Annotated in this window: 52 protein-coding genes and 1 pseudogene (1 of these 53 only partly in view); 32 read left to right on the plus strand and 21 right to left on the minus strand. The window is 72.7% G+C overall.

Annotated features, from left to right (window positions below; all coding sequences use genetic code 11):
- The 3 genes and pseudogenes from ABD191_RS24400 to ABD191_RS24410 form a co-directional block, all read right to left on the minus strand.
- Positions 1-190: pseudogene (locus tag ABD191_RS24400) on the minus strand (hypothetical protein); the annotation flags it as partial.
- 324 nt (positions 191-514) lie between these two features.
- A complete protein-coding gene (locus tag ABD191_RS24405; protein WP_344086636.1) occupies positions 515-2,194 on the minus strand; it encodes an MDR family MFS transporter in 1,680 nt (559 codons plus the stop codon).
- A gap of 41 nt (positions 2,195-2,235) precedes the next feature.
- Positions 2,236-3,048: an endonuclease/exonuclease/phosphatase family protein gene (locus ABD191_RS24410; RefSeq protein WP_344086639.1), complete on the minus strand. Its 813-nt coding sequence runs from the start codon at positions 3,046-3,048 to the stop codon at positions 2,236-2,238.
- Positions 3,049-3,202: 154 nt separating this feature from the next.
- Between ABD191_RS24410 and ABD191_RS24415 the strand changes: the two genes are divergently transcribed.
- The 4 genes from ABD191_RS24415 to ABD191_RS24430 all read left to right on the plus strand — a co-directional run bounded on the left by ABD191_RS24415 (position 3,203) and on the right by ABD191_RS24430 (position 8,306).
- The gene (locus ABD191_RS24415; protein WP_344086642.1) at positions 3,203-3,511 is read left to right on the plus strand and encodes an STAS domain-containing protein; all 309 of its coding nucleotides are present in this window, start codon (positions 3,203-3,205) and stop codon (positions 3,509-3,511) included.
- A gap of 448 nt (positions 3,512-3,959) precedes the next feature.
- Positions 3,960-5,867 carry a glycoside hydrolase family 6 protein gene (locus ABD191_RS24420; RefSeq protein WP_425560847.1) on the plus strand — a complete coding sequence of 636 codons (1,908 nt, stop codon included), beginning with the start codon at positions 3,960-3,962 and terminating at the stop codon, positions 5,865-5,867.
- Between the two features lie 136 nt (positions 5,868-6,003).
- On the plus strand, positions 6,004-7,095 hold the full coding sequence (locus ABD191_RS24425) for a hypothetical protein (RefSeq protein ID WP_344086648.1): 1,092 nt from the start codon (positions 6,004-6,006) through the stop codon (positions 7,093-7,095).
- 83 nt (positions 7,096-7,178) lie between these two features.
- Positions 7,179-8,306 (plus strand): hypothetical protein, encoded by a 1,128-nt coding sequence (locus ABD191_RS24430; RefSeq protein ID WP_344086651.1) that lies wholly within the window; start codon positions 7,179-7,181, stop codon positions 8,304-8,306.
- Between the two features lie 19 nt (positions 8,307-8,325).
- Here ABD191_RS24430 and ABD191_RS24435 read toward each other — a convergent pair whose 3' ends face one another.
- Positions 8,326-9,699, minus strand: a complete 1,374-nt coding sequence (locus tag ABD191_RS24435; protein WP_344086654.1) for a TrpB-like pyridoxal phosphate-dependent enzyme — start codon at positions 9,697-9,699, stop codon at positions 8,326-8,328.
- Between the two features lie 73 nt (positions 9,700-9,772).
- On the opposite strand from ABD191_RS24435, the gene ABD191_RS24440 reads away from it, so the two are divergent.
- Positions 9,773-10,894, plus strand: a complete 1,122-nt coding sequence (locus tag ABD191_RS24440; RefSeq protein ID WP_344086657.1) for a geranylgeranyl reductase family protein — start codon at positions 9,773-9,775, stop codon at positions 10,892-10,894.
- Positions 10,895-10,904: 10 nt separating this feature from the next.
- Here the strand turns inward: ABD191_RS24440 and ABD191_RS24445 are convergent, their stop codons facing one another.
- Positions 10,905-11,411 carry a GNAT family N-acetyltransferase gene (locus tag ABD191_RS24445; protein WP_344086660.1) on the minus strand — a complete coding sequence of 169 codons (507 nt, stop codon included), beginning with the start codon at positions 11,409-11,411 and terminating at the stop codon, positions 10,905-10,907.
- A gap of 18 nt (positions 11,412-11,429) precedes the next feature.
- Here ABD191_RS24445 and ABD191_RS24450 point away from each other — a divergent pair, with 18 nt between their 5' ends.
- From ABD191_RS24450 to ABD191_RS24480, 7 genes are all read left to right on the plus strand, one after another.
- Positions 11,430-12,632, plus strand: a complete 1,203-nt coding sequence (locus tag ABD191_RS24450; RefSeq protein ID WP_344086663.1) for an amidase family protein — start codon at positions 11,430-11,432, stop codon at positions 12,630-12,632.
- Between the two features lie 92 nt (positions 12,633-12,724).
- On the plus strand, positions 12,725-13,825 hold the full coding sequence (locus ABD191_RS24455) for an LLM class flavin-dependent oxidoreductase (protein ID WP_344086666.1): 1,101 nt from the start codon (positions 12,725-12,727) through the stop codon (positions 13,823-13,825).
- Positions 13,822-14,418 (plus strand): FMN reductase, encoded by a 597-nt coding sequence (locus tag ABD191_RS24460; protein ID WP_344086669.1) that lies wholly within the window; start codon positions 13,822-13,824, stop codon positions 14,416-14,418. The genes ABD191_RS24455 and ABD191_RS24460 overlap by 4 nt, the downstream gene beginning before the upstream one ends.
- Before the next feature lie 84 nt (positions 14,419-14,502).
- A complete protein-coding gene (locus ABD191_RS24465; protein ID WP_344086672.1) occupies positions 14,503-15,771 on the plus strand; it encodes an MFS transporter in 1,269 nt (422 codons plus the stop codon).
- A gap of 127 nt (positions 15,772-15,898) precedes the next feature.
- Positions 15,899-17,782, plus strand: a complete 1,884-nt coding sequence (locus tag ABD191_RS24470; RefSeq protein ID WP_344086675.1) for a CASTOR/POLLUX-related putative ion channel — start codon at positions 15,899-15,901, stop codon at positions 17,780-17,782.
- 93 nt (positions 17,783-17,875) lie between these two features.
- A complete protein-coding gene (locus tag ABD191_RS24475; RefSeq protein WP_344086678.1) occupies positions 17,876-18,469 on the plus strand; it encodes a TetR/AcrR family transcriptional regulator in 594 nt (197 codons plus the stop codon).
- Between the two features lie 181 nt (positions 18,470-18,650).
- Positions 18,651-20,174: an MFS transporter gene (locus ABD191_RS24480; RefSeq protein WP_344086680.1), complete on the plus strand. Its 1,524-nt coding sequence runs from the start codon at positions 18,651-18,653 to the stop codon at positions 20,172-20,174.
- Positions 20,175-20,241: 67 nt separating this feature from the next.
- Here the strand turns inward: ABD191_RS24480 and ABD191_RS24485 are convergent, their stop codons facing one another.
- Together ABD191_RS24485 and ABD191_RS24490 are read right to left on the minus strand one after the other, a co-directional pair.
- Entirely contained in the window at positions 20,242-21,180 is a 939-nt protein-coding gene (locus tag ABD191_RS24485; protein ID WP_344086683.1) for a ribose-phosphate diphosphokinase, read from the minus strand.
- A gap of 41 nt (positions 21,181-21,221) precedes the next feature.
- A complete protein-coding gene (locus ABD191_RS24490; protein WP_344086686.1) occupies positions 21,222-22,592 on the minus strand; it encodes a dihydrolipoyl dehydrogenase family protein in 1,371 nt (456 codons plus the stop codon).
- A 174-nt stretch (positions 22,593-22,766) separates the two neighbouring features.
- Between ABD191_RS24490 and ABD191_RS24495 the strand changes: the two genes are divergently transcribed.
- From ABD191_RS24495 to ABD191_RS24510, 4 genes are all read left to right on the plus strand, one after another.
- Positions 22,767-23,714: an ABC transporter substrate-binding protein gene (locus ABD191_RS24495; protein WP_344086689.1), complete on the plus strand. Its 948-nt coding sequence runs from the start codon at positions 22,767-22,769 to the stop codon at positions 23,712-23,714.
- Positions 23,715-23,760: 46 nt separating this feature from the next.
- Positions 23,761-24,669 carry an ABC transporter ATP-binding protein gene (locus ABD191_RS24500; RefSeq protein WP_344086692.1) on the plus strand — a complete coding sequence of 303 codons (909 nt, stop codon included), beginning with the start codon at positions 23,761-23,763 and terminating at the stop codon, positions 24,667-24,669.
- Positions 24,666-25,562: an ABC transporter permease subunit gene (locus ABD191_RS24505; protein WP_344086695.1), complete on the plus strand. Its 897-nt coding sequence runs from the start codon at positions 24,666-24,668 to the stop codon at positions 25,560-25,562. Before ABD191_RS24500 ends, ABD191_RS24505 begins: the two co-directional genes overlap by 4 nt.
- A 208-nt stretch (positions 25,563-25,770) precedes the next feature.
- Positions 25,771-26,685 (plus strand): SUMF1/EgtB/PvdO family nonheme iron enzyme, encoded by a 915-nt coding sequence (locus ABD191_RS24510; protein WP_344086698.1) that lies wholly within the window; start codon positions 25,771-25,773, stop codon positions 26,683-26,685.
- Here the strand turns inward: ABD191_RS24510 and ABD191_RS24515 are convergent.
- Positions 26,666-28,012: a hypothetical protein gene (locus ABD191_RS24515; RefSeq protein ID WP_344086701.1), complete on the minus strand. Its 1,347-nt coding sequence runs from the start codon at positions 28,010-28,012 to the stop codon at positions 26,666-26,668. The two genes, ABD191_RS24510 and ABD191_RS24515, sit on opposite strands and share 20 nt — an antisense overlap.
- Positions 28,009-29,292 carry an AbfB domain-containing protein gene (locus tag ABD191_RS24520; protein ID WP_344086704.1) on the minus strand — a complete coding sequence of 428 codons (1,284 nt, stop codon included), beginning with the start codon at positions 29,290-29,292 and terminating at the stop codon, positions 28,009-28,011. The genes ABD191_RS24515 and ABD191_RS24520 overlap by 4 nt, the downstream gene beginning before the upstream one ends.
- Positions 29,293-29,445: 153 nt before the next feature.
- On the opposite strand from ABD191_RS24520, the gene ABD191_RS24525 reads away from it, so the two are divergent.
- On the plus strand, positions 29,446-30,294 hold the full coding sequence (locus ABD191_RS24525; protein ID WP_344086707.1) for an SAM-dependent methyltransferase: 849 nt from the start codon (positions 29,446-29,448) through the stop codon (positions 30,292-30,294).
- Here ABD191_RS24525 and ABD191_RS24530 read toward each other — a convergent pair.
- The 3 genes from ABD191_RS24530 to ABD191_RS24540 form a co-directional block, all read right to left on the minus strand.
- Positions 30,267-31,361: a hypothetical protein gene (locus ABD191_RS24530; protein WP_344086710.1), complete on the minus strand. Its 1,095-nt coding sequence runs from the start codon at positions 31,359-31,361 to the stop codon at positions 30,267-30,269. The genes ABD191_RS24525 and ABD191_RS24530 overlap by 28 nt on opposite strands.
- Positions 31,362-31,434: 73 nt before the next feature.
- Complete coding sequence (locus ABD191_RS24535; protein WP_344086713.1) at positions 31,435-31,806, minus strand: VOC family protein; 372 nt, start codon at positions 31,804-31,806, stop codon at positions 31,435-31,437.
- 49 nt (positions 31,807-31,855) lie between these two features.
- A complete protein-coding gene (locus ABD191_RS24540; RefSeq protein ID WP_344086716.1) occupies positions 31,856-32,116 on the minus strand; it encodes a hypothetical protein in 261 nt (86 codons plus the stop codon).
- A gap of 116 nt (positions 32,117-32,232) precedes the next feature.
- On the opposite strand from ABD191_RS24540, the gene ABD191_RS24545 reads away from it, so the two are divergent.
- Positions 32,233-32,826 (plus strand): pentapeptide repeat-containing protein, encoded by a 594-nt coding sequence (locus ABD191_RS24545; RefSeq protein ID WP_344086719.1) that lies wholly within the window; start codon positions 32,233-32,235, stop codon positions 32,824-32,826.
- Positions 32,827-32,862: 36 nt separating this feature from the next.
- Here the strand turns inward: ABD191_RS24545 and ABD191_RS24550 are convergent, their stop codons facing one another.
- From ABD191_RS24550 to ABD191_RS24560, 3 genes are all read right to left on the minus strand, one after another.
- Positions 32,863-33,930, minus strand: a complete 1,068-nt coding sequence (locus ABD191_RS24550; protein WP_344086722.1) for a hypothetical protein — start codon at positions 33,928-33,930, stop codon at positions 32,863-32,865.
- Between the two features lie 89 nt (positions 33,931-34,019).
- On the minus strand, positions 34,020-35,987 hold the full coding sequence (locus ABD191_RS24555; RefSeq protein WP_344086725.1) for a M48 family metallopeptidase: 1,968 nt from the start codon (positions 35,985-35,987) through the stop codon (positions 34,020-34,022).
- 7 nt (positions 35,988-35,994) lie between these two features.
- Positions 35,995-36,588: a LemA family protein gene (locus ABD191_RS24560; RefSeq protein ID WP_344086728.1), complete on the minus strand. Its 594-nt coding sequence runs from the start codon at positions 36,586-36,588 to the stop codon at positions 35,995-35,997.
- Between the two features lie 85 nt (positions 36,589-36,673).
- Between ABD191_RS24560 and ABD191_RS24565 the strand changes: the two genes are divergently transcribed.
- Together ABD191_RS24565 and ABD191_RS24570 are read left to right on the plus strand one after the other, a co-directional pair.
- A complete protein-coding gene (locus ABD191_RS24565) occupies positions 36,674-37,417 on the plus strand; it encodes a lysophospholipid acyltransferase family protein (protein ID WP_344086731.1) in 744 nt (247 codons plus the stop codon).
- A gap of 222 nt (positions 37,418-37,639) precedes the next feature.
- Positions 37,640-38,077: a globin domain-containing protein gene (locus tag ABD191_RS24570; RefSeq protein ID WP_344086734.1), complete on the plus strand. Its 438-nt coding sequence runs from the start codon at positions 37,640-37,642 to the stop codon at positions 38,075-38,077.
- Between the two features lie 7 nt (positions 38,078-38,084).
- Here the strand turns inward: ABD191_RS24570 and ABD191_RS24575 are convergent, their stop codons facing one another.
- Complete coding sequence (locus ABD191_RS24575; protein ID WP_344086737.1) at positions 38,085-38,909, minus strand: inositol monophosphatase family protein; 825 nt, start codon at positions 38,907-38,909, stop codon at positions 38,085-38,087.
- 47 nt (positions 38,910-38,956) lie between these two features.
- Between ABD191_RS24575 and ABD191_RS24580 the strand changes: the two genes are divergently transcribed.
- The gene (locus tag ABD191_RS24580) at positions 38,957-39,901 is read left to right on the plus strand and encodes a class I SAM-dependent methyltransferase (protein WP_344086740.1); all 945 of its coding nucleotides are present in this window, start codon (positions 38,957-38,959) and stop codon (positions 39,899-39,901) included.
- Position 39,902: 1 nt separating this feature from the next.
- On the opposite strand, the gene ABD191_RS24585 is transcribed toward ABD191_RS24580, so the two are convergent.
- On the minus strand, positions 39,903-40,691 hold the full coding sequence (locus ABD191_RS24585) for a methyltransferase domain-containing protein (RefSeq protein ID WP_344086743.1): 789 nt from the start codon (positions 40,689-40,691) through the stop codon (positions 39,903-39,905).
- A gap of 48 nt (positions 40,692-40,739) precedes the next feature.
- A complete protein-coding gene (locus ABD191_RS24590) occupies positions 40,740-41,582 on the minus strand; it encodes a spermidine synthase (protein WP_344086746.1) in 843 nt (280 codons plus the stop codon).
- Between the two features lie 137 nt (positions 41,583-41,719).
- Here ABD191_RS24590 and ABD191_RS24595 point away from each other — a divergent pair, with 137 nt between their 5' ends.
- A complete protein-coding gene (locus tag ABD191_RS24595) occupies positions 41,720-42,838 on the plus strand; it encodes an MBL fold metallo-hydrolase (protein WP_344086749.1) in 1,119 nt (372 codons plus the stop codon).
- A gap of 7 nt (positions 42,839-42,845) precedes the next feature.
- On the opposite strand, the gene ABD191_RS24600 is transcribed toward ABD191_RS24595, so the two are convergent.
- Positions 42,846-43,331: a phosphoribosyltransferase gene (locus ABD191_RS24600; protein WP_344086752.1), complete on the minus strand. Its 486-nt coding sequence runs from the start codon at positions 43,329-43,331 to the stop codon at positions 42,846-42,848.
- Positions 43,332-43,415: 84 nt separating this feature from the next.
- Entirely contained in the window at positions 43,416-44,660 is a 1,245-nt protein-coding gene (locus ABD191_RS24605; RefSeq protein WP_344086755.1) for a DUF1444 domain-containing protein, read from the minus strand.
- A gap of 123 nt (positions 44,661-44,783) precedes the next feature.
- Between ABD191_RS24605 and ABD191_RS24610 the strand changes: the two genes are divergently transcribed.
- The 10 genes from ABD191_RS24610 (at position 44,784) to ABD191_RS24655 (ending at position 56,528) form a co-directional block, all read left to right on the plus strand.
- Positions 44,784-46,313 carry a S53 family peptidase gene (locus ABD191_RS24610; protein ID WP_344086758.1) on the plus strand — a complete coding sequence of 510 codons (1,530 nt, stop codon included), beginning with the start codon at positions 44,784-44,786 and terminating at the stop codon, positions 46,311-46,313.
- A gap of 39 nt (positions 46,314-46,352) precedes the next feature.
- Complete coding sequence (locus ABD191_RS24615) at positions 46,353-47,669, plus strand: SMP-30/gluconolactonase/LRE family protein (protein ID WP_344086761.1); 1,317 nt, start codon at positions 46,353-46,355, stop codon at positions 47,667-47,669.
- On the plus strand, positions 47,662-48,942 hold the full coding sequence (locus ABD191_RS24620; protein ID WP_344086765.1) for a hypothetical protein: 1,281 nt from the start codon (positions 47,662-47,664) through the stop codon (positions 48,940-48,942). The genes ABD191_RS24615 and ABD191_RS24620 overlap by 8 nt, the downstream gene beginning before the upstream one ends.
- On the plus strand, positions 48,935-49,195 hold the full coding sequence (locus tag ABD191_RS24625; RefSeq protein ID WP_344086768.1) for a hypothetical protein: 261 nt from the start codon (positions 48,935-48,937) through the stop codon (positions 49,193-49,195). The genes ABD191_RS24620 and ABD191_RS24625 overlap by 8 nt, the downstream gene beginning before the upstream one ends.
- Before the next feature lie 174 nt (positions 49,196-49,369).
- Positions 49,370-49,519, plus strand: a complete 150-nt coding sequence (locus ABD191_RS24630) for a hypothetical protein (RefSeq protein ID WP_344086771.1) — start codon at positions 49,370-49,372, stop codon at positions 49,517-49,519.
- A 200-nt stretch (positions 49,520-49,719) separates the two neighbouring features.
- The gene (locus ABD191_RS24635; protein WP_344086774.1) at positions 49,720-51,687 is read left to right on the plus strand and encodes a hypothetical protein; all 1,968 of its coding nucleotides are present in this window, start codon (positions 49,720-49,722) and stop codon (positions 51,685-51,687) included.
- A gap of 174 nt (positions 51,688-51,861) precedes the next feature.
- Positions 51,862-53,025, plus strand: a complete 1,164-nt coding sequence (locus ABD191_RS24640; RefSeq protein WP_344086777.1) for a hypothetical protein — start codon at positions 51,862-51,864, stop codon at positions 53,023-53,025.
- Complete coding sequence (locus ABD191_RS24645) at positions 53,015-55,534, plus strand: sensor histidine kinase (protein ID WP_344086780.1); 2,520 nt, start codon at positions 53,015-53,017, stop codon at positions 55,532-55,534. The genes ABD191_RS24640 and ABD191_RS24645 overlap by 11 nt, the downstream gene beginning before the upstream one ends.
- A complete protein-coding gene (locus tag ABD191_RS24650; protein WP_344086783.1) occupies positions 55,531-55,965 on the plus strand; it encodes a roadblock/LC7 domain-containing protein in 435 nt (144 codons plus the stop codon). The genes ABD191_RS24645 and ABD191_RS24650 overlap by 4 nt, the downstream gene beginning before the upstream one ends.
- Entirely contained in the window at positions 55,965-56,528 is a 564-nt protein-coding gene (locus tag ABD191_RS24655) for a GTP-binding protein (protein ID WP_344086786.1), read from the plus strand. The genes ABD191_RS24650 and ABD191_RS24655 overlap by 1 nt, the downstream gene beginning before the upstream one ends.
- A gap of 3 nt (positions 56,529-56,531) precedes the next feature.
- Here ABD191_RS24655 and ABD191_RS24660 read toward each other — a convergent pair whose 3' ends face one another.
- Positions 56,532-56,844: the 3' portion of a CGNR zinc finger domain-containing protein gene (locus ABD191_RS24660; RefSeq protein WP_344086789.1), read on the minus strand. It continues 293 nt past the right edge of the window; only the last 313 of its 606 coding nucleotides appear in the window; its start codon lies beyond the right edge, outside the window; the stop codon is at positions 56,532-56,534.

A 56,844-nucleotide genomic window follows, 5' to 3' on the forward strand; every position in this document is an offset into this window, starting at 1 on the left:
CTGGCCGCCCGGCCCGGGCCGCGACGGCGCCGCTCGGGGCGGTGGCCGGGACGGGGTGGCCGGTGCCGGAGCGGGCCGCGACGGCGCCGCTCGGGGCGGTGGCGGTCGGGATGGTGCCGCTCGGGGCGGTGGCGGTCGGGATGGTGCCGCTCGGGGCGGCGACGGTCGGGGAGGCGATGGTCGGGGTCAAGGGCGGGGCGGATCGCGGGGTCGCGGCCCGGACCCGATGGGCGGCGCGCTCGCCGACGCCCTGCGCCGCGCGGGCCTCGACAAGGGTCTCCCGGGCTCCCGCTGAGCCGCCCGGGCTCCCGCTGAGCCGGCTGGGCCCCCGCTGAGCCTCCCGGGCTCCCGCTGAGCCGGCCGGACCATGCCGGGTCGCAGGCTCGCCGCCGGGCCGGCCCACCGACCCGACTACCCCGGGCCAGCTGAGTAGATCTTGGTACGAAAACGTCCTTATAGCGGCGTTTTCGTACCAAGATCTCCTGGACGACGGCTTCCGGCGGCGGCGCAGACGTCACCGCGGGGACGGTGGCACACCGCCCGTCGTGACCTCCGCCCGGTCCCGGGCCGCGTCCTCCTGGGCCCGCGCCTGGGCGGCGGAGTGCTGGCGCAGTGGCAGTTCCGGCAGGAAGGCGACCGCGATCAGGCCGACCGCCATGATCGCGGCGCTGACCAGGAAGACCAGGCTCATCGAGTCGGCGAAGCCGACCTTGAACGGGTGCGCCAGCGCCTCGGGCAGCCGGTTGATGAACGAGGTGTCGTTGAGCGCGTCGGTGCCGCCGGCAGCCGCACCCTGCAGGGCCTGGGCCTGGTCGGGGTGGCTGGCCAGCGCCGCACGGAACGGGGCGGTGTCGCTCGCCGCCGCGAAGGCGTCGCGGATCTTGCCGGGCAGGTACGCGAACAGCAGCGACAGGAACACCGCGGCGCCGAGCGTGCCGCCCATGGACCGGAAGAACGACACCGCTGAGGTGGAGACGCCGATCTCGCGCGGCGACGCGGCGTTCTGCACGGCGGTGATCATCGGTTGCATGTTGCCGCCGAGGCCCAGGCCCATGAGCGCCATGACCAGCATGGTCAGCCACAGCGGCGTGTCGGCCGTGATGCGGGAGAACAGGACCAGCGCGATGACCATGAGGGCGCTGCCCACGATCGGGAACAGGCGGTAACGGCCGGTGCGGTAGATGACCTGCCCCGAGATGATCGAGCTGGTCATGATGCCGAGGACGAACGGGATGAGCTGCAGGCCGCCCTCGGTGGGCGTGGAACCCTTCACGATCTGCAGGTACAGCGGCACGATGAGCAGCCCGCCCAGCATGGCCATGCCGACGACGAAGCTGCTCACCGACCCGACCGCGAACGTACGGCCCCGGAACAGGCGCAGCGGCAGCAGCGCCTCGTCGCCGTACGCGCGCTCGGCGAGCAGGAACGCGACCAGGCCGACCGCGCCGATGGCGTAGCAGAGCAGTGAGCGGCCGGAGCCCCAGCCCCACTCGCGCCCCTGCTCGGCCACGGTCAGCAGCGGCACGAGCCCGACGATGAGCGCGAGCGCGCCGGGCCAGTCGATGCGGTGCTCCTGGCGGCGGTGCGGGATGTGCAGCACGCGCGTGACGACCACCATGGCCACCGCCGCGATCGGGACGTTGATGTAGAAGATCCAGCGCCAGCCGGCGATGCCGAGGATCTCGTCGGCGCCCGCGAAGAACCCGCCGAGGACCGGCCCCAGCACGCTCGACGTGCCGAACACGGCGAGGAAGTACCCCTGGTACTTGGCACGCTCGCGCGGCGGCACGATGTCGCCGATGATCGCGAAGGCGAGCGACATGAGGCCGCCCGCGCCGATGCCCTGTACCGCGCGGAAGGCGGCCAGCTCGTACAGGGAACCGGCCAGGCCGCACAGCACCGAGCCGACGATGAAGATGCCGATGGCGAACAGGAAGAACGGCTTGCGCCCGTAGATGTCGGAGAGCTTGCCGTACAGCGGGGTGGAGATCGTCGAGGTGATGAGGAAGGCGGTCGTGGCCCACGCCTGGATCGAGAACCCGGACAGGTCGTCGGCGATCGTCCGCATGGCGGTGGCCACGATCGTCTGGTCCAGGGCGGCCAGGAACATGCCGAGCACCAGCCCGATCAGGATCGTCACGATCTGGCGGTGGGTGAGCGCTCCGGCGTCCTGCTGCTCGCTTGTCTGCATCATGCAAGTCCACCGGTCCGGGCCGCGCGACGCAATCCCCGTGCTCAGGTGGGCGGTTCGCGCAGCTCCGCCACGACGGCGAAGTGGTCCGACGGCCAGACGCCGGCGACCGGCTCGGTGCCGGCGAGCCGGACGGACTCCACCCGACCGGCCTCAAGGTCGTAGCGCAGCCCGACCCGGACGTAGTCGATGCGCATGCTGGGCTCGGGCGCGGCGGCCACGTGCGGGTTGCGCCGGTTCCAGGTCAGTCCCTCGTCGCCGGGGTCGGCGAAGCGCCACGCGTCCATGAGGATCAGGCCGGGAGCCGTGCGCGGCGCGGTCTTGTCGCCGCCGAGCGCGCGCATCTCGTCGGAGTCGGGCTCGGCGTTGAAGTCGCCTGTCACCACGGGCGGGTGGCTGTCGGAGGGGCGGGCCGCCACGAGCTCGCGGATCCGGTCGACCTGCTCCAGCCGCGCGGCGCTGGCGTACGCGGTGGCCGCCAGGTGCGCCGTGAAGAACGGGATCCTGGCGTACGGCGCCTCGACCGTCGCCGCCAGCACGGTGCGTCCCGGCGCGGCGGGCAGCTCCTCGACCGCCACGGCGGCGAGCGGCCACCGGCTCAGGAGGGCGGTGCCGAACTGGGCCGAGTCGTCGCCCGTACGGGCCTGCCACTGCTGCGCGTTCGCGGTCGGGCCCCACGCCCAGTGCATGCCCAGCTCGGCGGCGAGCCACCCGGCCAGGTTCTCGTCGGGGTCAGCCCACACCTCCTGCAGTCCGCACAGGTCCGGGGCGGTCTCGGCCAGTACCGTCCGGATGGCGTGCCGCCGCCGTTGCCAGTCGCCGAAGCGCCACCACAGGTTCCAGCTCAACACGCGCATGCCGGCCACCTTTCCACAGCGCGTCGGGGGCGGGCAGGATTGACCTGATGCGGCAGGGGGTACATGGCACCGCGATGCGTGACAAGAGCAGGGGAACCGACCGTCCGGGGGCGGCCGGTCATGACACGTGCCTGGGGTGCCCGTGGAGTTGACCATGGCCACGCGCGACGGCGCGTTGCGGATCATGGTGCAGGGCGATGTCGATCTCGCCACGTCCCACCTGCTCTATGAGGCCGCGCTGCAGGCCCTCGTGCTGCCCAATGTCACCGAGGTGGTCTTCGACCTGTCCGGCGTGCCGTTCCTCGACGCGAGCGGGGTGGCGGCGCTCATGCACGCGTACCTCGAACTGGCCGAGCAGGGCAGGCACGTCTCGGTTGCCGGCGCCGCGGGAATGGTCGCGGCCGTCCTGCACATCACCCGGGCCGACCACGATCTGATCCCGGCACCCGCCAGCCGTCCCTGACATCCGTGTCCTGGGTGCCGATCATTGGCCCGAGCAGGGCCAAGGGGTCCGAACGGCTGATCCGACGAGGTGAAACTTTCCCGTCCGCGTCAACGAGTTGACCTGCGTATTCACCGGCGGATCTCCACGTATCGATCAGATGCTTGGTGGGGCTGTCAGGCCCGTGCGAGACTTCGGCTGCGCATTGATGGAGCCAGATGCGCTTTCGGGCACGCCTAGGGCACGTGGAGTCGCTTCAGCACTCCGACGGCGGGCCTCACTGTGGTCATCCGCTCCGCGGTCACGGCTCGGATGACGTTGTGATACCCGCCGCTCGGGCGTGGCGGGTCAGGTCAGATTGCGTGCCAGGGGCGCGACCCGACAGCGTCGTGATCCATGGTGCCGCACCGGGGCATCGGCCCTGGTGATGCCAGAAACAGTGGGAGTTAAAGGCATGAGATTCGTCCCAATGCGGTCCCGGCGGGCGAAGGCAGTCGCGATCGCGGCCGCCACCGTCGCCGTGGGGACCACGGCAGTGGCACTCGCCTCTCCGGCGAGCGCCGCTACCTCCTGTAGCGTTACGTACTCGGTCGTGAATTCGTGGCAGGGTGGTTTCCAGGGCAGCATCGTCATCAAGAACACCGGTGACGCCTGGACCAGTTGGTCGCTGACGTTCTCGTTCGCGAACGGCCAGTCGATCCAGCAGGGCTGGAACGGCCGGGCCACCCAGACCGGGTCCAATGTCACCTTCGCGAACGAGAGCTGGAACGGCGCCGTCGGCAACGGTGGCTCCGTGAACCCCGGCTTCCTCGCCAGCTGGAACGGCACCAACAACAACCCGACCTCGTTCGCGGTGAACGGCGTCACCTGCGGTGGCAGCACGCCGACCTCCTCGGTGGTCACGAGCCGTCCGCCGACGTCCTCGGTGGTCACGAGCCGTCCGCCGACCTCCTCGGTTGTGACGAGCCGTCCGCCGACCTCCTCGGTTGTGACGAGCCGTCCGCCGACGTCCTCGGTCGTGACGAGCCGTCCGCCGACCTCCTCGGTGGTCACGAGCCGTCCGCCGACGTCCTCGGTCGTCACCGGCGGTCCCAAGGTCGACAACCCGTACCTGGGCGCCACCGGCTACGTGAACCCGGAGTGGAAGGCCAAGGCCGAGAGCGTCAGCGGCGGCAGCCGCGTGTCCAACACGCCGACCGCCCTCTGGCTCGACCGGATCGCGGCCATCGAGGGCACGGCCAACAGCCAGTCCAACGGCCCCATGGGCCTGCGTGACCACCTGGACGAGGCGCTGGCGCAGGGTGCCGGCTACATCCAGGTCGTCATCTACGACCTGCCGGGTCGTGACTGCTCCGCGCTCGCCTCCAACGGTGAGCTCGGCGTCGACGAACTGCCGCGCTACAAGGCCGAGTACATCGACCCGATCGCTGCCATCGAGAGCGACCCGAAGTACCGTAACCTGCGCATCATCAACATCGTCGAGATCGACTCGCTGCCGAACCTGATCACCAACACCAATCTCGCCAAGTGCGCGACGATGAAGTCCAACGGTGGTTACGTCAACGGCATCGCGTACGCCCTGCAGAAGTTCGGCGCGATCCCGAACGTGTACAACTACATCGACGCCGCGCACCACGGCTGGATCGGCTGGGACACCAACTTCGGGCCCACGGCCGACCTGATGTACCAGACCGCGGTGGCGTCGGGCAGCGTCAACAACGTGACCGGTTTCATCACGAACACCGCGAACTACTCGGCGCTGACGGAGCCGTTCTTCACCATCAACACGACGGTGAACGGCCAGTCTGTCCGGCAGGCGAAGTACATCGACTGGAACTTCTACGTGGACGAGCTGACGTTCGCGCAGGCGTTCCGCAACCGGCTCGTGCAGTCGGGCTTCAACTCGAACATCGGCATGCTGATCGACACGTCCCGCAACGGTTGGGGCGACTGCACCGCGACCTCGGCCCTGCCCTGCGCGACCGGCGGCCTCGGTGCCCGTCGGCCGACCGCGGCCAGCACCTCGACGGACGTGAACACGTTCGTCAACGAGAGCCGCGTCGACCGTCGTCTCCACACCGGTAACTGGTGCAACCAGGCCGGTGCGGGCCTGGGCGAGCGTCCGAAGGCGGCCCCCGCCTCCGGCATCGACGCCTACGTCTGGATCAAGCCTCCGGGCGAGTCGGACGGTTCCAGCTCCGAGATCCCGAACAGCGACGGCAAGGGCTTCGACCGGATGTGCGACCCGACCTACGGCGGCAACGACCGTAACGGCAACAGCGCGACCGGTGCCCTGCCCAACGCCCCGATCTCGGGTGCCTGGTTCGCGGCCCAGTTCAGCCAGCTGATGGCGAACGCGTACCCGCCCCTCTCCTGAGGTGATGGCACCGCGTAAGCGGTGACACGCGGTACGTAACGACAGGGCGGCCCCTGGCCCACTTCGGTGGACCAGGGGCCGTACTGCGTGCCAACATGACGCGCGATCCCTGACGACCTTTGACAGACTGTGCGTGATGACTGCTTCGACGATCTCCGCCGCCACCCTCGCCCTGCTCACCGCGATGACTCCGGCATCCGTCGGGGCGTTCGCGCGTGCCGAGCCGGCCGGGCCGACCCCCCGGTGCACGTTCCAGGACGAGCGTCTGCAAGAGACGTCCGGCCTCGCCGAGACCAAGAACGGGTTCGTCGCGATCAACGACAGCAACTTCGACCCGTCCCTGATCCGGATCTTCTTCCTGGACAAGACGTGCAAGGTCGTCCGCTCGGTGGGCTATCCGACGCCGGCCCGCGACCCCGAGGACCTGGCGATCGACCAGAGCGGGCGGATCTGGGTCGCGGACATCGGCGACAACGCCACCGCCGAGACCCGCCGGCGCACGATCGCGCTGTGGCGCCTCGACGCCAACGGCGGCAAGCCCACCATCTTCCGGCTGCGCTACCCGGACGGCCCGCACGACGCCGAGGCGTTCGTGGTCACCGCCGACGGCCAGCCCGTGATCATCACCAAGGAGATGGGCGGCCCCGCCGGCGTATACGTCCCGTCGGCCGAGCTGGTCGCCAATGACGAGAACGGGGTGGAGCTCGTCCGGGTGGGCCAGTTCACGCCCCAGAACACCGGCACCTCCAACCCGTTCGGCGTGACCGGCGCCGGTGCGGTCACCGGTGCCGCGTTCGCCCCCGACGCCCGGCACGTGGTGATCCGCACGTACTCCGACGCGTACGAGTTCCTGGCGCCCAACGGCGACGTGGTCAAGGCGATCACGACCGGTACGCCGACCGTCACCCCGCTGCCCGACGAGCCGCAGGGCGAGGCGATCGCGTACGCGCGCGACGGCCGCCACTTCCTGACCGTGTCCGACGCGGACGGGGCCACGCCCGTGCTGGCGTACCCGATGAAGGAGCGGCCGAAGGCCACCGGTGGGGTCCCGGCGGCGGAGCCGAAGAAGGAGGGCTCCGACGGGCTGCCGTGGCTGTGGGTGACGATCGCCGTGGTCACGGGCGTGCTCGGGCTGGGCGCGGTCATCGCGGGCCTGGTGGGCGTGCGCCGCGCCCGCCGCGCCGCCGACCTCATCCCGCGCAGCCCGGTGGTGCACCCCCAGCGCTGACGGGCGTCACCCGATACGGGACGATAACGTTGCGCTACATCGCGGTAACCCAATGAACACCGGACGCCGCTAGGCTCACCGCGATGACGCGCGGACGGCACCAGCGGCGGGCTTCTGGCGGCCGGGCGGCGCGCGTGGTCACGGCGCTCATCGTCGCGGCCCTGGCGCTCGTCGCCGGCGCGGCGACCTTCGGCGGCAGCCGGTGGCCGGGCGTCTCGTCCGGGTCACCGCCCGACGTCGGGCGGGCCACGACCGCCCCCACGACCGCCGCGCCGACCACTACGGTCGGCCCGCCACCGGGCGCGGCCGGCGCGACACTGACGCCGATCCCCGCGAGCGGGACGAAGCTGCTGTTCGGCATGGGTACGGAGGCCGACAACGCGATCGGGCACAAGCTGGTCACGCAGGCGCCGGTGCGGATGCTGACCAGCTGGTACAACGGGCCCGGCGACCTGTCGTGGATGACCGGCTGGCGCACGGGGACGGTGCCCCGGTCCTACGGGCGCGGGTACGCCCTGCACCTGATCGTCTTCAACGACGGCCCGGAGGGGCCGGTCGACACGAAGTACGGTCCCGCCTGCGGGCGGGCCTACCCGCTGGCGTCGCGGTTCGCGGCCGACATGACGCGGCTGGCGAAGACGTTCGCGGGCGCCCGGGGCGGCCCGCCGCTCTACGTCACGCTGTTCACGGAGTTCCAGACGTACCCGTGCGCGGACAACGCCTGGCGCGCGGACGGCGAGACGACCAACTACTACCGCGCGCTCATCGACCAGTACCGGGCGGCGTTGCGCATCTTCCACCAGCACGCGCCGAACGCCCGCGTCTCCCTGGGCTGGGGCGGCTGGCAGGCGCTCTACGACGACCCCAGCCGGGGCGGCGGGCTGTCGCTGTTCGACTACTTCGCCCAGGTGCTGCGGGAGAGCGACTTCCAGAGCTTCCAGGCGATGGATCCGCGCAGCAATGTCCGGACGATCCGCACGATGGTGCGCGAGCTGGGCGCGTACGGGCCGGTGATGGTGGCTCACCTGCAGAACGACAGCGCCCACTACGGCGCGGACGTGCGCGAGGTGCTCGACCCCGGGTTCCTCCGCGAGATGATCTCCGAGGGCCTGTTCGCGGTCAGCTTCATGGACGACAAGCGCATGCTCGCCGACCCGGACACGTTCGCCTTCGTGCGCGACGCGGTGCGCCGCCACGGAAGAGATCCGTAGCGGCGCACCCCGGCTCGACCTACGCCGGCACGGCGGGCAGGGCCGCCACGAACTCCGCGATCTCGTCGCGGCTCAGCTCGTGGTCGACCAGGTCACCGGCGAGGTAGGCCCCGTACGCGGCCAGGTCCAGGTGGCCGTGACCGCACAGCGCGGTGAGGATGACCTTCTCCTCGCCGGTCTCCTTGCAGCGCAGCGCCTCGTCGACGCAGGCCGCGAGCGCGTGGGTCGGCTCCGGCGCGGGCACGATGCCCTCCGTGCGGGCGAACTGCACGCCGGCCGCGAAGCAGTCCTGCTGCGACTTGGCGACCGCCTCGATGAGGCCCAGCTCGTACACGTGCGAGATCAGCGGCGACATGCCGTGGTAGCGCAGGCCACCGGCGTGGATCGGGTCCGGGATGAAGTCGTGGCCCAGGGTGTGCATCTTCATCAGCGGCGTCATGCCGGCCGTGTCGCCGAAGTCGTACGCGTACACGCCCTTCGTCAGCGACGGGCACGACGCCGGCTCGACGGCCCGGATGACGGGGTCCATCCGGCCGGCCAGCTTCTCGCGCAGGAACGGGAAGGTCAGCCCGCCGAAGTTCGACCCGCCGCCCGTGCAGCCGACGATGACGTCCGGCGTCATGCCGATCTGCGCGAACTGGCGCAGCGCCTCCTCGCCGATGATCGTCTGGTGCAGCAGCACGTGGTTGAGCACGCTGCCGAGCGCGTAGTTGGTGTTCGGGTCCTGGGCGGCGACCTCCACGGCCTCGGAGATCGCGATGCCGAGGCTGCCGGGGGAGTCGGGGTTGGCCGCGAGGATGGCCCGGCCGGCATTCGTCAGCTCGGACGGCGACGGGTGCACCGTGCCGCCGAACGTCTCGATCATGATCTTCCGGTACGGCTTCTGGTCGTACGAGGCGCGCACCTGCCAGATCTCGCAGTCCAGCCCGTACTGCGCGCACGCGAACGCCAGCGACGTGCCCCACTGCCCGGCGCCGGTCTCCGTGGTCAGCCGGGTGATGCCGGCCTGCGCGTTGTAGTACGCCTGCGGCACGGCCGTGTTCGGCTTGTGCGACCCGGCCGGGGACACGCCCTCGTACTTGTAGAAGATCTTCGCGGGCGTGCCGAGCGCCTTCTCCAGCCGGTGCGCCCGGAACAGCGGGGACGGCCGCCACAGGCGGTAGACGTCGAGGACCTCCTCCGGGATGTCCACATACCGGTCGGTCGCCACCTCCTGCAGGATGAGCGCCATCGGGAACAGCGGCGACAGGTCGTCCGGCCCGACCGGCTGCAACGTGCCGGGGTGCAGCACGGGCGGCGGCGGGGTGGGCAGGTCGGCCAGCAGGTTGTACCACTGCCGGGGCATCTCCGCCTCGGTCAGCAGGATCTTGGTAGCGCGCTCCGGATCGGTCATGACGCGCACGTTAACCCCTTGATCAACATCGCGCAACGGGCCTCCCGGCGCGGGTTTGCGTAGGCTGCCACGCGTGGGCGAAGGCGCGTGGGACGTCGTGGTGGTTGGGGCCGGTCCGGCCGGATTGTCGGCGGCGCACGCGGCGGCCGGCGCGGGCGCGCGCACGCTCGTCCTCGAACGCGCCGAGCACCCGCGCTACAAGACCTGCGGCGGCGGCCTCATCGGCACGTCGCTGGCCGCGCTGCCCGCCGGCTTCGCCGTGCCGGCCCGCGACGTGGTGCGTCGCGTGACGTTCACCCACGCCGGCCGCGCCGCAGTGACCCGTACCTGCACGCAGCCGCTGGTCAGCATGGTCGCGCGCGCCGAGTTCGACGACGCGCTGCGCGCCGCCGCGGCGTCCGCCGGCGCCGAGGTCCGCCAGCGCGTCACGGTCCGCGCGCTCCACGAAACCCCCGAGGGCGTACGGGTGGAGCTCGGCGACGGCACGGCCGTGACCGGGCGGGTCGTGGTGGGCGCCGACGGGTCCGGGGGAGTGACGTCGCGCCATGTCGGCGTCGCGTACTCGCAGGTGGACCTCGGTCTGGAGGTGGAGCTGCCGGTGGCCGCCGACGTGCGGGAGGCGTGGCGGGGGCGGCTGCTCATCGACTGGGGACCGCTGCCCGGCTCGTACGGGTGGGTCTTCCCGAAGGACGACTACCTCACGGTCGGCGTGATCGCGGCGCGCGGCTCCGGCGCCGAGACGAAGGACTACCTGGCCTCGTTCGTGGGCCAGCTGGGCCTTTCCGGGATCGCGCCGCTGCACGACTCCGGGCACCTGACCCGCTGCCGCACGGACGACTCCCCGCTGCGGCGCGGGCGCGTCCTCGTCGCCGGCGACGCCGCCGGCCTGCTCGAACCGTGGACCCGCGAGGGCATCAGCTTCGCGCTGCGCTCCGGCGCCCTGGCGGGCGCGGCCGCCGCCCGCGACGACCTCGACGGCTACGAACGCGCGGTGGCCGAGACGCTGGTACCCACGATGCGCGCCGGCCGCGAGATCCTGCGCGCGTTCACGGCTCGCCCGCGCCTGTTCCACCGCGTCGTCTCGACGCGCCCCGGCTGGCGCGCCTTCGAGGGCTTCTGCCGCGGCACGCAGACCCCGGACGACTGGCTGCGCCGCCGCGCGGTCCGTGCCGGGCTCGCGCTGCTGACCCGCTAGCGCACCCGCCCTACGCCGTGGCGGGCGCCGGGAAGGGCTGGTACATGACGTGCAGCCCGACATAGCCGTGACGCTTCGATTCGAAGGCCCCCGGAACGGTGCCGATGATCTCGAAGCCGAGCTTGCGCCACAGGGCCACCGCCACGGTGTTCGTCTCCACGACGGCGTTGAACTGCATGCCCCGGAAGCCGTTGGCCCGCGCCCAGTCCAGCACGTACCGGCCCAGGGCCGCGCCGACGCCCTTGCCGCCGTGCGCCGGGTCGACCATGAAGCTCGCGGTCGCCACGTGCGCGCCCCGGCCGGGCCGGTTGGGGCCGGTCTTCGCCGAGCCGAGGACCGTGCCGGCCTCGTCGACCGCCACGACCGCGTGCCCGGGCGCCGGTTCCAGCCACAGCGCGCGCGCCTGATCGGACGTGAGATCCTCCGGGTAGGCGTACGTCTCGCCCTCGGCGACAATCGCCTGGAAGAACGGCCAGATGCGCGGCCAGTCGTCGGCCGTGGCGGTACGAATGAGCACGCGGGCAGCCTAGCGGGAGTGACAGTGACGGACGGCGTGTGGCGGGTCGGTCCGGACGCGGGCGGGCTCCTCGCGGGGCCGACGGGTGCGGGCCCGCTCGACGGGCTGCGGGTCGCGGTGAAGGACCTCATCGCCGTGGCCGGCCACCCCACCGGCGGCGGAAACCCGACCTGGCTGGCCGGCGCGTTGCCCGAGCGCTGCGACGCGACCGCGCTCGCCGCGCTGCGGGGGGCCGGCGCGTCCGTGGCCGGCATCGCGCACACCGACGAGCTGGCGTACTCGCTGTCGGGCACGAACATCCACTATGGGGCGCCGCCGAACGCCGCAGCGCCCGACCGGGTGACGGGCGGCTCGTCGAGCGGCCCGGCGGCGGCGGTCGCGGCCGGCCTCGCCGACATCGGCCTGGGTACGGACACGGCCGGCTCCATCCGCGTACCGGCGTCGTGCTGCGGGCTGTTCGGCCTGCGCCCCACGCACGGCGCCGTCCCGGACGACGGCGTGCTGGCCCTGGCCCCGACGTTCGACACGGTCGGCTGGCTCACCCGCGACCCGGCCACCCTGGCGGCGGTCGCGGCGGTGCTGCTGCCACCGGGCGACACCGCCCCGCCCAGCCGGCTGCTGGTCAGCGAGGCGCACCTGGCCGCCGTGGCGGCCGGGACGGCGACGGTGGTGCGCGACGCGGTCGCCCGGGCGGCCGGCGCGCTCGGGGTCCCGGTCGTGACCGTCGCGGTGCCCTGGGAGGACGACCTCCCCGGGCTGCTCGCCGCGTTCCGGACCGTACAGGCCGCGCAGGCGTGGCGGCTGCGCGGCGAGTGGATCGAGGCGAATCCGGGCGCGCTCGCCCCGGACGTCGAGGCCCGCTTCCGCCACGGCGCGACCGTGACCCCCGCCGACGAGATCCGGGCGGTGGACCGCCTGGACGCCTGGCGGGACCGGTTCGCCGACCTGCTGGGTGGCGGGGCGTGGCTGGCGCTGCCGGCCGCGGGCGGGCCCGGGCATCCGCGCGGTGTCGGCGACGCCGACCGCGACGCGTGGCGCGCGGCCACGCTCGCGTGCGCCGTACCGGCTGCCTTCTGCGGTTTTCCCAGCCTGAGCCTGCCGGCGCTGGCGGCCGGTGACCCGCGAGCGCCGCGCGGCCTGGCGCTTGTCGCGCCCCCCGGCGCGGACGCGGCGCTGGTCGCGGCGGCCCGGCTCGTCGGCGGCAGTGGCGTCGGTCATTGACTGCGCAATAATCGGAATGCGTGGCCGCGGGCCGGCGTTGTGCCGGCCGTCCGGAGCCCGCTGGCAGCCGGGTTCGACGTGAGGAGCTTCACATGCAGTTCGGCATCTTTACCGTGGGCGACGTGACGACCGACCCGACGAACGGGCGCACGCCGAGCGAGGCGGAACGCGTCAAGGCGATGGTCACGATCGCGCTGAAGGCCGAGGAGGTCGGGCTCGACGTGTTCGCCACGGGCGAGCACCACAACCCGCCGTTCGTGCCCTCGTCGCCGACCACGATGCTCGGCTACATCGCGGCCCGCACGACGCGCCTGCTGCTGTCGACCGCCACGACTCTGATCACCACGAACGACCCCGTGAAGATCGCCGAGGACTACGCGATGCTGCAGCACCTGGCCGACGGCCGGGTCGACCTGATGCTGGGCCGGGGCAACACCGGGCCCGTGTACCCGTGGTTCGGGCAGGACATCCGCAACGGCATCCCGCTCGCCGTGGAGAACTACGCCCTGCTGCGCCGCCTGTGGCGCGAGCCGGTCGTCGACTGGCAGGGCAAGTTCCGCACCCCGCTGCAGTCGTTCACCTCGACGCCCGCCCCGCTCGACGGCATCCCGCCCTTCGTGTGGCACGGCTCGATCCGCAGCCCTGAGATCGCCGAGCAGGCCGCCTACTACGGCGACGGATTCTTCGCCAACCACATCTTCTGGCCCAGGGAGCACACGCAGCGCATGGTCGGCCTGTACCGCGAGCGCTTCGAGCACTACGGCCACGGCGGCGCCGACCAGGCCATCGTCGGCCTCGGCGGGCAGATCTTCATGCGGCGCAACTCCCAGGACGCGGTCCGCGAGTTCCGGCCGTACTTCGACAACGCCCCCGTGTACGGCCACGGGCCGTCGCTGGAGGACTTCACCGCGCAGACCCCGCTCACCGTGGGCAGCCCGCAGCAGGTCATCGACCGTACGCTCGGCTTCCGGGAGTACGTGGGGGACTACCAGCGGCAACTGTTCCTCGTCGACCACGCGGGCCTGCCGCTCAAGACCGTCCTCGAGCAGCTCGACATCCTGGGCGAGGAGGTCGTCCCCGTGCTGCGCCGCGAGTTCGCCGTCGGGCGGCCCGCGCACGTGCCGGACGCGCCGACCCACGCCTCGCTGCTGGCGGCCGCGACCGCCGCGGAGAACGCCGAGGTGGCGGGATGAGCCGGGCCATCGCGGTCGTCACGGCGGGGCTGACCCAGCCGTCGTCGACCCGGCTGCTGGCCGACCAGCTCGCGGCGGCCGTCACGGGGCACCTCCCGGACGCCGAGGTCGTCACCATCGAGCTGCGCGACGTGGCGCACGATCTCGTGAACAACCTGCTCACCGGCTTCCCGGCGCCCGCCCTCAAGCGGGCGCTGGACGCGGTCGCGGGCGCCGACGGCGTCATCGCCGTGACGCCCACCTTCAACGCCTCGTACAGCGGGCTGTTCAAGATGTTCTTCGACGTGCTCGGGGACGCGGCGCTGGTCGGCAAGCCCGTGCTCATCGCGGCGACCGGCGGGACCGTGCGCCACTCGCTGGCGCTGGAGCACGCGCTGCGGCCGATGTTCGCCTACCTGCGCGCCATCGTCGTGCCGACGTCCGTGTTCGCCGCGCCGGAGGACTGGGCAGGCGCCGTGGCCGGCGGCTCGCTGCGCGCCCGGGTCGACCGGGCGGGCACCGAACTGGCCGAGCTGATCGCCAGCCGGCCGACGGCCGAGGTGGCCGACCCGTTCGCGCTGACGACGACGTTCGACGATCTGCTGGCCAGCTGACCCGCATCGACGTGCGCGACTGTGACCGAAAACAGTTCGCAACGTGTTGACCTGGACTGACCCCAGCCGGCTTAGATCTTTGGCATGGCGCGGTGGTTGGGTTCGGTCGGCGGTGGCCTGCCCGCCACCTTCTGGTACCTGTGGGTCGGCATCCTGGTCAACCGGATCGGCGGCTTCGCCGTCCTGTTCCTGTCGCTGTACCTGACGAACGCCCGGCACCTGAGCGTGTCGGCCGCGGGCCTCGTCGTGGGCGCGTTCGGCGCGGGCGGCGTGGCCGGCAACCTGCTCGGTGGCGTGCTCGCCGACCGGTGGGGCCGGCGACCGACCCTGCTGCTGGCGTACTTCGGCTCGGCCACGGCGTTGTTCGCCCTCGGCCAGCTGACCCAGGTGGCGCTCATCGCGGCCGTGTGCGTCGTCGCCGGCGTGTGCCACGCGATGGCCTGGCCCGCCATGATCTCCGCGATCGTCGACGTGGTGCCGGCCGCGGCGCGTACCCGCGCCCTCAACCTGCAGTTCTGGGCGCACAACGCGGGCGTGGCGGCCGCGTCGCTGCTGGCCGGCGCGCTGGCCTCGGTGAGTTTCAGCCTGATGTTCGCCCTGGACGCGGCGACCACCCTGGCGGCCGCGGTCGTGCTGATGCTCAAGGTCTCCGAGACCCGCCCGGCACCCGCGCCGCCCGACCGGGTCGCCGGGCCGCCGGCGGCCGCTTCGCGTCGGCCCGCGGGCGGGCTGTTCGCCGTGCTGCGGGACCGCGTGTTCCTCGCCTTCGTCGGGCTGACCTTCCTCTGCGCCGTGGTCAGCACGCAGGGCACGACGCTGCTGCCCCTGGCGATGCGGGCCGACGGGCTGACCCCGGCCCAGTACGGGCACGTGGGCGCGCTGAGCGCGGCGCTGATCGTGATCGGGCAGCTGTTCGTGCCGGCCGTGCTGCGCCACGCGTCCCGCAGTGCCGCCCTCGGCGGGGCGGCGCTGCTGGCCGGCGCCGCGTACGGCAGCCTCGCCTTCGTCGACGCGTACCCGGCATACCTGGCGGCCGCCATCGGGTGGACGCTGGGCGGCATGCTGTCCGCGCCGCCCAACGCGGTCCTGCAGGCCGGCCTGGCCCCGGCCCCGCTGCGCGCCCGCTACCAGGCGGTGTTCTACCTGGCCTTCCCGGCGGGCGGTCTCGTCGCGCCGGCGATCGGCGGCTTCTCCCTGGAACACCTCGGCCGCTGGCACTGGCTGGCGAGCGCCGCCATCGGCCTCGTGGCCGCCGGCCTGTACCTGCGCGGCGGCCCAGCCTGGGAGAACCGCATGGCCCGGCTCGCCGCGCCGCCGCCGCGGGCGCTCGTCCACGCGGGCGACGCCGCCTGACCGGGCGGGTACGGATCACTCCGCAGCGCCGCCCCATGGCGGGCGACGAGCTTCGCTATTGTGGTCGCTTCATGTCCGCGGGGAGACGTGTCCACAAGGGAGCGCCGGCGACAGGAGACACGCACGGATGGCGCGTGGAGCACGGTTCAACAGGCGGTTGCGGTACTGGTTCGACAACACCATGTCCCGGGGCACGGCGAGCCTCGTCGGGTGGCTGGCCATCGTGTCGGTCGTCATGGTCGTGGTCGTCACCATCGCACTGGAGATCGTCTCGCCGCCGGACGCGGACGGTCGTCCGCCCAACCCGTTCGCGATCCTGTGGCAGACCTTCGCCAGCACGTTCAGCCTGGACGTGCCGGAAACCGGCACGCTCGCCGTGCTCGCGCTGTGGTTCGTGCTGGGCGTCGGCGGCATCTTCATCGTCAGCGCCCTGATCGGTCTGCTCACCAGCGGCGTCAACCTGAAGCTGGAGCAGCTGCGCAAGGGGCGCTCGGTGGTGGTCGAGCGCGACCACACGGTCATCCTCGGCTGGTCGGACCAGGTGTTCACGGTCGTGTCGGAGCTGGTGGAGGCCAACCGCAGCCGGCGCCGCGCGGCGATCACGATCCTCGCCGAGCACGACAAGGTCGACATGGAGGACCAGCTGCGCCGCCGGATCCCCGACACCGGGACGACGCGGCTGGTGTGCCGCACCGGCAGCCCGCTCGACCTCACCGACCTGGAACTGGTCAACCCCAACGAGGCCCGGTCGATCATCGTGCTCGCCCCGGCGTCGGAGCGCGCGGAGGACGCCGATTCGTACGTCCTCAAGGTCCTGCTGGCGATCAACCGCGGCCCGGCCTTCCGCGACCGCCGCCACCACGTCGTGGCCTCGGTCCGCGACGGGCGCAACCGCGCCGTGGCGCGGCTGGCCGGCGGCGACGCGGTCGTGGTGGACGCCGACGACATCAGCGCGCGGCTGCTCGTGCAGACCGCGCGGCAGTCCGGCCTGTCGGTGATCTACCAGGACCTGCTCGACTTCGGCGGCGACGAGTTCTATGTGATCAGCGAGCCGCGCCTGGTCGGGTACCAGTTCGGTCAGGTGCTGTCGGCCTACCAGCAGTGCTGCCCGGTCGGCATCGTGCACGCCAGCGGCACGGCCGTGCTCAACCCGCCGATGAACACCGTGATCGAGCCGCAGGACCGGCTGGCGATCCTGGCGCAGGACGACTCGGCGATCCGGCTCACGGCCGCGCCGTTCCCGGTCGACGAGGCGGCCATCCTCAGTTCGGTGCGCGGGCCGCAGGCGCCCGAGCGCACCCTGGTCCTCGGCTGGAACGGGCGGGCCACCCGCATCATCGAGCAGCTCGACATCTATGTGACGGCCGGTTCCGTCGTCGACGTGGTGACCGACCGCAAGGACGCGGCCGCCGCCGTCGCGCGGGTGGGGCTCGGGCTGCGCCAGCTCACGGTCACCGTGACCGAGGGGGACACGCGCGACCGCAACGTGCTGGAGGGCATCGAGATCGTGGCGTACGACAACGTCATCGTGCTGTCGGACGACGTGATCGACCCGCTCACGGCCGACGCCCGCGTCCTGGTCACCCTGCTGCACCTGCGCGACATGCTGGAGAAACGCGGCAAGGCCGGCTCGATCGTGAGCGAGATGCGCGACGACCGTGACCGCGCGCTGGCCCAGCTCACCCGCGCGGACGACTTCGTCATCAGCGAGCAGTTGGTCAGCCTGCTGATGACCCAGATCTCGGAGAACCGCCACCTGGAGTCTGTGTTCACGGACCTGTTCGACTCGGCGGGCGCGGAGATCTACGTGCGACCGTCCATGTACTACGTGCGGTCCGTGCCCGGGCTGACGTTCGCGACCGTGGTCGAGTCGGCGCGCCGGCGCGGCGAGGTCGCCATCGGGTACCGGATGGCGGAGCCGGGCGAGGGCAACCACGGCATCGTGCTGAACCCGGACAAAACGCAGGTCCTCCCGCCGATCGACCGGCTGATTGTGCTCGCCCAGGGGTAGGTGGCCCGCGTCACAGGATTAGGTGTACGGAACCGTTTCGTTTCGCTGCGGCGCGCGGGTAGCGTCGGCCGTACGGAACGGTACCGTTTCCTTATGCGAGGACGTGATCGAGTGGAGACCGCCACCAAACCGGAGCGCCGCGAGGCGATCTGCGGTGCGGTCTTCGAGCTGCTCGGCGAGGTCGGCTACGACCGGATGTCGATGGACGCCGTGGCGGCGCGGGCCCGCGCCTCCAAGGCGACCATCTACCGGGCGTGGGAGAACAAGCCTGAGCTGGTCATGGAGGCGCTCACCCAGCGCTTCGGCGGTTCGGCCGAGGCACCGGACACCGGGTCGCTGCGCGGCGACCTGGCGTCCCAGCTGACGGCAGTGTGCACCGTCGCCAACGGAGACGACGGCGCGATCGTGATGGGCCTGCTCACCGCGGCGTCGCGCGACGCCGAACTGGCCCGCACCCTGCACCAGGTCCTCTACGACATGAAGCACTCGGTCTACGAGACCATCCTCGCCCGCGCAGTGGAGCGCGGCGAGGTTCCGGCGAGCGCGGACGCCGGCCTGCTCCACGAACTGATCCACGCGATGATGCTGACCAGGCGGCTGTGGGGGACCTGCGCGCTGCTCGACGAGGCGTACGTGAACCGCGTCATCGACAAGATCCTCCTGCCCGTACTGCGTCAGGACGCCTGACCCGTCACTGATCAGCCCGCACCGGCCCGCAGCTGAGGGACCTGGCGCAGGTCGACCACGCCCAGAACACCCACGAACGCACGCCCCGCGTGCGCTCGCGATGAATCGCGCGCACGTGGCGCGTCTACACGCCATGTGCATGTGTGACACCCATCTGCCACTCATACTGGAGGCCACGGCCATGTCGAACACCCCGGGGGAAACGCTCGCGCCAGCGAGCGGCTCGACCGCCAAGGACACCGCACCACCCGACCGAAGGCGCTGGTGGGCGCTCGGAGTCATCGCGATCGCCCAGCTCATGGTCGTCCTCGACGCGACCGTCGTGAACATCGCCCTGCCGTCGGCCCAGCACGCGCTCGGCATCTCCGACGCGGACCGGCAATGGATGGTCACGGCCTACACGTTGACCTTCGGCGGGTTGCTCCTGCTCGGCGGGCGCATCGCGGACTTCTTCGGCCGCCGGCGCACCTTCCTCATCGGACTGATCGGCTTCGCGGGAGCGTCCGCGCTCGGCGGCGCGGCCGTCAACGCGGGCACCCTGTTCGCCGCGCGCGGGTTGCAGGGTGTCTTCGGAGCGCTGCTCGCGCCCGCCGCCCTGTCGCTGCTCACGGTCACCTTCACGGACGTGAAGGAGCGCGCCCGGGCGTTCGGCGTGTTCGGCGCGATCTCCGGCGGTGGTGCCGCGATCGGCCTGCTCGCGGGCGGTGTGCTCACCGAGTACGCCAACTGGCGCTGGTGCCTGCTGGTGAACATCCCCATCGCGCTCATCGCGTTCGCGGCGGCGCTGCCGCTCGTCCGGGAGAGCCGCGCGCACGGCGACACCCGCTACGACATCCCCGGCGCCGTGCTGGCCACGGCCGGCCTGGTCGCCCTCGTGTACGGCTTCACCGAGGCGGCCACGGACGGCTGGGGCGCCGCGACCACGGTGTCCTACCTGGTCGGCGCGGCGGCGCTGCTCGCCACGTTCATCTGGTGGGAGGCGCGCACCAGCCACCCGCTGCTGCCACTGCGCGTGCTGACCGACCGCAACCGGGGCACCTCCTTCCTCATCTCGATCCTCATCGGCGCCGGCATGCTCGGGATGTTCCTGTTCATGACGTACTACCTGCAGGAGAACCGGGGGTACTCGGCGCTGCGCAGCGGTGTGGCCTACCTGCCGTTCTCGGTCGGCATCATCGCGGCCGCGACCACGGCGGCGCAGCTGCTGCCGCGCGTCGGACCGCGGCGGCTCATGATGGTCGGCGGCGTGCTCGCCACCGGGGCGATGATCTCGCTGACCCAGCTGGAGCTCGACACGTCGTACTTCGGGCACATCATGCCGGCGTTCCTCGCCATGAGCTTCGGCATGGGGCTGATGTTCGTGCCGCTGTCGAGCACCTCGCTGTCCGGGGTGGCCGAGCACGACGCCGGCGTGGCCAGCGCCATGCTCAACACCACCCAGCAGATCGGCGGCTCGCTCGGCACCGCCCTGCTCAACACCATCTTCACGACCGCGCTCGCCAACTACCTCGTGGCGCACGGGCCCAGCCCGGCAGCCCAGGCCGACGGGGCGATCCACGGCTACTCGGTCGCCTTCACCGTCAGCGCCGTCCTGTTCGCCGTGGCCACGGTGCTGGCGGTCGCCTTCATCCGCAACCCCGAGGGCGAGCGCCCACCGGCTGCGGGGGAGCCGGTGGAGGCGAGGGTGCCGGCGCTCGTCGGCTAGGCACCGCGACCCTGGGAACGTTGAACCGGGCTGGCGCTGCGCGCCCCAGCCCGGTTCAACGCCGGAGCTAATGGAACAGGGCGCTCACCGACTCGCCGTTGTGGATGCGGCGCATCGCCTCGGCCAGGGCGGGGGCGATGGACAGCACGCGCAGCTTGGGGATCCACTTCTCCTTGCCCAGCGGCACCGTGTTGGTGCAGACGACCTCCAGCACGTCGTCGTGCGCCTGGAGCCGTTCGAGCGCGCCGTCGGCGAACAGGCCGTGCGTGCACGCCACCCGGGCCTTGCCGGCGCCGCGCTCGCGCAGGCGCTCCAGCAGCTCGAAGACGGTCGAGCCGCGGGCGATCTCGTCGTCGAGGACGATGATGTCGCGGCCCTCGACCTCGCCGATGACGTCACTGATCACGACCCGGTCGTCGCTGAACCGCTGCTTGGCGCCGGCCGCCACCGGGATGCCCAGCCGGCGGGCGAACGCGGAGGCCTCCTTCGCGTTGCCCAGGTCGGGGGAGACCACGACCGTGTTGGACAGGTCGTACCCCCGGAAGTGGGCGGCCAGCTCGCTCAGCGCGTGCAGGTGATCGACCGGGACGCTGAAGAAGCCGTGCACCTGCGGCGAGTGCAGGGTCATGGCGAGCACCCGGGTCGCCCCGGCCGCCGTGAGCAGGTCGGCCACCAGCCGGCCGCCGATCGAGATGCGGGGCTCGTCCTTCTTGTCCGAGCGGGCGTACGCGTAGTGCGACATCACCACCGTGGTGCGCGCCGCCGAGGCGCCCTTCGCGGCGTCGAGCATGAGCAGCAGCTCGACGAGGTTCTCCTGGACGGGCGGTACGAGCGGCTGCACCAGGAACACATCGCGCTCGCGGCAGTTGGCCTGCAGCTGGATCTCGAGGCAGTCGTTGGCGAACCGGTCGACCCGCACGGGGTGCAACGGCACGTCGAGGTGGGCGCAGATCTCCGCGGCCAGCTCCGGGTGGGCGCTGCCGCTGAAGACGGCGATGTCGCGCACGATGGTCTCCTCGCTGGGTTGGGCGTTCGGCACCCATCCTGTCAGGCCGTGGCGGGCTGGCCGAGGTCGCGCAGCGCGTCGCCCAGCGCGCGGTGGAAGGTGGGATACGCCCAGATCATGTGGCCCAGCTGTGCCACCGGTACCCGGCCGGCGATCGCCACCGTGAGCGCGGCGAGCACCTCGCCGCCGGTCGGCCCGGCCGAGGTGGCGCCCACGAGCAGGCCGTCGGCGGCGACGAGCTTGATGAACCCGTCGTTGCCGGCCTTGTGGATCCAGCCGCGCGATGAGGACGGGATCGACGCGGTGCCGGTGGTGACCGCGAGGCCCGCGTCGCGGGCCTGCTTCTCGGTCAGCCCCACGGAGCCGATCTCCGGGTCGGTGAACGTCACGCGGGGCACCGCCCGGTAGTCGGCCGGCGGGCCGCCCTGGCCCAGGATGTCGCGCACGGCGACGTCCGCCTCGTACATCGCCATGTGCGTGAACGCGCCGTGGCCGGTGACGTCGCCCACGGCCCACAGGCCGTCCCCGGCCCGCATCCAGGCGTCCGTGGCGATGCTGTGCGCCGACGGGTCCAGCCCGACGGTGTCCAGGCCGAGGGTGTCCAGTGCGGCGCGGCGCCCCGCGGCCACGAGGAGCTTCTCCGCCCGCAGCGTCGTACCGTCACCCAGCGACACCGCGAAACCATCATCCGTGTACGCGACCCGCGTCGTGGTCGCGCCCGTGCGCACGTCGATACCGTCGCCGCGCAGCGCCTTGTCGGCCAGATCGGAGGCCTCCGGCTCCTCGACGGCCACGAGTCGGTCGGAGCGCTCCACGACGGTCACGGTCACGCCGAAGCGGGCGAACACCTGAGCCAGCTCCACGCCGATGGCGCCGCCACCCAGGATGATCAGCGAGGCGGGCAGGGTCCGGACCTCCACCGCCTCGCGATTGGTCCAGTACGGGGTGCCGGCCAGGCCCTCGACGGGCGGCGGAACGGGCGCGGTGCCGGTGGCCAGCACGACGCCGCGCCGGGCGGTGTACTCGTCCTCGCCCACCCTGACCCGGCGGGGACCGGTCAGCACGCCGCGGCCGCGTACGAAGCGACCGCCCTTGCCGGTGAACCGGTCGACGGCCACCTTGTCGTTCCAGTCGTCGGTCGCCTCGTCGCGGATGCGCGCGGCGACCGGCGCCCAGTCGGGGGTCACCTCGGCGGACCCGGCCAGGCCGGGCACCCGTCGCGCCTCCGTGAGCAGGTTAGCCGCCCGGATCATCATCTTGGTCGGAACACAACCCCAGTACGGGCACTCGCCGCCGACGAGGCGGTCCTCGATTCCCACGACGTCCAGGCCCGCCGCGGCGAGCCGGCCACCCACCTCCTCGCCGCCCACGCCCAGTCCGATGACGACAACATCCACCTCATGCGCACCCATTGGCCCAGCCTGCCACACCCCCGTCCCGTACCCGGATATGTGCGAAGAGTGGTCACGGCGCGCGACCCGGACGACATCAGGTGTGCACATCGTGACTGTTGGTGCCCACACGTGGGCCACCAGCGTCTAGGCTGTTGCGGCACACGGCGGGCCGCGGGGCGAGGGGAGATGGCGGTGCGGGTGGTATCGCTTCTTCCGGCCGGGACGGACATCGTCGCGGCACTGGGTGCCGGGGACCAGCTGGTCGGCCGGACCCACGAGTGCGACTGGCCGCCCGAACTGGTCCGCGACCTGCCCGTCGTCACCGTGTCGGACGTCACGCCGGGCACCTCCAGTCGCGAGCTCACCCTCGATCACACGGGATCGGCGGTGTTTCACCTCGACGCGCGGGCGCTGGCCGCGCTTGAGCCCGACCTGGTCCTCACGCAGGACATCTGCGATGTCTGCGCGGTCTCCTACCAGGCCGTCAATGAGGCCGTCCGGGTGCTCGACCTGGACACGACCGTGCTGTCGCTGGAGGCGCGCACGGTCGCCGGCATTCTCGACAGCATCGACACGGTGGCCGAGCGGCTCGGTGTCACCGACGCGGCCGGGCGGCTGCGTGCCGGCCTGCTGGCCCGGCTCGACGCTCTGCCCGGCGGCCCCGCCTGGCGGGCCGACGCTCTCGTGGCCGACGCTGACCGGCTGCCGGGCACGTGTCTACCTGTCGCGGACGGGACCGGGCCCACGGTGCTGTTCGTCGAGTGGCTCGACCCGTTCATGCCGGGCGGGCACTGGGTTCCCGAGCAGATCCTGCTGGCCGGTGGGCAGCCGGTGCTGCTCGGGCCGGGCGAGCACAGCGTCACGCACCTGTGGCCGGCCGTCCTGGAGTGCGCGCCCGACGTCGTCGTGCTGGGTCCCTGCGGGCTGTCGCCTGATCAGACCCTCGCCGAACTGGGCGCCGTCACAAAGCTGCCGGGCTGGTCCGACCTCCCGGCCGTCCGCGACGGGCAGGTCTGGGTCGTGGACGGCCCGGCGTTCTTCAACCGGCCGGGCCCGCGGGTCGTGGACGGTGCCGAGATCCTCGCGGACGTCCTCGCCGGCACGGCAGGCCCAGAGCAGGCAATCCGGGTCTCCTCCTAGTTGGCGGGGATGGCATTCTTGTCCGCGACATGGGAAGGAACGCCACATGCCAGACGGACATATCGCCGTCGCCGGCCTGACCAAGCATTACAAGTCGGTCCGGGCGGTAGACGGCCTCTCGTTCGAGGTCGAACCCGGTCGGGTGACCGGGTTCCTGGGCCCGAACGGTGCCGGAAAGACAACGACACTCCGCATGCTCCTCAATCTCGTACGGCCGACGGCGGGCATCGCCACGATCGGCGGCGTCCGCTACGCGGACCTGCCCGACCCGGTGCGCACCGTGGGGGCCGTGCTTGAGGCGAGCGCCGCGCACAAGGGCCGCACGGCCCGCAACCACCTGCGCATCATCTGCCGGGCGGCCGGCCTGCCGGACCGCCGGGCCGACGAGGTGCTCGACATCGTCGGCCTCTCCACGGCCGCCAACCGCAAGTTCAAGGGCTACTCGCTGGGCATGAAGCAGCGCCTCGGCATCGCCGCCGCGTTGATCGGCGACCCGCGGGTGCTCATCCTCGACGAGCCGGCCAACGGCCTCGACCCCGAGGGCATCCGCTGGATGCGTCAGCTGCTGCAGTCGCTGGCCGCCGAGGGCCGCACGGTGCTGGTCTCCAGTCACCTGCTCTCCGAGATGGAGATCCTCGCCGAGGACATCATCATCGTGGCGGCCGGCAAGCTCGTCACGCAGGGACCGGTGCGCAAGGTGATCGCCTCGCTGGGCGGCTCGGGGCGCACCCTCGTGCGCACGCCGGACCCGGCCGCGCTCACGGCCGCTCTCGGGGAGGGGGCCACGGTCAGCCCGGGCCCGGACGGTGATCTGTGGGTGACCGGAGTCGACGCCGTCGGGGTCGGCGAGGCCGCGCACCGCGCCGGCGTGGTGCTGCACCAGCTCACCAGCGAGAGCCCCGACCTCGAGGGCGTGTTCCTGGAGCTCACCAAGGGGAAGGCGGACATCCGATGACGGCGCCGACGACTGTCACGACGGCCTCGCGTCGCCCGCGCAAACGCCTGATCTCCGCGGAGCTGCTCAAGATCCGCACGACGAGCACGTGGTGGCTGTTCGGCATCGGCATGGTCCTCGTGACCCTGTTGGCGCTCGGCCTCAACATGCTCGTCACGCACTTCCAACTGGATCCGCCGCTCGACCAGATCGCGGCGGAGCAGCAGGCGCAGGTCATCGCGGATTCCGAGGCCGCGCACACCACCGCCGGCCTGATCAAGATCGCCGCCAACCTGCTCACCTCAGGGCAGTACCTCGGGGTGCTCTTCGCGATGATCATCGGCACTCTGGTGATCACCAACGAGTACTTCCACCAGACGGCGACCGCGACGTTCATGGCGACGCCGCACCGCACCGCGGTCGTGCTCGCCAAGCTGGTGGCGGCAGGCGTGTTCGGCGGGCTGTTCTGGCTCATCTCCACGCTGATCAACCTGGTGGGTACGCCACTGTTCCTGGCCGCCGAAGGTGTCGAGATTCACCTCACCGACTGGGAGGTCATCCAGGCGGTGCTGCTCAACCTGCTGGCCTTCGTCATGTGGACGATCTTCGGGCTCGGCCTCGGCACGCTGATCCGCAGCCAGATCGGTGCCGTCATCATCGGCATCGTCGTGTACCTGGCCAGCGACCTGCTGCTGTCGATCCTCGTCCCGCTGATCCACAACTGGATCGGCCAGGACTGGGTGCTCAACCTGAGGGTTCTCGCCCCGGCCACCGCGTCCACCATCATGATCACACCGGGTGAGGCATTCCCCGACGCCCCGCCCCAGTGGTCCGGCTTCGTCATGATGATCGCCTACGTCCTGGTCCTCGGCGGGCTCGGCATCCTGCTCACCCGCCGCCGCGACATCAGCTGACGCGGTGGTCCCCGGACCGGGCGGCGCGAAGCCACCCGGTCCGGGGACCATCTATATGTCGTCACGGCCGGGACGGACTTTTGTGGACACGGTGGGGAACCGCTGTGGACGTCCTGTAGCAATGCAGTGTTGAGAGGCACCCGAACCCGACGCCGGACGGCCTGTGGATAACCGCGTTCGGGGCGCCCGCGGCTCCTAGGCTTCGACCGTGACCTCTCTGGAACTGCCGACGGTCGGGCACTGGTCCGGCCGTGAGGTGCGCGCCCTGCGCACCGCGCAGCGGCTCAGCGTGCGCGACTTCGCGACTGTCGTTGGGGTGAGCCCACGCGCCGTCTCCCGCTGGGAGTCGGGTGGCGACCTCCTGCATCCGGCGCCCGGCAACCAGGCGTCGCTCGACGCCGTGCTGGCGCAGGCGGGTGCCGTCGTGCAGGCGAGGTTCGCCCAGTTGGTAGGCGTCCTCACCGTCGAGGCGCCCGACGACACGCTGCCGGCGCGGATCGTCGGCGAGATCGACGGGCGTCCCATGGTGCTCGTGCCGGCCGGCGTGTTCCTGTGCGGGCCGGGCAAGGAGCCCGTCCGGCTCGCGGCGTTCTACATCGACGTGCACCCGGTGACCGTCGGTGACTTCGCGCGGTTTGTTCGGCAGACAGGTCACCGGCCGCCGGGGGCGGCGCCGCAGCCGTATCTTGAGCCGCCGTCGGATGATCATCCGGTCACGCGGGTGAGCTGGCAGGACGCGGTCGACTACGCGTCGTGGGCCGGCAAGCGGCTGCCGACGGTACGCGAATGGGAGAAGGCCGCCCGCGGACCCGGCGGCAACCGCTACCCCTGGGGCGATCGCGAGATCAACCGGGGCGCGAACACGTGGGAGAGCTTCGCGGGCGGCACCACGCCGGTCACGGCGCACCCCGAGGGCGCCAGCCCGTACGGCGTCCTGGACCTGGTCGGCAACGTCTGGGAGTGGACGGCGACGGTCACGCCCGACGGTGACCACCTGTGCCGGGGCGGCTCGTTCGAGATGTCCTCGCTGCGGGCCACCACGATGGCACAGTTCGCTGCCGGAGCCGACGACCGGCAGTACGACCTGGGTTTTCGTTGTGCGTTCACCAGTCGTAGCGGCTGAGCCAGCCGGCGTTCCTCGCGTGGGCGGCGAGCTGACGGACCACGGTGGCGAGCATGGGTATCAGCAGGTAGGCGCCGACAACCAGGGAGTACGCGAAGAAGATCCGTTGGTCCGCGGCGACTGGGGACGACTGCACGAACGGGTACCACAGCACGCTGAACTCCGGGGTGTGGTAGCACAGCGGGGTCTCGTACCAGTAGTTGCCCAGGCAGGTCTTGAACAGGGCACGGTCGCCGTACACGGCGCCGTTGATGCCCACCCAGATGGACAGGATCAACGCGAGCGTCGCGAACAGGTTCAGCCCCAGTCCGGTCTCCTCGCGCCGCGCCCAGACCAGCGCGATCGCGAACGAGGCCGGGATCGAGGCGAACAGCACGAACCGGGGTCCCCAGAACCAGCCGCCCTGCCACGACCACCACATCGCGTAGACGACCAGGAGGCCGAGCAGGAACGCCAGCCACTGCCGGTAGATCACCCGGACGTCGTCGCCCAGGGCGCGCAGGCCCTTTCGGACGGGCAGGAACAGGCCGGGAGCGAACCAGATCAGGCCCTTGCCGGCCGAGAACAGCAGGCCGAACAGGCCGAAGAAGATCGGGTAGCTCCAGTTGGGCAGCCCCGAGTACGGCATGATCGTCCGCATGCCCTTGTCCTCGACGTACCCGAAGTCGAGCGCGCGGCCACGTTGCAGGTAGTTCACGACGAGTACGCCGGCGGACGCCACCATGATGACCGCGATGTAGCGCAGCGCGCGGGTGCGCAGGACCCGCTCGCCCACCATCGTGACCAGGCCCGCGATGCTGGCGGGGGTGTTCACCAGCCCGACGACGGTCGTCAGCCAGCCGACCAGCCTGGGGCCCACCACGGTCGCGACGATGCCGACGGCCACGAGTACGGCCGTGAACACCTCGCCGTAGAAGAAGCGCAGGTGGTTGCCGAACATCGAACCGGCCACGAGCAGCAGGAAGAACACCCGTAGCTGCCGGCCCGGCACACGCCTGCGCAGCAGCAGCCAGATAGCCAGCATGCCGAGGGCCAGCACGATCGTGTTGAACCGTTCGGTCCACCAACGCGGGTCCTGGACCACCTTGCCCAGCAGCCAGAACGGCGCCGCGAAGATGGGCATGACCATGGAGTACTTGGTGTCGGGCAGCTCGCCTGTCTCCAGCAGCCTGGACAGCGCCGCGTAGCGCTCCCAGCCGTCCTGGCGGGCCTCATGGGCGACGAGGAAGACGTGCCCGACCAGCCCGGCCACGATCAGCGCGCTCTCCCACCACGCCGTGGGGCGGGACCAGCCGCGTCGACGCGGCCGCTCAACGATGCCTGTCATCCCCAGGCGGTGGTGACCACAAAGGACGAGTCCGCGGTCGGTGGCTTGTCGTCGATCCACAGCTGGCCGCCGCGCGCATGAAGGTGGTACTTCGGGTAGTTCTGGGTCCGGAACACACGCGCGCCCGGCGAACCACCCGGTGCCACACAGAACGTGGCGTCCTTGCGGAAGAGGTCCGGATCGCTGCCGTCGTCGACCTCGACGTACACCCGGTAGTTCTCGTGCCGCAGGTATGCGCCATTGTCGGCCCGGAACGAGTAACAACGGTTGTCGGCGAGGCCGGCGACGATGGTGAAGGTGGCCGCCCGGCGCTGGGTGGCGCTACTGCTCGTCGTCACGGTCGCGAGGGCGGCGACACCGCTGGCGCGGATGACATAGGTGTTCGTGCCCGACGCGAGGCGCAGGGACCGGCGGGCGCCCACCGACAGCGACGCCGGTTGCGGCGCGGCCGGACCGGGCGGGGCAGCGGCCGTGGTCGGGCGGCGCGTGGTGGGCGGCGCGGTCGTCGGGCGCCGGGCCGTCGTCGGAGTCGCCGTGGGCTTCGCGGACGGGCTGGCGCTCGGCGTCGCGGACGGCGCGGCCGTGGTCGGACTCGCCGGCACGGGGACGACCGGCGCCGGGAGCGTCGCGGGGGGCGTGTCCTGCGCGGTGGGCGGGCCGGACGCCGACGGGCGGGTGAGCCACGTGACCGTGGCGACCATGACGAGGAACGCGGCGACGAGGGCGATCGCGATGCGGGAGCGCCGCGGCTCCGGGACCCCCGCGCGGGCTGGGTCCCCGTCGGCGGATGCGCGGATCGCGGCGCCCGTGACGGGCCGGTACTCGGCGGTGTTCGTGTCCCACGTGCCCGCGCCGACGGCCGGCGCCTCCGGGCGGGCGGCGTCCTCGGGGACGTCCTGGACGGGTGGCGGCGCGATTGCCTCCGTGGGCGGGACGGCCTTCTGGCGCAGTCGGGCGGGCGGCACGGTGCCCTTGGCGCGCGCCGGGAGGACCAGCGTGACCGTCGAGCGGTCCTGCGCGAACGAGTCCTCGTCCGCCCACAGGTCTGCCGCCGGTGTCTCGGGGACCGACGCGGTGGGCAGGCTCTCGACGTCCGGCGGCGGGGCCTGCTGCGGCACCACGGGCGCCGGCGGGGCCGCAGGCGCCGGCGCTGCCGCGGGCGCCCCGTTCGCCGCCTCGTCGCCCGCGTCCGGTCGGTCGGCCCCGGCCGCGTCGCGTGCTGGCAAGCTTACGGGGAGAAAGACAGTGTCCTGGTCCTCGTTGAGCCGGTGCCTACTCACGGACGCCGAGGGTACGGCAGTTCCGGCAGTGTGGCGATCGGCCACCTGACCAGACGTCGGCTCGGTTCGTCCCCACGACTACAGACATGCGCCGACAGTCCCATTAGGATGATGCACCGGCGATCGCGACGCCGTTTATCAGGGGAGCAGGGCATGGGCGACTCGGACTGGATGAAGATCGACGGCAGCGACAGCCTGCCCCCGGTTGACCTGCGCACGAATGTGCCGCATCCCGCCCGCGTCTACGACTACCTGCTGGGCGGCAAGACGAACTTCGCCGCCGACCGTGAGGCGGCCGAGGCGGGGATCCGGGCGAACCCGGCCAGCCGGACACCGCCCCGGGAGAACCGCGCGTTCCTGCGCCGCGCCGTGCGTTTCCTCGCGGCCGACGCCGGCATCCGCCAGTTCGTGGACATCGGTACGGGCATCCCCACCGCCCCGAACGTGCACCAGGTCGCGCAGGAGATCGCGCCCGAGAGCCACATCGTGTACGTCGACAACGACCCGATCGTGCTCGCGCACGCCCGTGCCCTGCTCGCCAGTACGCCCGAGGGTCGCACGGAGTACATCGACGCCGACCTGCGCGATGTGTCGAAGATCCTGGAGTCGCCGCAGCTGCGCGCCGCGATCGACCTCGACCGGCCGGTCGCGCTCATGCTCATCGCGATCATGCACTTCGTGGGCGACGCGGACGACCCGTACGGCGTGACCCGCCAGCTGGTCGACGCGCTGCCGTCGGGCAGCTACCTGGCGCTGTCGCACCTCACGGGTGACTTCGACCCGACGGCGTGGGAGCGCGTCGCCGCCATCTACGCCAAGAACGGCGTCACGATGCAGGTGCGTCCCCGCGAGGCCATCGAGCGCTTCTTCGACGGCCTGGAGATCGTCGAGCCCGGGCTGACGCTGGTGCACAACTGGCGCCCCGATGGCGTCGGCATGGACCCGGCCACGCTGCGCGACGTCGACGTGGCCGTCTACGGGGCGGTCGCCCGCAAGCCCTGACGGCTGGGCACCAGCACGACCGCGAGCAGGACGGCGAGCGCGCACTGCACGAGCGGCACGCCGTACACGAGCTCCGGCTTCACGGGCACCGCGTGATCGAGCGGCGGGACGACCGCGTACGCCGTGCCGATCACCGTGCTCCAGGTGATGAGCGCGGCGAGCGCCGCGAACAGGCGCTGGCGGCCGGGCTGGTCCGGGGCGGGCCGCACGGCCGCGCCGAGCGCGTCGACGACCACGCCGGCCACCACGAAGGCGATGATCAGGTCGAGGTTCTCGAAGCCGCTCACGGCCGTGGACAGCCCGCCCAGTGCGACGTAGAGGATCGTGGTGGCGCCGACTGGCAGCCGCCAGCGCCGGGCCAGGGTCAGCAGCGGCACGACGATGATGGCCGTGGTGACGGCGACCTCGGCGACGTACTGCGACGTGTCGCCACTGTCCTCGCCCGAGAGCGCGTAGATGACGCCGAACGGCCCGTACGACAGGGCGTTGGCGTACTGCATGAAGAGCAGGATGAGCGTGGCGGCGAAGGTCGCGGCCAGCACCGCGGGCAGCAGCCGGCGCAGGCCGGGCGCCTCGGGCAGGCCGGGGTCGCGCCAGGCGGTGCGCATGGGTGTGCTCACGATGAGGAACATCGACGCGATGAGGCCGACGTGGGTGGGGCTGAACAGGATGTCCACGTCCTGCTCGATGCCCAGCGTGGTGTGCCAGATGAGGTCGCCGACGCCGGACAGCGCGAAGGTGACGAGGCCGATGAGGGTCAGGCCGTAGCCGGCCGGCACGGCGTCGAGCGCCCGCTGCCCGTCGCGGATCGCGGCCCGGCACGTCCACAGCACCCACGCGCCCGTGGCCGCGAACCCCGAGTAGAACACCGCGTGCCACGGCGTGAAGAACGTCTCCAGCTCGGGCACATTGTTGTGCGCCCAGGCGTCGACCATCAGTCCGACCGTGAACCAGACGCCCAGGATCGCCAGCACGAGGCTGGTCGCGTAGCCGGCCGTGGGCCGGCCTGCCGCCGCTGGTCGATCGGAGTCGGACACCGCCGGCTGCGCGGAAACGTCTGTCGCCATAGGGCAAATCTAGCGGCGCGCATGCCTGCGCCGCAGGCGACGGGTCGCCGTCCGGCGGCCCGGTCGGTAGCGGTCAGCCGAGCCAGAGGCAGAAGGGGTGACCGTCCGGGTCGAGGTGCACGCGGACGTCGTCCTGCGGCTGGAACTGGGCGAGGGTGGCGCCGCACGCCTGGGCGTGGGCGCTGGCCGACGCCAGGTCGTCGACACGGATCTCCAGGTGCATCATCATCTGCTGGTCGCCGGGGCCGGCGGGCCAGGTGGGACGCACGTAGTTGGTCTCCGTCTGGAACGACAGGGTGGCCCCGCCGTCCGGGGCCGCGAGCTTCACCCAGTCGGGCTCCTCGGCGGCGATCTCCCAGCCGAGCAGGCGGGCGTAGAAGCGCGCGAGCGCGGCCGGGTCGGGCGTGTCGATGTTCGTCCCGGTCAGGGTCAGTCCGTTGGCCATGGTGCCCCCTTTACCCGGCTCTGCCGACCGGTACGCGGCGCGCGGCCGGTCAGGCGACCTGTCGCCGCAGCGAGTAGGTGACCGCGTGCATGCGCTGCGGCTGCCCGATGTGGAGCACGTTGCGGTGCCACGCCTCCCAGCCGTCGGCGCCGGCCCGGTTGAGGTGGCTGAGGTCGTCGTAGCGTTCGTCAGTGCCCCAGCGGTGCACCCCGCCGGCGTGGTGGAAGGTCGCGGTCCAGTCCATGCTCTGGTCGGAACCGAACGTGCCGGCCGCCCGGTATTCAAGTCGCGCGTATTCCCATCGAGCCACGGCGCCATTCTGCCAGCCGCGCGGCGCGCCGGGCCACCATGCGCGCCCGTGGCGCGACGACACGGGAGGATTTCTCGTGGACGTGGGCGTGGCCGACGCGGCACTAGGCTGACGGTGTGGCGGACGTGATCGAGGGCGAGACCTTCCGGGACCTGGACTGGTACGGCGAGGAGTTCGAGGACCGGGCGTACGAGAGGTGTTTCTTCTTCGACGTGGACCTCACCGAGGCGGTGAGCCGGGGCGCGCGGTTCGAGGAGTGCTCGTTCGGGAACGTGCGGTTCAACGCCTCCCGGCACACCGACTCGGCGTTCCTGCGGTGCGTGTTCACCCGGTGCGTGTTCTTCGAGGCCGAGTTCACCGGCTGCAAGCTGGTCGGCAGCCGGTTCGTGGAGTGCGAGCTGCGCCCGTTGCGCGCCGACGGCGGCGACTGGTCGTTCGTCGGGCTCGCTGAGACCGACCTGCGCGGCGTCTCGCTGACCGGGCTGCGCATGCGTGAGGTGGACCTGTCCGGCGCGAACTGCGAGGGCGCCACGCTGACCGGCCTGGACCTGACCGGGGCCGAGCTGCGCGGGGCCAGGCTGGACCGCAGCGACCTGCGCGGCAGTGACCTGTCGACGCTGGATCCGCTGGCGGTCACCCGGGCGGGCGCGCGGATCAGCGCCGAGCAGGCCGTCGTGATCGCGATGGCCCTCGGCTTCGCCATCGGCTGACCCGCGCGGGCGCCGGCGGCGAAGCCGAGGGACCGGTCACATCCGCTGGCGGAGGTGTCCCGGCACGAACTGGCTGACCGTGGTCACGCCGGTCGCCACCCGGTACGACAGCAGGTAGTCCACGCCCGCCAGGCGGTACGGCACGAAGGCGCTCCACCCCTGCGACCAACGGGCGGCCCACAGCGGCGTGACGCCCTGACCGCCCGCGTTGAACTTGTCCAGCGCGGCCCCCGCGGTGGCGTTGCGGTACGACAGCAGGTACTGGGTGCTGCCCACGACGATCGGCAGGAGGGTCGTCATGCCGGTGGGCCACGTCCCGTTCCACACGGGCGTGGTGCCGGCGCCGGAGGCGTTGAACCTGTCCACGATCACCGCGCCGCTGTTCTGCCGATACTTGATCAGGTAGGTGTTCGACCCCTCGCGGTAGGGGGACAGCGCCGACCAGCCGGCGTCCCACCGCGACGTCCAGACGGTCGTCGTGCCGAGGCCGTCGGCGTTGAACCGGTCGATGGCCACGGTGCCGTCGTTCTCCTTGTAGCCGAGCAGGTAGAGCTCATTGCCCACGCTGAACGGGACGATCCGGGTCCAGCCGGCGGTCCACCGCGACCGCCAGATCGGGGTCGTTCCCCGGCCGCCGCTGTTGACGCGGTCGGTCGCGACCGAGCCGTCCGACTTGTTGTACCGCAGCAGGTACGTTCCCGTGTCCAGCCGGTACGGGATGACGGACGTCCAGCCGCGTGACCACAGGCCGCGCCACACGTTCGAGGTGCCCTGGCCGAGCCCGTTGAGCCGGCCGATCACGACCGCGCCGGTCGTCGTCTGGTACGTGAGCAGGTACGACGTGGTGTCGACCTGGAAGCGCGACAGGGCGCTGATGCCCGGGCGCCACGTGTCCTGCCACACGGTGCGCGGGAACGGCGTGCCGTCGTCCGCGAGGGGCGCCCCCGCCCGCGTCCGGGTCAGGGGGTCGGTCGCCGGCCCCACGTCGGAGACGGAGACGGGTGGGGGCGCGGCGCTGCCGGATGGCGCGGCCCGGCCAGTGGCCGCGCCGCCTGTGCTGATGACCGTTGTGACGACGGCCGTGAACATGGCCAATCGGGTCAAAGACGTAAATCTCCGCATACCCTGATCAACATCGGGCGACCCGTTCGGGTGACGCCCGATCGCGTGCCGCGCTCGCGACACGCCGACGGCTAACCGCGTGGTACGGGGGCGGCCAGCTCCAGCGGCACCGGGCACTCCAGCAGCGCGCACACCGTGCGCAGCAACTCCAGCTCCGTGAGCGTCGTGACCCCGTCGGCCGAGATGACCGCCAGGGCACCGGCCACCAGCTCCCGCTTGTCCTCGGGCGTGAGCCCGATCAGCGAGGGCCACGCCGACTCCAGTGCCACCACGCCCTGCGGCGGCGGCACGTACCGCAGCGAGACGCGCGGCAGCACGCGGGCCATGCCCGCCTGGAACGCCACCCCGGCCCGGGCCTCCTCCGGGTTGCCGTACTGGGCGAGCACCGCGTAGAGCAGCGCCACCGCGTCACGCGACCCGGCGATCGTGCGCCGGTCGCCCCGCCAGGCCGACCGGGGGTTGAGCGACGCGTCCAGCTCCCGGTAGACGAGCCGCGACAGGCAGTACTCGTACCCGCTGATGCGGCCGTCGGCGTGGATGAGGTCGAACACCTGGCGCAGCGCGGCCTGCTTGTCGGAGGCGGGCAGCGCGCGCAGCGCGGGCAGCGCCACCTCGGCCAGCGGCAGGCGCAGCAGGGGGTGCAGGCGCGCCAGCGCGGCGGCCTCCCCGGCCGCCGCGTCGGCGACCGCCGGCCCGTGCGCGGCCAGGGCGGCGCGCTGATTGTCGCGGGCGGCCGGCTCGTCGGCCATGAGCAGGCCCAGCAGGAGCGGGACGACCGTGGCCGGCGAATGCGCGCGCTCGAGCACGTCGGCCGGGATCTCGTCGAGGATGGCCCCGGCCTGGGCGTAGGACTGCGCGCCCGGCGCGCCGACGCTGCCGACGAGCGTGGCCTCCGGGACGGGCACGGTGGCGGACGGCTCGGGCAGCGTGGGACGGGCCGCCGGCGCGGCGGCGTCGCGCCGCGCCGCGGCGCCGTTGCGCTCGATGAGGCCCAGCGACAGGTCCTCCTCCAGGCCGGAGGGCGGGTGCGTGGCCCACTGCCGGCGCAGGCCGGTGAGCTGGTTCGCGTCGAACGACGGGTCGAGCACCTTGATCCGGTCCACGAGCGGCGGATGGGTGGCGAACCACGACGCGAACGCGCCCGCGCCCGCCCCGAACAGCATGTGCCCGACCTCCTCGCGGCGCGGGTTCTTCAGGTTCGAGCCCGCCTCCAGCCCGGCGATCTTCTTGAGCGCGCCCGCGATGCCGGACGGCTGCCGGGTGAACTGCACGGCCGAGGCGTCGGCGAGGTACTCGCGCTGGCGCGACACCGACGCCTTGATCAGGCGCCCGGCGAGCACGCCGACGCCGCCCGTGACGAGCAGCGCGATGCCGATGACGGCGAGCGGGTTGCCGCTGGACTTCTCGTCGCGGCGGCCGCCGCCGATGATGCCGAACTGGGTCAGCGTGCGCCCGATCACGGCCAGGAACAGGATGCCGTAGAGCAGGCCCATGAGCCGGATGTTGAGCCGCATGTCGCCGTTGACGACGTGGCTGAACTCGTGCGCGATGACGCCCTGCAGCTCGTCGCGGTTGAGCCGCTCCAGGGTGCCGCGGGTCACCGCGACCGCCGCGCTGGAGCTGTCCCAGCCGGCGGCGAACGCGTTGATGCCGTCCTCCTGCGGCAGGACGTACACCTCGGGCACCGGCGTGCCCGAGGCGATCGCGATCTCCTCCACGACGTTGCGCAGCCGGCGCAGCTGAGGGTCGGTCGTGTCCGGGGGGACCGCCACGCCGCCCAGCTCGCGGGCCACCTTCCCGCCGCCGCCGCGCAGCCCCAGCATCCGGAAGGCCGCCGCGAGCGAGATCGCCGTCAACGTGATCAGGCTCGTGACGATGACGATGCCCACCACGTTGCCCAGGCCGCTGCTGAACGCGTTGAACGCGATGAGCACGGCCAGGTCGACCGCCACCACGATCGCGATGACCGCGAGCACGAAGAGCGCCACGAGGCGCACGGACATGCGGCGTACCCGCTGTTGTCTTTCGAAGAAGTTCATGGGTTCCTCAGAACTCCACCCGCGGCGCCTGGCGCTCGCCGGGGTCGGCCAACTCGAACAGCGCCGCCGGGCCGAACGAGAACAGCCCGGCGATGATGTTGGTCGGCACGGTCTCGCGGGCGATGTTGTAGGCCATCACGGCGTCGTTGTAGGCCTGCCGGGCGAACGCCACCCGGTTCTCCGTCGTGGTCAGCTCCTCGGTGAGCGCCAGCATGTTCTGGTTGGCCTTCAGATCCGGGTACGCCTCGGCGAGCCCGAACAGCCGCCCCAGCGCCGCCGTGAGCTGGTTCTCGGCGCCGGCCAGGGCGCCCAGCGCGGCCGCGTCGGCGGCCGTGCCGCCGGCCGCGGCCTGCGCGTTCACCGCCGCCGATCGGGCCGCCGTGACCCGCTCCAGGGTCTCCCGCTCGTGGCGCAGATAGCCCTTGGCGGTCTCGACGAGGTTCGGCACCAGGTCGTGGCGGCGCGTGAGCTGGACATCGATCTGGGCGAACGCCTGCTGGTACGCGTTGCGCCGGCCGACCAGCCGGTTGTACGCGATCACGACGAAGGCGACCACGGCGATGATCACCACCACCGCACCGAGCAGCAGAACGATCTCCATGCCGGCTCCCTTCGCGATCGCGGGCCGCGTGTCCCGCGGTGGCCCCCGGCGAAGGGTAGTGCACGCCTGACAGATCATTGAATCCGTGGAACGGCCGAGGATCACCGCGCACCACCGGCCGCTGGCCGAGTGGGCGATCTTCAACGTACTGGTGCGGGGCGCGTTGCGGCGGCACTTCGCCCGGGTCCTCGTGCGCGCCGAGGGCCCCCTGCCCGACCCGGCGGCCGGACCGGTCATCGCGTACGCCAACCACCCCTCCTGGTGGGACGGCTACCTGGCGTACGCCGTGGACCGGCTGGTCCTGCGCGACCGCTTCCGCGGGTACCTCATGGTCGACGAACCGCAGCTGGTGAGGTACCCGTTCTTCCGGTGGGTCGGAGCCTTCTCCGTGGACCGCGACGCGCCCCGCTCGGCGGCCGCCTCCGTGGCGTACGCGGCCTCGGAGCTGGCGGCCGGGCCCGCACGGCTGTTGTGGATCTTTCCGCAGGGTCGGTTGACACCCCAGGAGCACCGGCCCCTGCGGGTCGCGCGCGGGGCGGCCATGATCGCCCGGCGGGCCGGCGGGGCGACACTGTGGCCCGTCGCCCTGCGGTACGAGTTCGGCAACCGGCAGCGGCCGGACGCCCTGGTGCGCCTCGGTGTGCCGCACGCGGTCGCGCCGGCGGCGGACCCGGCGACCGTGTCGGCCGGCATGGCCCAGCGCCTGACGGGCGTCGTCGACCGCCTGGCGGCGGACGTGGCGTCGGGCAGCCTGGATGGCTATCACGTGCTCCTGCGCGGCCGCCCGGGCATCAACGAACGCTTCGACAGGCTCCCCTGGCGGCGGTGACGCCCGCCCTCGACGAAGGTGATGGGCGTCAATCAGTTGATGGGGATGAGCGGGCGCGTAGTGGCGTAGATCACGGGATTCCGACCTTGATGTGATCGACGCTTCTCGGCGACGACACATTCCGCTCACATGTTCATCCGAGACTCACTGACCAGGAACGGCCCGGGGACCGGGTCCACTGCGCGTCATCGGCGACGCTACGCCTCACGACGAGGAGACGCGATGAGCACCTACCACAACATCGGCGGCGGCATGACGGTCGGCGCCATCGTCGACCGCTTCAACCGCCGGCTGCTCAACGACCCTGAGCTGGCCCCGCGGTACCAGAGCGCGGAGCTGCACCGCCTCGCGGCCCAGCAGCGGGCCTACCTCGCCGCCGCGCTCGGCGGGCCGCAGCACTACTTCGGCGGCGCCGTGTCGCCGGCCGGGTCCGCCCAGGCCGGGATGGACGACGCGACGCTGGCCCACCTGAGCGTGGTGCTGCACGAGTTCGGCGTGCCTGGCGACGACGTCGCGTCGATCACCGAGGATCTCCGCCCGAAGGCGGGCGGCGCCCGCCAGGCGGCGACGGTCTCGCACATCGCCGTGCCGGCCGCCGCGCCGATCCGGCCGGAGCTGCCCAACACCGCCCCGGTCGCGGGGCGTCGCGTCGCTGCCTGACGCGGGGTCAGCCCGCGGGCGCCAGCATGGCGGCGTGCAGGCGGGCGGCGCAGGCGGCGTCGGGCGCGACGACCATGGGGAGGGCGTTGCCGGCCGCCGGGCGGTACGGGCTGCCGTCGGCGGCGGTGGCCACTCCGCCAGCCTCGGTGACCAGCAGCACTCCCGCCGCGTGATCCCACGGGTGGTCCCAGGTCACGACGATCGACGTGCGCCGGCCGGCCGCCAGTTGCACGTACTCGAGCCCGGTCGTGTCGAAGAACGACAATGCCACCCCGTACCCGCACAGGGTGTTGAACCGCGCCCGGTCCGAGGACGTCCACCACCGCTGCTGCGGCGTGCCGACGTCGAGGTGCCGCAGGTCGGTCGCGGCGGGTCCGACCCGCAGCGGCCGGCCGTCCAGGGTGGCGCCGCCGCCGGCCACGGCGGTGGCGAGCATGTCGAACGCGGGCGCGTACGTCCACGAGGCGAGCAACCGGCCCCGGTGGCTCAGGGCGACCAGCACGGTGAAGCGCGGGTTGTCCGTGGCGAAGTTGTGCGTCCCGTCGATCGGATCGACGATCCACACGGGGGCGTCGCCGGTGAGCGTGTCGAGCAGCGTCGGATCCTCGGCCACAGCCTCCTCGCCGACCGTGACGGACCCGGGCACGAGCGTGGCGAGCTGCGCCGCGAGCGCGGCCTCGGCGGCCCGGTCGGCGACCGTGACGAGGTTGTCCGGCCCGGTCTTCTCGATGATGTCCGTGGCCGCCAGCCGGCGGAAGCGTGGCATGATCTCGTCCGCCGCGACCGACCGGACGATCCGTTCGACCTCCGCCACACCCCGCTCGTCCAGCACCCGGCCAGCCTAAGCCCTGCGGGCAATCTGGCCGGCATGATGGGGGCGTGACGGACCAGACAACGCGCCACCGCGAGCGGTGGGCAACCGTGCTCGACCAGCTCCGCGAGCTGCTGCGTAGCGCGGGAAAGGCGGGCGTCGTCGTGGACGGCGCCGACGCGCCGCGCCGCGCGCTGTTCACCGACCAGCTGGTCGGTGCGGGATTCGTCGTCACGGACGGTCCACAGTGCCGCGTCGGTGCGCCACCCCGGGATCTGGTGGTCTGGCTGCGCGCCGGTGGGTCGCCGCACGGGCACGAGGCCGGCGCGGACGTGGTGATCGACCTGCGCGACCCGGCCTGGCCGGTGATCCGCCGGGTCCGGGACGGGCTGGCCGCCGAGGACTCCTGGTACGTCACGGAGAGCCGCGCGTTCTTCGCCATCCGGGCGGTCACCTGGGACACCCAGTTCGGCGACGACCTGCCCGCGTACGCGCGGGGCGTGAGCGCGGCGAACCTGCCGCGCGGCGGCGTGGTCCTCGACGCCGGGTGCGGCACGGGGCGCGCGCTGGGGGCGCTGCGTGATGCCGTGGGCGAGGAGGGCGTCGTCCTGGCCCTGGACGTCACCCCCGAGATGCTGGCCGTGGCCGCCGGGCGCGCCCGCGAGGCGCGGGCCTCGCTGCTGCTCTCCGACGCCCGTCGCCTGCCCATCGCCGACGCCAGCGTCGACGGCGTGTTCGCGGCCGGCCTCGTCAACCACATGCCCGACCCGGTGGCGGGCCTGGCGGAGCTGGCCAGGGTGACCCGGCCGGGCGGGCGGCTGGCGCTGTTCCACCCGTCCGGCCGCGCGGCGCTCGCCGCCCGGCACCGGCGGGTCCTGCGCGAGGACGACCTGTTCGCGCAGGCGCCGCTGCGGGCCGCGACGGGCCGGGCGGGCTGGCGGCTGGACACTTACGACGACCACGATGAGCGGTTCCTGGCCCTCGCCACCCGGGTGCCGGCCGGGTCGCCGTGAGCTACGCGCGGGCCAGGATCTCGCCGTGCAGGACGACGAACCAGCCGTCCGGCGACGCGGCCCAGCGGCGCCACCCGTCGGCGAGCTTTTCCACGTCGGCGCCCGAGGCCACGAACTGGTCGGCGATCGCGGAGCTGACGACGCGGTCGGCCCACATGCCGCCCCACCAGGCGCGGTCCTCCGCCGTGGCGAAGCACCAGGTGCTCGCCGTCGCGGTCACGTCGGTGAAGCCCGCCGCCCGGGCCCACGACAGCAGCCGCCGGCCGGCGTCCGGCTCGCCGCCGTTGGCACGGGCCGCCGCGCGGTACAGGGAGAGCCACTCGTCCAGTTCGGGCACCTGCGGGTACCAGGTGAAGGCGGCGTAGTCGCTGTCGCGGGCGGCGACCAGCCCGCCCGGCCGGCACACCCGGCGCATCTCGCGCAGCGCCGTCACCGGGTCGGCCACGTGCTGGAGGACCTGGTGGGCGTGCACGACGTCGAAGGTGCCGTCGGCGAAGTCGAGCGCGTGCACGTCAGCGACCGCGAAGTCGAGGTTCGCCTGGCCGCGGGCGGCGGCCTCGGCGCGGGCCAGCCCCAGCGCCTCCTCGGTGACCTCGGCGGCCGTGACCCGGCCCGGGGCGAGGAGCGCGGCCAGGTCCGCCGTGATGGTTCCCGGGCCGCTGCCGACGTCGAGCAGGCGCTGACCGGGGGAGAGGTGGGGCAGCAGGTACGCGGCGGAGTTGGCGGCGGTGCGCCAGCGGTGCGAGCGCAGGACCGTGTCGTGGTGGCCGTGCGTGTAGACGTTCGTCATGTCCCGACGCTAGATCGCCATCCTGCTATCCGGGACGGCTTTCCCAAATTATAGGAAAATGGATCGCGGCGGGGCGGGGGAGTCGCGGGCCGCCTCGTCGCGCATCGGGCGGGCGCCCGCGACGAAGGTGGCCAGGTCGGACCCGTGCAGCAGGCGGCCGGGGAACGGGTCGCGACGCGCCGCGGCGGCCAGCCGCGCGACCGGCAGGCCGCCCGGCGCGGCCGCCGCCACCAGCGCCACGTTGCCGTACCGGCGTCCGCGCAGCATGCCCGGCTCGGCGAGCACGGCGACGTCCGGGAAGGCGGCGGCCAGGGTCGCCGCCTGGATCCTGGAGAAGGCCAGCGGCGGCAGGTCGGCCACGTTCACCGCGTACCAGCCCGTCGGGCTCAGCACCCGGGCCACCTCGGTGGCGAACTCGACGCTCGCCACCGTGCGGGGCATCTGCGCGCCCGCGTACACATCGCCGATCACGAGGTCGAACCGGTTGTCGGGCAACGCCTCCACGACCGCGCGGGCGTCGCCCTCGCGTACCCGGATCCCGCCGCGCCGGGGCAGCGGCAGCACCCGGCGCACGAGCGCGGCCAGCGCGGCGTCGCGCTCCACGACCAGCTGCCCCGAGCCGGGCCGCGTCGCCGCGACGTAGCGGGGGACCGTGAACGCCCCGCCCCCCAGGTGAAGGACGCGAAGCGGCTCGCCCGCGGGCGCGACCGCGTCGACGGCGGCCGCGAGCCGGCGCACGTACTCGAATTCGAGGTGTCGCGGATCGTCGAGGTCCACGTAGGACTGGGGGACGCCGTCCACGAGCAGTGTCCAGCCGGAGCGCCGCTCGTGGTCGGGCACCAGCTCCGCCGTACCGGACGCCACCTGTTCGACCACCCGCTCCCGCTTCACGGCCCCACGCTATTCCCCACGATCGGACGTTCCCCGGGTCGGGTGCCCGACCCCGACGTGCCGGAGGTCACCGGGGCCACCGGCGACGAGGGGCGGGTACCGTCGGATGCGCTGTCGAGCGTGGGACGGAGGGCGTGATGGGACGGGCGCGCACGGTGTTGGGGATCGCGGCCATCGCGGCGGCCGCCGGGGCGGCGGCGTGGGCGTTGCGTGACGTGCCGGCTGCGCTCGGTGGCCGGCCGGGCCGGGGCGAGCGCGGCGAGCGGGTGCGCCGCTCCCCGCAGTTTCGCGACGGCGCGTTCCACAACAACGTGGTGACCACCACCATGCAGCCGGCGACGGCCGGACAGATGCTGCGCAACCTGCTCCTCGGCGGCGAGCAGCGCCGCCCGGTCGGCCGGGTGCCGCTCGTCACGAGCAACGACGCCGCCACCGCGCCGATCGCCGAGGGACTCGCGATCACCTGGTACGGACACGCGACCGCGCTCGTCGAGATCGCCGGCCGGCGGGTGCTCATCGACCCGGTGTGGAGCGCCCGCTGCTCGCCGTCGCGGCTGCTGGGCCCCCGCCGCCTGCACGACATGCCGGTCGCGCTGGCCGACCTGCCCCCGGTCGACGCTGTGATCATCTCCCATGATCATTACGACCACCTCGACATGGCCACGATCCGGGCGCTGACCCGCGACGGCGAGGCCGTCTTCATCGTGCCGCTGGGTGTCGGCGCGCACCTGGAGCGCTGGGGCGTGCCGGCCGGTCGCCTCGTCGAGCTGGACTGGAACGAGCAGGCCACGGTCGGCGACGTGACGCTGACGCTGACGGCCGCCCGGCACTTCTCCGGGCGCGGGCTGGCCCGCGACAACACGCTGTGGGGCTCGTGGGTGATCGCGGGCGGCGGCCGGTCGGTGTTCTACACGGGCGACTCCGGCTATTTCGACGGGTACGCGGCGATCGGCGCCGAGCACGGTCCCTTCGACGCGACGCTCATGCAGATCGGGGCGTACGGGCAGGAGTGGCCGTTCATCCACATGACCCCCGAGGAAGCCGTGGCCGCCCACAACGACCTGGGCGGGGGCCTGCTCATCCCGGTGCACTGGGCCAGCTTCAACCTGGCGTTCCACGCGTGGACGGAGCCGGCCGACCGCATCTGGGTGGAGGCCAAGGCGCGTGACGTGCGCCTCGCTGTCCCCCGGCCGGGCGAGCGGGTCGACGTCGACGCCCCGCCGGCGGTCGACGGCTGGTGGCAGGCCCTGACGTGAGCGGCGGTCACTCCGCCGGCGAGGGGCCCACGAGCGGCGGCAGGGCCGACCAGGGGAAGGTGATCCACTGCTCGGTGCGCCGCCACACGTAGTCGCACTTCACAGTGGAGCGCGGCTTCTCGTAGAGCACGGCGCAGCGGGCCTCGGCCACGTGCCCGGCGCAGAAGTCACGCACCAGGTCCAAAGTGGCCCCGGTATCGGCCACGTCGTCGGCGATGAGGACCCTCGCGCCGGCGAGGTCGGCGTGCCTGGGCACGGGCGCCAGCATGACGGGCGCGTCGAGCCGTTCGTCCACGCCGGTATAGAACTCCACGTTCAGGACGTGCATGTTCTTGACGTTGAGCGAGTACCCGAGCGCGCCCGTGGCGAACAGTCCGCCGCGCGCCACGCCGAGGATGAGGTCAGGGACGTAGCCGTCCTTGGCGACCAGTTCGGCCAGCTCGCGGCTGGCCTGTCCGAAGAGCTCCCACGACATGACCTCGCGCGCCGCCATTGGTGCTCCGCTCGTCGTCGTCCCCAGGTGACACCCGTGTATCAGCATCGCAAGTGGAGCGCCCGGCCGCCAGAGCGGTTCACCCTATGCGGGTCCTCGATCTCCGTGCTTGGGCACGTAGGCGGGCTTGCTGTCGAGCGCGATCGGCCGCAGCCGCTCCCACGTCTCGGCCGTGGGTCGGCTGCGCACGACGTACCGCGGCGGCTTCAGGCCATCGATCGGTACGAGGTCGAGCGCCTCGGTCGCGACCCGCCACGGGACGATGACGACCTCGTCCTCCTCGGGGCTGCGCACCATGAGGTACTCCGCGGTGGGCAGGAGTTCGCGCGGGCTGCCCGCCCAGGAGGTGACCGTGCGTACGCCCTGATCCTGGGTGTGCACGACGTTGACCGCGCCCAGCACCACGTCCGAGCCGATGAGGTCCGGGCGCGTCTCCAGCAGCCGCCCCTGGGTGGCGTACTCCGTGGCGGACAGCAGGGCCGCGGCGGCGCGCACCCGCGGGCTGACCGGGTGCCCGACCGGCGCCGAGTACGGCAGGATCGCGCCGTTGTCGTCGAGCGTGTAGCCCTGCGGCGACAGCGGCCAGTTCGCCTCGGCGTACTCCGCGCCGGCCACCTCGTAGACGCGGGCCAGACTGTCGGGATTGTCCGGGCTCAGGATGATGGTCGAGCGGTCCGGCAGGAACGCGACCGGCCGGCCGCTCACCCAGCCGGCGAGCGCTGCCAGCCGGCCCGGCAGCAGCAGGCGGGTGGCGAAGTACGGGTCGTCGTGGTCGACGAAGCGCAGCGGGCGGCGGCCGCTCGGGGCGAGCGCCATGTGCACCGGAGTGGCCGCGCCCAGGTTGGCCCAGGCCTGCGCGAACACGTCGGCCTCGCCGACCCCCCAGGAGGCGACCTGCTCCCGGGTGACATACAGCGGCCCGGAGGCCAGCTCGATCACCACGTACTGGGCCAGGTGGGGCAGGGCGGGCCGGGTGAGCATGGCGGCGCCGGCCGGCGCGGTGAGCGCGAAGGAGGCCGACTGCACGATCGGGCGCAGCTGCGCTCGCGCCTCGTCCCAGCTCTGCGGCGGCGCGGGGGCGTTGACCATGCTGACCACGAGCTGCAGAATGCGACGCTGGCGCGCGGGGCCGCTCGTGTCGCCGAAGTCGCCGAACGGGCGCTCCAGGTCCAACCAGGCGGGGCGCTCGCCGGCCACCCGCTGGTACGCGATGGCGTACCGGGCGGGGTCATACCAGACCTGGGCCAGCCCGGACTCCTGCGCAGCCGCGAGGACGTGCTTGGCGAAGCGCTCGCGGGCGTGATCCGCGACGCGCTCATCCAGGCTCATGCAGTAGCACCGTACCTAATCGACCGGCCTCGGTGCATCCTCGCAGGCCGGCCGCTCGATCAACTGTGCCTGTTGTCCCCTGTTCGCCGTAAATAGGGTGTGATCGGCCGTAATCTGGGACGCATGGCGGTGGAAGGCCCCACGTCCGGTCCGGCCCCGCGCGCCACGTTGCCCGGTAGCAGGCGCGCGCCGCTGCCCGGCGCCCGAAGGCTGCGGGCCACCGATCCGGCCGCCCCGGTCGACGTGACAGTCGTGCTGCGCCGCGCGCCCGCCGATCCGCGCCCGGGGGTGGGCGCCGACCCGGCCGACATCGCGGCCGTCGAGGCCTTCGCGGCCGCGCAGGGCCTGGAAGTGACCTCGGTCAACCCGGCCGCCCGGTCGGTCGACCTGCGCGGGCCGGCCAGCGCGATGCGGGAGGCGTTCGGCGTCGAGCTCGCGGACTACGAGTACGGCGGCGCGACGTTCCGCGGCCGGGTCGGCGTGGTCGCGGTGCCGGCCCATCTCGTGGACGTCGTGGTGGCCGTCCTCGGCCTCGACGAGCGCCCCCAGGCGTCGCCGCAGGTACGCGTCGTCGGGCCGGTCGGGGAGGGCTTCGCGGTCGCGCACGCGCCCGGGCGCGGCTACCGCCCCACGGAGCTGGCCCGGTGGTACGGCTTCCCGACCGACGTGACCGGTGCCGGGCAGACGGTCGCCATCATCCAGCTCGGCGGCGGCTACCGGCAGGAGGACCTCGACGCGTACTTCGCGGCGCTGGGCCTGTCCGTACCGAAGGTCATCCCGGTCGGGGTGGACGGCGCCACCAACGCCCCCGGCGTCGACGCGGACGCCGAGGTGGTCCTCGACATGCAGGTGATCGGCGCGATGGCCAACGGCGTCACGATCGTCGTGTACTTCGCGCCCAACTCGACCCGCGGCTTCTACAACGGGCTGGCCGCCGCCATCCACGACCGGGTGCGCGACCCGTGGATCGTGTCGATCAGCTGGGGCGCGCCGGAGCCGAAGTGGACCGCTCAGGCGCTCGACGCGTACGACGCGCTCTTCGCCGACGCGGTCGCCCTCGGCGTGAGCGTCTTCGCGGCCTGCGGCGACCACGGGGCGACCGACGGGGTGGCCGGCGGCGGCCTGCATGTCGACTTCCCGTCGTCGAGCCCGTCGGTGGTGTCCTGCGGCGGCACCCGCCTCGGCGAGGAGCCCGGCACGGAGACGGTGTGGAACGCCCTGGAGACCGGCGGCGGCGCCACCGGCGGCGGGGTGAGCGCCCACTTCGCGCTCCCGGACTACCAGCACGACCACGGCGTGCCCGCCCGGCCCGACGGTACGGCCGGCCGGGGCGTGCCCGACATCGCGGCCGCCGCCGACCCCGCGACCGGGTACGTGATCCGGCTCAACGGCACCGATGTCGTCGCGGGCGGCACGAGCGCCGTGTCGCCGCTGTGGAGCGCGCTCACGGCCCTGACCAACGAGCGCGCGGGCGTGCGCACGGGCTCGCCGCACAAGCGCCTGTACGCGACGCCGACCGCGCTGCGCGACGTCACCACGGGCCACAACGGCGGGTTCACGGCCGGCCCGGGCTGGGACGGCTGCACCGGCTTGGGCGTACCGGCCGGGGAGCCGACCGTGACCGCCCTGAGCGCCGCGGAGCCGACCACATAGCGGGCGGCGCCGCGCGGTCCCATCGGGGACACTGGCGCCGTGACGCGGGAAATGATCATCGACCTGGGCGAGTGGGGCGACTCGCGGCCTCCGCCCGTGGCGCTGCCGGCCGGGAGCCCCGCCGTGCGCCGCCGGCGTGCGCGGTGGTTGGCACCCGCGGTCGCGTTGCTCACCCTGGTCGCGCTCGCCGGTTCGGCGCCCCCGGTCGAGCGGCTGCGGGAGCGCTGGGGCCTGCCGTCGGTGTGGATCTTCGACCAGACGGCCGACACCCTCGTGGCGTACGACTACGCCACCCGCGCCGTGACGGCCTACCGGCTGGCGGACGGGGCGCCCCGGTGGCACCGTGACGGTCTGGACAACCCCTGGATCCTGGTGGTCGACGACCGGGTGGGGATCGCGAGCGACGTGCCGTCCGGTTGGCCGCGCGTCGAATGGGTCGATGCGGCGACCGGCCGCGGCGGGGTAACCATCAACGACAGCGTCATCGGCGAGTTCCCGGACGGCTGGTTCCTGACCCTCCGCGGCGACATGAGCGGAACTGAATTCTTCCGGGTATCACCGGACACCGGTGAACGGCACGCGCTGCTGCGGCTGACGACGGACGTGGTGTGGGACACCGACCCGGCCGCTCGCCGCATCGCGTGGTGGGACACCAAGGGCGTCCTGCGGGTCCGCGACCTGACCACGGGCGTCGAGTCGCGGCGCGACACCGACCTGCGACCGACACTGCCGGCGCCCGGCGGTTACCTCCGCGGCGGCATCAGCTACCACGGCGGGGACTGGCTGCTGACCGAGCAGGTCGAGGGCCGCATCCGCGTGGGCTCGTTCGAGGGCACCGCGCTCATTCCCCGCTGGACGGTCGGCATGCCGGCGCAGTACACGATGGAGTCCGGCGAGCCGTTCTTCAGCTACGCGTACGGCTGCGGGCCGGAGGTGTGCGTGTCGCCGGCGGTCGGCCGGACGGTCTTCCTCGACCCGGCCGACGGGCGCACGCGCCGCGAACTGCCGTACGAGCTGAGCGCGATTGGCTCGACCGCCTGGCAGCTGGTGAACACCGCCGCGGCCGCCGAGGAGCCGCACTCCACCGTCATCAACGTGCTGACCGGGCGGATGCCGTACCCGTCGTGGGAGTACCTCGGCGAGACGCGCGTCGGGTCGGGCCGGCACCTGATGCGGCTCGACCTCGGCAACCGCACCGGCCTGGGCGTCTTCGACGAGGCGACCGGCGAGCTGACCTGGCTCGCCGCGATCCCGGGCCCGCTGAACACCTGCCGGCTCCGGCCGCCCTACCTGACCTGTCAGATCGCCTCGGCAACGACCTCGGTACGGGTGTGGGAGGTGCGTACCGGTGGTTGAGACCGTCATCGACCTCGGCGAGCGAACGGTCACGGCGCCCGACAGCCCCGCGCTGCGGCGCCGGGGAGCGCGCCGGCTCGGCGTCGTCGTGGCGCTGGCCGGACTGCTCGCCCTCGGCGCCTCCGCGCCGCCGGCCGCCCCGGCCCGGCTCGTGTGGAGCCTGCCCGCCGTCTCGCAGTTCGACATGTCCGCCGAGGTCCTCGTCGTGCACGACGCCGACACACGGGTGCTCGCCGCGTACCGGGTCGCGGACGGTACGCGGCTGTGGCACCGGGAGGACATCGTCAACCCCAGCTTCTTCGTCGTCGGCGACCGGCTGGGGCTCGCGCTGAACGCCGCGGAGCCGATCCTGACCCACACCTGGCTCGACCTCGCCACGGGCCGGGCCGGCGCCAGCTTCGCGGACAACATCGTCGCGGTGGCGCCGGACGGCTGGTTCATCACCTCCGTCGAGGACGAGAGCGGCTCCCGTCTCGCCCGCGTCTCGCCGGACACCGGCGAGCGGCAACCCCTGTTCAGCCTGCCGGCCGGCGTGCGGTGGACCACCGACCCCGCGGCCCGGCGCCTCGCCTGGTGGGGAACGGACGGCGTGTTGCGGACGCGGGACCTCGCCACGGGCGCCGAGAACCGCCGCGACCTGGGCGTGCGACCGGACCCGAATGCCGGCGTCGGGTACGCCCCGGGCGCCTGGCTGGTGACGCGGCAGACCGACGCGGAGGTTCAGCTGATGTCGTTCGGGGACGTGGACCTGGCGCCCCGATGGTCGCGGACCCTGCCGGGCGGGCAGCCCAAGGTCGCCGGCGACTCGGACTACGCGCACGCGTGGGGCTGCGGGCCGGTCGTGTGCCTGGTCAGTTCCGCCCGCGGCACGGAGGTGCTCGACGCGGCCGACGGGCACGTCGTGCGCGCGGTCGGCGAGCACCTGATGTCGGCGGACCCGTCGCCCTGGCAGCTCGTGAACAGGGGCGTCGACGGCGACCGACCGCTCGCGACGATCATGAACATGGCTACCGGCGAGGTGCCGCACCCGTCCTGGCGGCCGCGCGGCCGGGTCATCAGCGCAGCCTCGGCGTACCTGCTGGGTCTCGACCTCGGTGGCACGACGCTGCTGAGCGCCTTCGACGAGACGACCGGAGAACTGCGCCGGGTCGCCGCCGTCCCGGTCGACAGTTACTGCCGACTCGCGGCGCCGTTTCTGGTCTGCCACGATTCGACCGGGACCGGTGCGGTACGCGTCTGGCGTACGCGCTACGGGGAGGCCGGCGGTGCCTGACGCGGTGATCGACCTGGGGGAGCGGGCCGCCGCGCCGGTCGCGCAGCCCGGCCCCCGGCTGCCGTGGCGACGCGTGCTCAGGCTCGCCGCCCTCGCGCTGTCGGTCGCGTCCGTCGACGACCCGGCCGATCCTCGTGGCGTGGCCCCGCCCGGGTACGCCGAATGCTCGCTCGTCACGGCGTACGTCGCCTGCCGGAGCCAGGGGTCGGACGGCGGGGCGCGGGTGTGGCGTCTACCGGGATGGGCGTACTGACCCCTCATCAAGGGACCTCACACGCGTAACCGGGCAAACGGTTTTGCAGCAGGCTTGACCGGACGATGTGGCCTGGGTCACGATACCCGGGCAGTATTCGTGTCCATAAATGTCTACTTGGCGTATGGGCCGGTCCGAGCTTCGGTCGAGCCGCCCGCCGCGGAGGGAACGACTGTGGGACGCCACCTCATGATCTCGCCCGCCCTGCGCGTACGGCGCGCCCTCGTGTGCCAGGTGCTCACCCGGCGGGGCGCCGTCGCGCTCGTCGCGGTGGCCACCGTCATCGTGGCCGGGGTACTGTTGCCCACCGGCGTCGAGGCGTGAGGCCCACGACCGGGCGCGCGCGGGTGGAAGTTCCGCCGCGCCATGGGTGGCCTGGGCCGGCCCGCCTGGGCGCGTGGGCGCGGCGGGTTTTGTGACCAGGCCGATGTAGCCCATCATCAACCTGCAAATTGAGGGATCGACCGGCAGTCCCGGGTCGAGCGCCTCCGACCGTGCCCGCACCACAGACGTAGGACGCAACCGTGCTTGGTGATCCACCCGCCCGGCGCCTGCCGGCGCTGCGCCCGGCCGTGATGACGCTCGCGCCTGAGCCGACCGACGAGCCGGAGCCGACCGACGCGCCCGAGCCGACCGACGCGCCCGAGCCGACCGACGTGCCCGAGCCGACCGACGTGCCCGAGCCGGCCGACGACGCGACCGCCACGCCCGCCGCGGCGGAGCCGATGGACGCGGACACCGCGGCGCAGCCGACGGACGTGGACACCGCGGCGCGGCCGTCGCGGCTGAGCGCCGCGCTGCGCGTGCTGCGCCACGAGTGGACCATCGCCGCCGTGCTCAGCGTCCTGGCCGCCATCGTGCTGACCTGGCCGTCGTTGAAGGACCCGGCGCACACCATCCCCGCGGACCTGGGCGACCCGGCGCTGCAGGCGTGGCAGGTCGCCTGGGCGGGGCACGCCCTGCTCACCGACCCGGTCAACCTGTGGCACGGCAACGGGTTCTATCCGGAGTCGTTCAGCTACGCGTACTCGGACACCCTCCTCGGGTACGCGCCGTTCGGCTTCTTCGGCAGCGGGCCGGAGGCCACCCTCATCCGGTACAACCTGCTCTTCGTCCTCGCCCACGCGCTGGCCGCCTTCGGCGCCTACGTGCTCGCCCGCCAGCTCGGCGCCGGGCGCACCGGCTCGGCCGTGGCGGGCCTGGTGTTCGGCTTCGCGCCGTGGCGGCTCACCCAGGCCGGCCACCTCCACGTGCTCTCCACCGGCGGCATCGCGCTGGCGCTGGCCATGCTGGCCCGCGGGCACGGCTGGTCGCTGCGCGACGGCTACCGGCCCGACCGCGTCAAACCCGGCTGGGCCGTCGCCGGCTGGCTGGTGGCCGCCTGGCAGATCACCCTGGGCTTCGGCATCGGCGTGCCGTTCGGGTACGTGCTGGCGATCGTCGGCCTGTCCGCCCTGGTCGGCTATCTGCTCACCTGGTGGCTGCGCGGGTCCCGGCCGGTGTTCCCGCGCCGGCTGCTGCTGGCCAACGTGGGCGGGGCGCTCGCCTTCCTCGGCACGGTCGCCTTCATGGCCTGGCCGTACCTGCAGGTGGTCAAGCTGCACCCCGGTGGCCGGCGGTCCGTCGCCGAGCTCGCGCAGTTCGCGCCGCCGTTGCGCGGGCTGTTCACCGCGCCCGGCGAGAACTGGATGTGGGGTCAGCGGCACGAGGCGGCGCGCGCCCTGCTGTCGTGGACCCCGGAGCAGGCCCTGCTGCCCGGGTTCGCGGTCATCGTGCTGGCGGTGCTGGGCGTGTTCGTCTCCCGCTGGCGAATCCATCAGCGGGTGCTGCTCGCGCTCGGCGTCCTGGCCACGGCCGCCCTGGCGCTCGGACCGAACTTCGGCGACGACGGCGACCCGGGGTACGTGACGCTCTACAACCTGCTGCCGGGCTTCGACGCCATCCGTACGCCGGGCCGGCTGATCGTGTGGACCACGCTGCTGCTCGCCATCATGGCGGCCGGCGCGATCACCGCCATCAGCACGTACGCGAAGAAGTTGCGCGACGAACGGGTCACCCGGTTGATCCAGGCGGGCCTCGCGATCGTCCTGGTCTTCGTGTACGCGGAGAGCCTCAACACGCTCGGCCACCCGCGAATGTGGGACGAGCCGGTGGCGATGCGGGGGCTGGAGGGTCCCGCGATGATCCTGCCGTCGGACGGCATCCTGGAGGCCGACATTCTCCTGTGGAGCACGGACGGCTTCCCGCGCATCGTCAACGGCCTCAGCGGTCTCACGCCCGCGAGCCAGGACCAGGCGCGCTCGGCCACGTTGTCGTTCCCGGATAAGGCCAGCGTCGACTACCTGCGCGGCATCGGCGTACGCACGGTGGTCTTCCTGCGGGAGTTCGGCCGTGACGGCAAGTGGGCGCAGGTGCCGGACAGGCCGATCGACGGCCTGGGCATCACCCGCGAAGAGGTGGGCGACGCGGTCGTCTTCCACCTTTCCCCGTAACCTCCGGCGGGCCACGGCAAAAGTGCATTGACTATGGTCGCTGGGCAACACGGCCGACGTGGTGACCGGTACATTCCAGCAAGTTGCGTTTCGTTAAACAGGATCGGCCGAAAGGCCATTGTGTACGAGCCGACCGCCCGGCCAACGTAGCAGAGTGCGACTGGAGGTGACCGGATGGTGAAGTCGACGGCCACGTGGCGCGTCGCGCGCGCGGCTGTCATCGCGGCGTGCGCCATCGCCATCACGGCATCCTTCGTCGTCGTGCTGCGCCAGTCGCGGGCGGCCACGGCCGCGGGCACGGAGGTCGTCCGCGCCGAGCGCTACGGCGTCGTCTACCTGCACCCGCTCACGACCTTCATCGGCGAGCTCGTGGAGGCGCAGTCCGCGGCCGTACGCGGTGAGAAGGTCGACGTCGACAAGGTCCGCAAGGCGCTCGACAGCGTGAGCCGCGCGGACGCCGGCGTGGGCTCGGTCCTCGGCACCCGGCAGCGGTTCATCGACCTGGTCGACAAGGTCGACGGCGTGCTGGAGAGCAACCTGACCGGCCGTCCCGCCTATGACGCGTACAGCGACGTCATGCTGCTGCTCACCGACCTGGCGCGCCGGGTCGCCGACAGCTCCAACCTCATCCACGACCCGGACCTCGACTCGTACTACCTGATGAAGGCCGCCCTGGAGCAGCTACCGACCGCGATCATCAACGCGGGGCGGGCGGCCGACCTGGTGTACCTGAGCGGCCGTGGCGGCCGCCTCTCCGGCGAGGCCGAGGTCCAGGTCGCGGTGGCCCGGTTCGGCGTGGCCCAGGCGGCCGAGCAGATCAGCGCCGGCCTGAACACCAGCGTCGACGCCACGGAGCGCGGCGAGCTGGGCGCCAACATCACGCCGCGGCTGGACGCCTTCCGCGCCGCCGCCAACGCTTTCGCACCGTCCACCATGCTCGCCGAGTTCGCCCAGGACGTCGACGGCGCGGTGCTCGCAGCCGCCGCGCATGAGGTCTTCGTCTCGGCCCTGCCACTCGCCCACAAGCTCCTGACCGAGCTGGACGAGGTGCTCGCCCTGCGCGAGGCCAGCCTGGCGAGCCAGGGCCGCTCCACCACCTGGTCGGTCGTGCTCGCGGTCGTGTCCGTCTTCGTCCTCGCCTGGATGCTGCTGCTGGGGCGGCGCCGCACCGGGGTTCGCGACACCGTCGTCGCGCGCCAGCGCACCCGCGCGAGCCTGGACTCGACCGATGGCCTGGCACTGGGTTCGGTCGGCGACCTGCGGCGGCTCCTCGACGACGACCTGATCGAGACCGGCCCGCGGGGCAGGGGGCGCCGGGGGCGGGGCGATGCTCAGTAGGCTCGGCATCCGTCAGAAGCTGGGTCTCCTGGTGGCGATCCCGCTACTGGCCGTCGTGGCCACCGCGACGCCGTACGTGCTCGGCCGGGTGGACTCCGCACGCTCGGCGCGCGTCACCGCGGACCTCGCCGACGCGGCCCGCGAGGTGGGCACGCTGGTGCAGAGCCTGCAACAGGAGCGGCTGCTCGCGGTCGGCCTGCTGACGACCTCGGCGCTGGACCGCCGCGCCTTCGTCGCCCGCGCCGCGACCAGCTCCGACGAGACCGCGCGCCTGGCGGCCGCGGCCGGCACCCGGCAGATCATGCGGTCAGCCGCCGGCGCGATCGCGACGCTGCCCGGCGTACGCCAGCAGATCCTGGAGCGCAGCGTCGGGCCCGACGCCGTCTACGCGACCTACCGCGCGGCGATCCAGGGCCTGCTCGGCGCGATGCACCTGTCCAACCCGCCCGGCGCGGACGCCGTCGGCTCACGCCAGCTGGAGGCCCTGGAGTCGCTCGCGTTCGCCACCGAGGAGGCCAGCAGCGTCAGCGCCGTGCTGGTGATCCTCGCCGGCAACCGGTCGGCCGACCGCGGCCTGCTCGCCGACGCCCAGGCCGCCCGCAGCCAGTACACGGGGCGGTTCCGCCAGATCGCGTCCGAGCACCTCGTCGCCCTGCTCGACACGGTGGAGAGCGGCCGGGCCGCCGCGCGCGTCGGCGAGTTCGCCGCCGACCTGGCCGCCGCCCCGCAGGCGGGACCGCGCCGCATCTCCGTGGGCGGCGCGCTCACGGCCGCGATGACCTACAGCGACCTGCGCCGGGTGGCGCAGGACCGGGTGGCCCGTGAGGTGGCCGTCGCCGCCGAGTCCCGGGCCGCCGCGGCCGCATCCACCGCGACGATCGTGGTCACGGTCAATATCGTGCTGTTCATCGTGGTCGTGGTGCTCGGCGTCCTCGTCAGCCGGTCGATCTCGCGGCCGCTGCGTCGGTTGACCCGCACCGCGACCGTGGTGGCGAACCTGGCGCGCGCCGAACTCGTCCGCGTCGCGGACTCCGACGAGGCCGACGAGGACCCGCCCGCGCTGGCCGCCGTGGACATCGACTCGGCCGGCGAGATCGGCGAGCTGGCGGACGCCCTCAACCGGGTGCAGGTGACCGCGGCCATGCTGCTGGAGCGCCAGGTCGTCGTCCGGCGCAACACCGCGGTCATGTTCGCCAACATCGCCCGGCGGACGCAGAACCTGGTCGGCCGGCAGCTGGCCCTCATCGAGGACCTGGAGCGGCACGCGCCCAACCGGGACCTGCTCGCCCGGCTGCACCGCCTCGACCACGTGGCGAGCCGCCTGCGCCGCAGCGCCGACAGCCTGCTCGTCGTGTCGGGCACGATCGACGCCGCCGTGTCGACCTCACCCACCCTGCTCGCCGACGTCATCCACGCCGCCCTGGACGAGATCGAGGGCTACCGGGCCGTGGAGGTCGGGCAGGTCGCCGACGTCGCGGTCTCGGTCGGCCTCGCGGGCGACCTGCGCCTGCTGCTGGCCGAGCTGCTGGAGAACGCCACGAACTTCTCTCCGCCCGGGGTGCACGTGCGCATCCGTGCGGAGATGACGGACGAGTGCCGGATCTCGATCGTCGACCACGGCCTCGGCATGACGAACGTCAAGCTGGCCGAGGAGAACCAGCGCCTGCTGGAGCGCGAGCGCCTCGACCTCGCCCCGACCCGCATGCTGGGCCTCGTGGTGGTCGGCCGGCTGGCCCGCCGGCACGGCCTGACCGTCCGGCTCGATCCGACGCCCGGGTCGGGCGTGACCGCGACCGTGTCCGTGCCGGTGCGGTTGCTCGCCAGCACCGCGTCCGCGGCCCGCGTGCCCGCCCGGCGCCGGTCCACCACCCAGTTCGTGCCGGCCGTGCTGCTGCCCGAGCCGGTGTCGATCGAGCCGGGCGGCTCGTTCGCCTGGTTCTCCGCGTCCGGCACGCCCGCGATCGAGGCGGGCCGGGGCAACGGGAAAGCGGCGACGACCGTGACGGAGATCCCGGCCCGCGCGTCGTTGCCGGCGGCGCCGCCCCAGGCGGCCCTGCCGGAGTTGCCGACGCGCACCCCGGCCGTCGGCCGGTCGGCCATCAGCGACGCGGCCGGGCCGCCCGAGCCCCCGGAAGCGGAGGCCGCCGGGGCGGAGAGCCGCGCCGGTCTCAACCGCCGGGTCCCCGGCAGCCATCTGCACACGACCGTCCGCGTGCCCGAGCGCCGGGTGTCCCAGGGACGCACGAGCACCCCCCGCCCCGTCAGGGTGGCGCCCGCCCCGGAGCCCGGCCGGCCGCCGCTCGTGTGGCCGCCGATCCCGGACCAGCACGTCCCGGTGCCGGACGACAGCGCGCCGCCGGCTGTCGAGGTGCCCGCCCCGCCCCCCTGGCGCGACCCCGAGGCGGAGCGCGCCGCCCTCAACGACTTCCTCGACGGCCTGGCCCGCGGCGAAGCCGCGGCGTCCACGCCGGCCGACCCGTCCACGCTCCTTCCGGAGAGGCATACATGACAGCGCATACCGAGCCGCTCAGCAGCGAGGCCCAGCAGTTCAACTGGCTGCTCAGCCAGTTCGCCGTCAACACGTCGGAGGTCATCGACGCGATCGCGGTGTCCAGCGACGGCCTGCTCATCGCCATGTCGCACACGTTGGACCGGTCGAACGCCGACCGACTGGCCGCGATCACCTCGGCGATCATCAGTCTCGCCCACGGCGCGGCCCGCGTGTACGACATGGGCTCGCCGAACAAGGTCATCATCGATCTGGATGGCGGTTACCTGCTGGTCAGCGCCATCAGCTCCGGCGCGACCCTGGGCGTGCTCGCCTCGCGGGCGGCGAACCTCGGCAACCTCGCCTACGAGATGGCCGTCTTCGCCAACCGGGCCGGCGAGTTCCTGTCGCCCGTACTCATCGAGGAACTGAAGAACTCGGTGGGCATGTGATGGCCGCCCGGCGCCGGCCGCCGACGCCGGTGAAGCTTGTGGTGGCGGGCGGCTTCGGCGTGGGCAAGACGACGGCGGTGGGCGCCATCTCCGAGATTCCCGTGCTCACCACCGAGATGGCGATGACCGAGGTCGCGGCCGAGATCGACCGCACCGGCCACGTGCCGGACAAGGTCACCACGACGGTCGCCCTCGACTTCGGCCGGCTCACCCTCGATGACGACATCGTGCTCTACGTCTTCGGTACGCCCGGGCAGGACCGGTTCGGTTTCATGTGGCACGAGCTGACCGAGGGCGCGCTCGGCGCGCTCGTCATCGTGGACACCCGCCGCCTGGACGAGTGCTATCCGGCCGTCGACTACTTCGAGCGGGCGGAGATGCCGTTCGTCATCGCCGTGAACCTCTTCGACGGCCGGCTCGCCCACAGCCTCGACGACGTGCGGTGGGCGCTCGCGGTCAGCGACGATACGCCGATCATCACCATGGACGCGCGCGAGCGCGACTCCGTGCGCGACGCCCTCATCGCGGTGGCCCAGCGGGCCCTGGTGGCCGCCGCCGGCTGACGTTCAGTGGGCGCTGCGTCGCCGGGCGGCGTGGGCGCGGACCTTGTGCCGGTTGCCGCACCACGCCATGGAACACCACCGGCGCCGGCCGCGCGGGTCGGCGAACAGCCAGCCGCAGCCCGAGCCGGGGCATGCCCGCACGGTGGCGGCGGCCTCAGAGGTCAGTAGCCGCGCGGCGTGCCACGCCACGACGAGCAGCGGCAGCTCCACATCGGACGCGCCGGTCAGTTGCCAGCTCGCGGGGCGCCCGGGCGCGAGGTGGGCCACGGCCGCGGCGCGGCGGGCCTCCGCGTCGAGCACCCGCCATGCCGCGTCC

The organism is Luedemannella helvata (genome assembly GCF_039528415.1).
Classification (GTDB): Bacteria; Actinomycetota; Actinomycetes; order Mycobacteriales; family Micromonosporaceae; genus Luedemannella; species Luedemannella helvata.

What these genes read in the sequence shown, in the direction of transcription:
- ABD191_RS24585 (WP_344086743.1), bottom strand. Translation starts at nt 40,691, where the DNA reads ATGACGAACGTCTACACGCACGGCCACCACGACACGGTCCTGCGCTCG.
- ABD191_RS24530 (WP_344086710.1), bottom strand. Translation starts at nt 31,361, where the DNA reads ATGGCGACAGACGTTTCCGCGCAGCCGGCGGTGTCCGACTCCGATCGA.
- ABD191_RS24435 (WP_344086654.1), bottom strand. Translation starts at nt 9,699, where the DNA reads ATGACCGATCCGGAGCGCGCTACCAAGATCCTGCTGACCGAGGCGGAG.
- ABD191_RS24500 (WP_344086692.1), top strand. Translation starts at nt 23,761, where the DNA reads ATGCCAGACGGACATATCGCCGTCGCCGGCCTGACCAAGCATTACAAG.
- ABD191_RS24560 (WP_344086728.1), bottom strand. Translation starts at nt 36,588, where the DNA reads ATGGAGATCGTTCTGCTGCTCGGTGCGGTGGTGGTGATCATCGCCGTG.
- ABD191_RS24570 (WP_344086734.1), top strand. Translation starts at nt 37,640, where the DNA reads ATGAGCACCTACCACAACATCGGCGGCGGCATGACGGTCGGCGCCATC.
- ABD191_RS24535 (WP_344086713.1), bottom strand. Translation starts at nt 31,806, where the DNA reads ATGGCCAACGGACTGACCCTGACCGGGACGAACATCGACACGCCCGAC.
- ABD191_RS24640 (WP_344086777.1), top strand. Translation starts at nt 51,862, where the DNA reads ATGGTGAAGTCGACGGCCACGTGGCGCGTCGCGCGCGCGGCTGTCATC.
- ABD191_RS24425 (WP_344086648.1), top strand. Translation starts at nt 6,004, where the DNA reads ATGACTGCTTCGACGATCTCCGCCGCCACCCTCGCCCTGCTCACCGCG.
- ABD191_RS24420 (WP_425560847.1), top strand. Translation starts at nt 3,960, where the DNA reads ATGCGGTCCCGGCGGGCGAAGGCAGTCGCGATCGCGGCCGCCACCGTC.
- ABD191_RS24610 (WP_344086758.1), top strand. Translation starts at nt 44,784, where the DNA reads ATGGCGGTGGAAGGCCCCACGTCCGGTCCGGCCCCGCGCGCCACGTTG.
- ABD191_RS24505 (WP_344086695.1), top strand. Translation starts at nt 24,666, where the DNA reads ATGACGGCGCCGACGACTGTCACGACGGCCTCGCGTCGCCCGCGCAAA.
- ABD191_RS24600 (WP_344086752.1), bottom strand. Translation starts at nt 43,331, where the DNA reads ATGGCGGCGCGCGAGGTCATGTCGTGGGAGCTCTTCGGACAGGCCAGC.
- ABD191_RS24595 (WP_344086749.1), top strand. Translation starts at nt 41,720, where the DNA reads ATGGGACGGGCGCGCACGGTGTTGGGGATCGCGGCCATCGCGGCGGCC.
- ABD191_RS24655 (WP_344086786.1), top strand. Translation starts at nt 55,965, where the DNA reads ATGGCCGCCCGGCGCCGGCCGCCGACGCCGGTGAAGCTTGTGGTGGCG.
- ABD191_RS24475 (WP_344086678.1), top strand. Translation starts at nt 17,876, where the DNA reads ATGCGAGGACGTGATCGAGTGGAGACCGCCACCAAACCGGAGCGCCGC.
- ABD191_RS24480 (WP_344086680.1), top strand. Translation starts at nt 18,651, where the DNA reads ATGTCGAACACCCCGGGGGAAACGCTCGCGCCAGCGAGCGGCTCGACC.
- ABD191_RS24645 (WP_344086780.1), top strand. Translation starts at nt 53,015, where the DNA reads ATGCTCAGTAGGCTCGGCATCCGTCAGAAGCTGGGTCTCCTGGTGGCG.
- ABD191_RS24650 (WP_344086783.1), top strand. Translation starts at nt 55,531, where the DNA reads ATGACAGCGCATACCGAGCCGCTCAGCAGCGAGGCCCAGCAGTTCAAC.
- ABD191_RS24405 (WP_344086636.1), bottom strand. Translation starts at nt 2,194, where the DNA reads ATGATGCAGACAAGCGAGCAGCAGGACGCCGGAGCGCTCACCCACCGC.
- ABD191_RS24490 (WP_344086686.1), bottom strand. Translation starts at nt 22,592, where the DNA reads ATGGGTGCGCATGAGGTGGATGTTGTCGTCATCGGACTGGGCGTGGGC.
- ABD191_RS24605 (WP_344086755.1), bottom strand. Translation starts at nt 44,660, where the DNA reads ATGAGCCTGGATGAGCGCGTCGCGGATCACGCCCGCGAGCGCTTCGCC.
- ABD191_RS24430 (WP_344086651.1), top strand. Translation starts at nt 7,179, where the DNA reads ATGACGCGCGGACGGCACCAGCGGCGGGCTTCTGGCGGCCGGGCGGCG.
- ABD191_RS24410 (WP_344086639.1), bottom strand. Translation starts at nt 3,048, where the DNA reads ATGCGCGTGTTGAGCTGGAACCTGTGGTGGCGCTTCGGCGACTGGCAA.
- ABD191_RS24460 (WP_344086669.1), top strand. Translation starts at nt 13,822, where the DNA reads ATGAGCCGGGCCATCGCGGTCGTCACGGCGGGGCTGACCCAGCCGTCG.
- ABD191_RS24465 (WP_344086672.1), top strand. Translation starts at nt 14,503, where the DNA reads ATGGCGCGGTGGTTGGGTTCGGTCGGCGGTGGCCTGCCCGCCACCTTC.
- ABD191_RS24555 (WP_344086725.1), bottom strand. Translation starts at nt 35,987, where the DNA reads ATGAACTTCTTCGAAAGACAACAGCGGGTACGCCGCATGTCCGTGCGC.
- ABD191_RS24415 (WP_344086642.1), top strand. Translation starts at nt 3,203, where the DNA reads ATGGCCACGCGCGACGGCGCGTTGCGGATCATGGTGCAGGGCGATGTC.
- ABD191_RS24525 (WP_344086707.1), top strand. Translation starts at nt 29,446, where the DNA reads ATGGGCGACTCGGACTGGATGAAGATCGACGGCAGCGACAGCCTGCCC.
- ABD191_RS24515 (WP_344086701.1), bottom strand. Translation starts at nt 28,012, where the DNA reads ATGACAGGCATCGTTGAGCGGCCGCGTCGACGCGGCTGGTCCCGCCCC.
- ABD191_RS24470 (WP_344086675.1), top strand. Translation starts at nt 15,899, where the DNA reads ATGGCGCGTGGAGCACGGTTCAACAGGCGGTTGCGGTACTGGTTCGAC.
- ABD191_RS24455 (WP_344086666.1), top strand. Translation starts at nt 12,725, where the DNA reads ATGCAGTTCGGCATCTTTACCGTGGGCGACGTGACGACCGACCCGACG.